Consider the following 53,981-nt stretch of genomic DNA (forward strand, 5'->3'; position numbering starts at 1 on the left):
CGGCAGCACTGAAGGCCGTCGAGCAAGGCGCGCAGGTCACGCTGATTGAGCGCGGCACCATCGGCGGCACCTGCGTCAACGTCGGTTGTGTGCCGTCCAAGATCATGATCCGCGCCGCCCACATCGCCCATCTGCGCCGGGAAAGCCCATTCGACGGCGGCATGCCACCCACACCGCCGACGATCTTGCGCGAGCGGCTGCTGGCCCAGCAGCAGGCCCGTGTCGAAGAACTCCGTCATGCCAAGTACGAAGGCATCCTGGACGGCAATTCAGCCATCACCGTTCTGCACGGTGAAGCGCGTTTCAAGGACGACCAGAGCCTTATCGTTAGTTTGAACGAGGGTGGTGAGCGCGTCGTGATGTTCGACCGCTGCCTGGTCGCCACGGGTGCCAGTCCGGCCATGCCGCCGATTCCGGGCCTGAAAGAGTCACCCTACTGGACTTCGACCGAGGCCTTGGTCAGCGACACCATTCCCGAACGCCTAGCCGTGATCGGCTCGTCGGTGGTCGCGCTGGAACTGGCGCAAGCCTTCGCCCGGCTGGGCAGCCAGGTCACGATCCTAGCTCGCAACACGCTGTTCTTCCGCGACGACCCGTCCATCGGCGAGGCCGTCACAGCGGCCTTCCGTGCCGAAGGGATCAAGGTACTGGAACACACGCAAGCCAGCCAGGTCGCGCATGTGAACGGCGAATTCGTGCTGACCACGGGACACGGTGAAGTACGTGCCGACAAGCTGCTGGTCGCTACCGGACGGACACCGAACACGCGCAGCCTGGCACTCGACGCGGCGGGAGTCACCGTCAATGCGCAGGGTGCCATCGTCATCGACAAGGGCATGCGCACCAGCACGCCACACATTTACGCGGCCGGCGACTGCACGGACCAGCCACAATTCGTCTATGTGGCGGCAGCGGCCGGCACCCGTGCCGCGATCAACATGACCGGAGGGGATGCTGCCATCAATCTAACCGCGATGCCGGCCGTGGTGTTCACCGATCCGCAAGTAGCAACCGTGGGCTACAGCGAAGCGGAAGCGCATCACGACGGGATCGAAACCGACAGTCGCACGCTCACGCTCGACAACGTGCCGCGTGCGCTTGCCAACTTCGACACACGCGGCTTTATCAAGCTGGTCATCGAGGAAGGTAGCGGACGGCTCATCGGCGTGCAGGTCGTCGCCCCGGAAGCCGGCGAATTGATCCAGACGGCTGTTCTCGCCATTCGCAACCGCATGACGGTGCAGGAACTGGCCGACCAGTTGTTCCCCTACCTGACGATGGTCGAGGGGCTGAAGCTCGCGGCGCAGACCTTCACCAAGGATGTCAAACAATTGTCCTGCTGCGCAGGATGAAAGGAGATGGAACCATGAAGCTCGCCCCATATATTTTAGAACGTCTCACTTCGGTCAATCGTACCAATGGTACTGCGGATCTCTTGGTCCCGCTACTGCGGGAACTCGCCAAGGGGCGTCCGGTTTCACGAACGACACTTGCCGGGATTCTCGACTGGCCCGCTGAGCGAGTGGCCGCCGTACTCGAACAGGCCACCAGTACCGAATATGACAAAGATGGGAACATCATCGGCTACGGCCTCACCTTGCGCGAGACTTCGTATGTCTTTGAAATTGACGACCGCCGTCTGTATGCCTGGTGCGCGCTGGACACCTTGATATTTCCGGCGCTGATCGGCCGTACAGCTCGCGTCTCATCGCATTGCGCTGCAACCGGAGCACCCGTTTCACTCACGGTTTCACCCAGCGAGATACAGGCTGTCGAACCTGCCGGCATGGCGGTGTCCTTGGTATTGCCGCAGGAAGCAGCCGACGTTCGTCAGTCCTTCTGTTGCCATGTACATTTCTTTGCATCTGTCCCGACGGCGGAAGACTGGGCCTCCAAGCATCAAGGATTGGAAGGATTGGCGATCGTCAGTGTCCACGAGGCTTTCGGCTTGGGCCAGGAGTTTAATCGACATCTGTTGCAGACCATGTCATCTAGGACACCGTGATCGGATATCGACCCAATGTTCTACGGCACCGGCATCGGATTCGCAGCGCGCGGATTGAACTCGGCGAAACGGTATATGCATTGCCGTGAACCGACCAAAAGGAGGTGTTCGATGAACGCCTACACGGTGTCCCGGCTGGCCCTTGATGCCGGGGTGAGCGTGCATATCGTGCGCGACTACCTGCTGCGCGGATTGCTGCGGCCAGTCGCCTGCACCACGGGTGGCTACGGCCTGTTCGATGACGCCGCCTTGCAGCGACTGTGCTTCGTGCGGGCCGCCTTCGAGGCGGGCATCGGCCTCGGCGCATTGGCGCGGCTGTGCCGGGCGCTGGATGCGGCGAACTGCGATGAAACTGCCGCGCAGCTTGCTGTGCTGCGTCAGTTCGTCGAACGCCGGCGCGAAGCGTTGGCCAATCTGGAAGTGCAGTTGGCCGCCATGCCGACCGCGCCGGCACAGCATGCGGAGAGTTTGCCATGAACAGCCCCGAGCGCATGCCGGCCGAGACACACAAGCCGTTCACCGGCTACCTGTGGGGTGCGCTGGCGGTGCTCACCTGTCCCTGTCATTTGCCGATTCTCGCCATTGTGCTGGCCGGCACGACGGCCGGCGCGTTCATCGGCGAGCACTGGGGTATTGCAGCCCTCACGCTGACCGGCTTGTTTGTCCTGTCTGTGACGCGGCTGCTGCGGGCCTTCAGAGGTCGATCATGAGCGCTTCCCAGCCAATTGAATGGACAGTGGCGCAACTGGCGCAGGCGGTCGAGCGCGGGCAGCTTGAGCTGCACTACCAGCCGATTGTCGATTTGCGCAGTGAGCAGATTGTCGGCGCGGAAGCCCTGTTGCGCTGGCGTCATCCGACGCTCGGACTGTTGCCGCCGGGCCAGTTCCTGCCCGTGATCGAATCGTCCGGCCTGATGCCGGAAATCGGCGCATGGGTGCTGGGCGCAGCCTGCCGTCAAATGCGCGACTGGCGGGTGCTGGCATGGCAACCGTTCCGGCTGGCCGTCAATGTTTCGGCGAGCCAAGTGGGGCCAGATTTCGACAAGTGGGTAAAGGGCGTGCTGGCCGATGCCGGGTTGCCCGCCGCGTATCTTGAAATTGAGCTGACCGAATCGGTTGCGTTCGGTGATCCGGCGATCTTCCCCGCCCTGGAAGCTTTGCGACAGATCGGTGTGCGCTTCGCCGCCGACGACTTCGGCACCGGCTATTCCTGCCTGCAACACCTGAAATGCTGCCCCATCAGCACGCTCAAGATCGACCAATCGTTTGTCGCCGGACTCGCCAACGACCACCGCGACCAGACCATCGTGCGCACCGTGATTCAGCTTGCGCATGGGCTTGGCATGGAAGTAGTGGCCGAAGGCGTGGAAACATCGGCGAGTCTTGATTTGTTGCGACAAGCGGACTGCGACACAGGACAAGGCTTCCTGTTCGCCAAGCCGATGCCGGCGGCGGCATTCGCCGTCTTCGTCAGTCAATGGAGGGGTGCCACCATGAATGCAAATGATCCGACTGCCACCAGTTGCTGCGTGTGCTGCAAGGAAATCCCGCTCGATGCCGCCTTCACCCCGGAAGGCGCGGAATACGTCGAGCACTTCTGCGGGCTGGAGTGCTATCAGCGCTTCCAGGCGCGCGCCAAGACCGGGAGCGAAACCGATGCCGATCCGAACGCCTGCGACTCATCACTGTCAGACTGAGGCATAGCTCAACCTGACATAGAAGCAAAAACTCAACCACCTTCTACCAACTCTCCGAACAGCTCCTTGACCTTTGTTTTCGCATCAGCAAGTGCAGTTCTGCCTTGTTCAGTGATGTCATAAACACGCCGTTCACGTCGCCCGGTGCGTTCGTGGCGTGAGGTCAGATAGCCTTTTTTTTCCAGGCCGTGCAGCATCGGGTACACGGTGCCAGCGCTCATCTCGTAGCCGTGTCGGCGTAGCTCTTCGATGATCCCCAGCCCAAAGACAGGTTCCTCGGCTGCATGGTGAAGGATGTGCAGGCGGATCAAACCGCCGTAGAGGTCTTTGTCAGTCATTTTTTGTGCCTCACAGAGCGACGCTCAACAGCCACCCAGCTGCACCGCTACCGAGGACAACCAGCCACGGCGGGAGCTTCCAGAACATAAGTGCGACAAGGGCAACTAATGCCAAGCCGAAGTCTTGCGGCTGAAAGATGGCGCTAGTCCATACAGGCTGATACAGCGCGGCCAGCAGCAAGCCGACTACAGCGGCATTGATCCCGGCCAGCGCAGCTTGGATGCCTGTATTGCGGCGCAAACGCTCCCAAAATGGCATTGATCCGACGACCAGCAAGAACGAGGGCGCGAAGATAGCCAGCAGACACACAATGCCGCCGATCCAGCCCGACGGGGCGGTGTTCATCGAGGCACCAAGAAACGCGGCGAACGTGAACAAAGGGCCGGGCACCGCTTGAGCTGCCCCGTACCCCGCGAGAAAGGATTCATTGTTGACCCAGCCGGAGGGCACCACTTCGGCTTGCAGTAATGGCAGCACAACGTGACCACCGCCGAACACCAGTGATCCGACACGATAGAAGGAATCCACCATTGCCATGGTTTGACTTGGCATCAGTTCGGCCAACACCGGCAGGCCAATCAGCAAGACAAAGAACAGCGAGAGCCAAAGCACGCCGGCCCGGTGACTGACCGTGATAGGTAGGGGGTCATGCTCAACAACTTTCGCTGGCTTGAACAATAACCGGCCTGCGATGCCTGCGATAGCAATCACGCCAACCTGTCCCCACGCGGACGGCACAAGTAAAACGACGCAGGTAGCAATTGCCATGATGGTGACTCGCAGCCCATCCGTGCATAGGTTACGCGCCATGCCCCATACTGCTTGAGCGACCACGGCCACAGCCACCACTTTTAAGCCATGCAACGCGCCCTGCGAGACGTAATCGCCATAGCTGGAGATGCCGAGCGCAAAAAGGATCAAGGCTATGGCAGACGGCAGCGTGAAGCCAGCCCAAGCAGCCAGCGCCCCGCTGTATCCAGCCCGAGACAGTCCTACCGCTATGCCGACCTGGCTGCTTGCAGGCCCTGGCAAGAACTGACAAAGCGCGACCAAGTCAGCATAGCTCCGTTCGGAGAGCCAGCGCCGCCGTGTGACAAATTCGGCGCGGAAGTAGCCCAAGTGCGCAATGGGGCCGCCAAAAGATGTCAATCCAAGCCGCAGAAAAATAAGAAAGACCGACCATGGTCTGCTGTCATCGGTAGGGTTATTCGTCATACTTTCGCCTTCATGATCTGCAACGAGTTGATCAATAATAAGCGAAATTCGATAACGAAATTCGATATAAATCTAGAAAAAAATACCTCTATGTGTACTACGCAGTTTTAGCTGTGGCTTTCACAGGAGCACGCTTACTTACGGCTTAGCGTGCTTTATTTAATGAGATGGTCACTCCCTCCTTCCCAGTACTATGCTGAGGACAGGCTTTCATTCGGAGAACCATCATGGAAAACATTGCGCTTATTGGTATCGATCTGGGTAAGAACTCTTTCCATATTCATTGTCAGGATCATCGTGGGAAGGCCGTTTACCGTAAAAAATTCACCCGACCAAAGCTAATCGAATTTCTGGCGACATGCCCGGCAACAACCATCGCGATGGAAGCCTGTGGCGGTTCTCACTTTATGGCACGCAAGCTGGAAGAGTTAGGGCATTTTCCAAAGCTGATATCACCGCAATTTGTCCGCCCATTCGTTAAAAGCAACAAAAATGACTTCGTTGATGCTGAAGCTATCTGTGAAGCAGCATCACGTCCATCTATGCGTTTCGTGCAGCCCAGAACCGAATCTCAGCAGGCAATGCGAGCTCTGCATCGTGTCCGTGAATCCCTGGTTCAGGATAAGGTGAAAACAACTAATCAGATGCATGCTTTTCTGCTGGAATTTGGTATCAGCGTTCCGCGAGGTGCTGCCGTTATTAGTCGACTGAGTACCCTTCTTGAGGACAGTAGTTTGCCTCTTTATCTCAGCCAGTTACTGCTGAAATTACAACAGCATTATCACTATCTTGTTGAGCAGATTAAAGATCTGGAATCTCAGTTGAAACGAAAGTTGGACGAAGATGAGGTTGGACAGCGCTTGCTGAGTATTCCCTGCGTTGGAACGCTGACTGCCAGTACTATTTCAACTGAGATTGGCGACGGGAAGCAGTACGCCAGCAGCCGTGACTTTGCGGCGGCAACAGGGCTGGTACCCCGACAGTACAGCACGGGAGGTCGGACGACATTGTTAGGGATTAGCAAGCGGGGCAACAAAAAGATCCGAACTTTGTTGGTTCAGTGTGCCAGGGTATTCATACAAAAACTGGAACACCAGTCTGGCAAGTTGGCCGACTGGGTCAGGGAGTTGTTGTGTCGGAAAAGCAACTTTGTCGTCACCTGTGCTCTGGCAAACAAGCTGGCCAGAATAGCCTGGGCACTGACGGCGCGACAGCAAACTTACGAAGCATAAAGGCAGAAATACACCAGTTTAAACAATCATTCATCTGGTTTTGCGAATACTGATATTGATGATACTAACGGCCCACCGGCCTGTTGAGGAACCTGTAAAACGGAAAGGCTCATTGAAGCCGTATATTTTCTGGAGGTTCATCAGGCGCGGAACTCATCGAGGCGCGGGAATAAAATCCCATTCAGACGCCGGATAGATTCAAGCAAGCCAACTTGTCGTCAAAATCGGTGTTGCAAAAACGGGAGTGACCATAGATTCCGTTTTCTGAGGCGATCCCTAGGAGCTCGGATCTCAGGACGAAGGTCTCCGCGAATGTCCGGTCGATCCGCGCGACGTCCCAGGCGGGCGTTCCCTTGGCGGACATCCACGCCGCAGCGTCGTGCATCAGCCGCACAACCTCGTCGATATCACCCGAGCAGGCGACCCGAACGTTCGGAGGCTCCTCGCTGTCCATTCGCTCCCCTGGCGCGGTATGAACCGCCGCCTCATAGTGCAGTTTGATCCTGACGAGCCCAGCATGTCTGCGCCCACCTTCGCGGAACCTGACCAGGGTCCGCTAGCGGGCGGCCGGAAGGTGAATGCTAGGCATGATCTAACCCTCGGTCTCTGGCGTCGCGACTGCGAAATTTCGCGAGGGTTTCCGAGAAGGTGATTGCGCTTCGCAGATCTCCAGGCGCGTGGGTGCGGACGTAGTCAGCGCCATTGCCGATCGCGTGAAGTTCCGCCGCAAGGCTCGCTGGACCCAGATCCTTTACAGGAAGGCCAACGGTGGCGCCCAAGAAGGATTTCCGCGACACCGAGACCAATAGCGGAAGCCCCAACGCCGACTTCAGCTTTTGAAGGTTCGACAGCACGTGCAGCGATGTTTCCGGTGCGGGGCTCAAGAAAAATCCCATCCCCGGATCGAGGATGAGCCGGTCGGCAGCGACCCCGCTCCGTCGCAAGGCGGAAACCCGCGCCTCGAAGAACCGCACAATCTCGTCGAGCGCGTCTTCGGGTCGAAGGTGACCGGTGCGGGTGGCGATGCCATCCCGCTGCGCTGAGTGCATAACCACCAGCCTGCAGTCCGCCTCAGCAATATCGGGATAGAGCGCAGGGTCAGGAAATCCTTGGATATCGTTCAGGTAGCCCACGCCGCGCTTGAGCGCATAGCGCTGGGTTTCCGGTTGGAAGCTGTCGATTGAAACACGGTGCATCTGATCGGACAGGGCGTCTAAGAGCGGCGCAATACGTCTGATCTCATCGGCCGGCGATACAGGCCTCGCGTCCGGATGGCTGGCGGCCGGTCCGACATCCACGACGTCTGATCCGACTCGCAGCATTTCGATCGCCGCGGTGACAGCGCCGGCGGGGTCTAGCCGCCGGCTCTCATCGAAGAAGGAGTCCTCGGTGAGATTCAGAATGCCGAACACCGTCACCATGGCGTCGGCCTCCGCAGCGACTTCCACGATGGGGATCGGGCGAGCAAAAAGGCAGCAATTATGAGCCCCATACCTACAAAGCCCCACGCATCAAGCTTTTGCCCATGAAGCAACCAGGCAATGGCTGTAATTATGACGACGCCGAGTCCCGACCAGACTGCATAAGCAACACCGACAGGGATGGATTTCAGAACCAGAGAAAGAAAATAAAATGCGATGCCATAGTGCCAAGCCTATGAGTAAGATGCCTGGTGCTCCCAGTAGTTGGGTGATTGCCAAAGAGCGCTTGACCTGAGCCAGCTCGGCGTGCAGTTGAGTCTTCATAATGCCTCCTTTGAAGGGAAGGTATAACGTCGGCTGCGGCAGCAGAGAAACGGCATTCCGGCGGTAATACTCTGCTATAGCAGAATCTGCCTTGTTGCAGCGCGGAACTCAAGTGATATTTGCCTCTTGTGTTTGCATTCGAGCTAATCCGGCAGCACTATTACTCCCAAGGGTTCCAGCAGTTGCTCCTGTTGCCAGGCACAGATCTTGACTCCTTCGAGGTTGACCCGTCTGGGGTCGAGCCCATCCAGATCGGCAAAGGTTAGGTCACAGCCCCGCAGATTGACCTGTTGCCAACAGTCGCGGGAGAAGGTGCCGCGGCTGAGATCTGAGCCCATCAAGGAAGCGCCGCTGAGATTGGCATTGCTCCAGTTGTTTTCAAACAGCTCGCATTTTTCCAGGCATTGGCCACTCAAGTTGGTATAGGCCAGGTTGCAACCTGAGATATAAGCCGAGCAGAAGTACATCTTATGGCTGACTTGATTGTAGAAGCGGGCCCGGGAAAAGTTGGCGCCCTTGAGATCGCACTCCCTGAACTCTATGCCAAAGCAGTTGGCACCGCTGAAGTTGGCCAAAGACAGACGGCAGGCCTTGAAACTGGCATCGCGCAGATCGGCATAGCTGAAGTGACACCCTTCAACGGCGCCGCTTTCAATGAAACTGCAATCCTCGAAACTGGCATCCTGCAGCTGACAGTGGCTGAAGTCACACTGATAAAAGCGGCAGCGGCGAAAACGGCTGTCACTCAAATCCTGGCGTGAGAAATCCTCTTGCTGAAAAACTTTATCAATAATATCCATACGGCTTCCTTTAATCAGGGAGGGTGCTAACTCTTTCGGCGAGCTTTGCCTAGGCAGGCAAACATGGGGTTGGTTCGCGCCTTCCCAACAACCTTTGCGGGTATAGGAAGTATAAACCACCTTTTTGCTCCTCATCCGAAGTATCTTACCTGAAATTCCCTCACTCGTTTACCGCTCAAGCCCCAATTTTAACTGCCGGTCCAGCCTAAACCGCTCTAATAAGGTTCGATTTGGCGGTAAAATCTCTAGCCTGATAGCTCGAGAGATACAAACTGCCCCACCGCCCCGTTTAAAAGTTGGCAGTGTTGAGCAGTGTTGGATTTGGGGTCGTCAGTCAAAGAGACGACTCTGTGATGGATCGAACAGGCTGGGAGTCAGTGGCGGCGCTCGTTCTGGTGGCAGCTCACGCTGCTTGGCGGCATTCGCCTTGGCTGTTTTCTGTTTCAGATGCTTGAGAATCTGCTCAATGACCTTCGGATCTTCGATGCTGGCAATCACTTTGACGTGACCGCCGCAGTGTTCGCAGACTTCAATATCAATATTGAAGACTCGCTTGAGGCGTTGCATCCAGGTCATGGCGCGGTGGCGCTCTGCAGGACTCTTGTCACGCCAGTTAGTATCGAGACCTTCCGATTTGTCGGGCTTCTTGCCCCGCTTGGCGGGTGTTACTTGAACTCGGTGTTTGCTGTTCGGTGCAAAGACGCCGTGGAAGCGTGTGAGGTTGACTCGCGGCTTAGGTACCAACGCAGCGAGTTTGGCGATGAAGTCCAGCGGCTCGAAGATCACATGGGTGGTGCCATTGCGGTACGGAGTTTTGAGCTCGTAACGCACCTGCCCATTGGCGGTTAATGCCAGACGTTTTTCTGAAACCGCTGGCCGACTAATGTAGCGACACAAGCGCTCAAGCTTATCCCGCTGATGCGCTTCGGCCATCACACCGGCGTGTAGCGAGAAACCAGCATGGTTGGCTACTCGACTGCTTGAGTCGGCTTTATCCTCACGCCCTGGCAAGGTTTGCAGGGTGAAGACTTTGCGCCCTTGCTGGGGGCCGACGGCAATGCGATACGTAACCGAAGCACCATGTAATTGAGTCAGCGTATCGTCTTCGCCCTCTTCCAGTGTCAACCACGTATTCTCGGCATCACGCTCCAAAATCCCACGCTTTTCCATGCAGCGAGCGATGCGATGGCTGAGGGTGTGAGCGAGCGTATTCAGCTCATCGTAAGTGGGTGCCTTGACACGATGGAAGCGTTGCTTGCCATAGTCATCTTCGGCATAGACACCATCGAGAAACAGCATGTGGTAGTGGACATTGAGATTTAGCGCGGAGCCAAAGCGTTGGATAAGAGTCACTGAGCCAGTTTGTGCAGAGGCTTTGGTGTAACCGGCTTTTTTGATCAGATGAGTTGAGAGTGTACGATAGACGATACTCAAGACCTGGCCCATCAGCTGGGGATGGCGAGCCAGCAAAAAGCGTAGCTGGAAAGGAAAGCTGAGCACCCACTGGCGAATGGGCTCCTTGGGGAAGACTTCGTCTATCAGCAGCGCCGCACTCTCGGCCATCCGGCGGGCACCGCAGCTAGGGCAAAAGCCGCGTCGTTTACAGCTGAAGGCGACCAGACGCTCGTGATGACAATCCTCGCAGCGAACCCGCATGAAACCATACTCCAGACGGCCACATTGGAGGAGGTCGTTGAATTCTTGTTGGATGTAGCGAGGCAGGTGTTGACCTTGGGCTTCGAGTGAGGCTTTGAAGGCTGGGTAGTGCTGCTCAACCAGCTGGTAGAGCAGCGTCTGGTCGGGTTGGTGGCGTTCGTAACCGTTTGTTTGAGTGGGCGATTGACTCGCCGTGGCGTTCCTTGCCAGCGACATGGGTATCCTCCGCTGATACTGTGGTTATGTACAGTATCAGCGGCTTGCGTTCAGACGTCCAGTCTGGCCCTAGACATCGCTAAATGCTTAACCCGCAATAGCCCTCACGAGTTGTTATCAGCCACTACCGGTTGAGCGAGAAGGTTTTGGGTTCAGGGTGCTATTGCTCCACCAATCACAATACTGAAGCCCCAACTGTTATCAGTTGGGGCTTTTTCTTGTCTGTTTGCGGCGGTTGCGTTTTATCGGTAGTCGTCGAGCTCTGCACCATCCCACATAAGAGCTTAACGGTGCGATCTTCAACGCCATCACACAAAACTTTCTTTTTCACGCACAGTCAACTTATTGGATGTTTTATTAACAACCCAAAAGGAGATATTTAGCGGGCGGCCGGAAGGTGAATGCTAGGCATGATCTAACCCTCGGTCTCTGGCGTCGCGACTGCGAAATTTCGCGAGGGTTTCCGAGAAGGTGATTGCGCTTCGCAGATCTCCAGGCGCGTGGGTGCGGACGTAGTCAGCGCCATTGCCGATCGCGTGAAGTTCCGCCGCAAGGCTCGCTGGACCCAGATCCTTTACAGGAAGGCCAACGGTGGCGCCCAAGAAGGATTTCCGCGACACCGAGACCAATAGCGGAAGCCCCAACGCCGACTTCAGCTTTTGAAGGTTCGACAGCACGTGCAGCGATGTTTCCGGTGCGGGGCTCAAGAAAAATCCCATCCCCGGATCGAGGATGAGCCGGTCGGCAGCGACCCCGCTCCGTCGCAAGGCGGAAACCCGCGCCTCGAAGAACCGCACAATCTCGTCGAGCGCGTCTTCGGGTCGAAGGTGACCGGTGCGGGTGGCGATGCCATCCCGCTGCGCTGAGTGCATAACCACCAGCCTGCAGTCCGCCTCAGCAATATCGGGATAGAGCGCAGGGTCAGGAAATCCTTGGATATCGTTCAGGTAGCCCACGCCGCGCTTGAGCGCATAGCGCTGGGTTTCCGGTTGGAAGCTGTCGATTGAAACACGGTGCATCTGATCGGACAGGGCGTCTAAGAGCGGCGCAATACGTCTGATCTCATCGGCCGGCGATACAGGCCTCGCGTCCGGATGGCTGGCGGCCGGTCCGACATCCACGACGTCTGATCCGACTCGCAGCATTTCGATCGCCGCGGTGACAGCGCCGGCGGGGTCTAGCCGCCGGCTCTCATCGAAGAAGGAGTCCTCGGTGAGATTCAGAATGCCGAACACCGTCACCATGGCGTCGGCCTCCGCAGCGACTTCCACGATGGGGATCGGGCGAGCAAAAAGGCAGCAATTATGAGCCCCATACCTACAAAGCCCCACGCATCAAGCTTTTGCCCATGAAGCAACCAGGCAATGGCTGTAATTATGACGACGCCGAGTCCCGACCAGACTGCATAAGCAACACCGACAGGGATGGATTTCAGAACCAGAGCGTTAGGGAAGGTGCGAATAAGTCACCAAGTACAAAAATACGCCTTTGTAAGCATTTGAATTAAATCGACTAAAATTTTCAGTTTTGTTGTGGAGGGTACTTGTTCTCACCTTCCTTAGATTGGCTTACACCATTAGAGAAATTTGCTCAGCTTGTTGATTATCATATGGCTTTTGAAACTGTCGCACCTCATGTTTGAATTCGCCCCATATTTTTGCTACAGTGAACCAAATTAAGATCATCTATTTACTAGGCCTCGCATTTGCGGGGTTTTTAATGCTGAATAAAAGGAAAACTTGATGGAATTGCCCAATATTATGCACCCGGTCGCGAAGCTGAGCACCGCATTAGCCGCTGCATTGATGCTGAGCGGGTGCATGCCCGGTGAAATCCGCCCGACGATTGGCCAGCAAATGGAAACTGGCGACCAACGGTTTGGCGATCTGGTTTTCCGCCAGCTCGCACCGAATGTCTGGCAGCACACTTCCTATCTCGACATGCCGGGTTTCGGGGCAGTCGCTTCCAACGGTTTGATCGTCAGGGATGGCGGCCGCGTGCTGGTGGTCGATACCGCCTGGACCGATGACCAGACCGCCCAGATCCTCAACTGGATCAAGCAGGAGATCAACCTGCCGGTCGCGCTGGCGGTGGTGACTCACGCGCATCAGGACAAGATGGGCGGTATGGACGCGCTGCATGCGGCGGGGATTGCGACTTATGCCAATGCGTTGTCGAACCAGCTTGCCCCGCAAGAGGGGATGGTTGCGGCGCAACACAGCCTGACTTTCGCCGCCAATGGCTGGGTCGAACCAGCAACCGCGCCCAACTTTGGCCCGCTCAAGGTATTTTACCCCGGCCCCGGCCACACCAGTGACAATATCACCGTTGGGATCGACGGCACCGACATCGCTTTTGGTGGCTGCCTGATCAAGGACAGCAAGGCCAAGTCGCTCGGCAATCTCGGTGATGCCGACACTGAGCACTACGCCGCGTCAGCGCGCGCGTTTGGTGCGGCGTTCCCCAAGGCCAGCATGATCGTGATGAGCCATTCCGCCCCCGATAGCCGCGCCGCAATCACTCATACGGCCCGCATGGCCGACAAGCTGCGCTGAGCCATGGCTGACCACGTCACCCCCAATCTGCCATCGCGCGATTTCGATGTGACAGAGGCGTTTTATGCGAAGCTGGGCTTTGCGACGAGTTGGAAGGATCGCGGCTGGATGATCCTGCAGCGCGGCGGTTTGCAGCTCGAATTCTTCCCCTATCCTGACCTCGACCCAGCTACGAGCTCGTTCGGCTGTTGCCTGCGGTTGGATGATCTCGATGCCATGGTGGCATTGGTGAACGCGGCGGGAGCCGAGGAAAAAAGCACCGGCTGGCCGCGCTTCAAAGCTCCGCAACTGGAGGCGAGCGGCCTGAGGATCGGCTACCTGATCGATCCCGACTGCACGCTGGTGCGGCTGATCCAGAACCCCGACTGACCGCATGCCCGCGAAAATCAAGATTTGCGGGATCAGCACACCCGAGGCGCTCGATGCGACCATCGCGGCGCGGGCGGACTATGCCGGGTTGGTGTTCTATCCAGCGTCGCCCCGTGCGGTTACGTCGAATGTCGCGGGCGCTTTGACATCGCGCGCAGCTGGCCAGATCGCCATGGTCGGTTTGTTCGTCGATGCGGATGATGCTGTCATCGCCGACGCACTGGTGGCAGCCAAGCTGAACGCGCTGCAGCTGCACGGTTCGGAATCGCCCGAACGCGTGGCCCAGTTGCGCGCGCGGTTTGGCAAGCCGGTGTGGAAGGCGCTGCCCGTCGCCAGCGCCAGCGATGTCGCACGCGCCGCAGCCTATGCCGGGGCGGCGGACTTGATCTTGTTCGACGCCAAGACCCCCAAAGGCGCGCTGCCCGGCGGCATGGGGTTGGCGTTCGACTGGTCGCTGCTGGCCGGATATCGCGGTGCCTTGCCGTGGGGGCTGGCAGGCGGGCTAAATCCGACGAATGTTGCCGAGGCGATTGCGCGCACCGGAGCGCCGCTGGTCGATACCTCCAGCGGCGTCGAAAGCGCGCCGGGCGTCAAGGATACCGACAAGATTACCAATTTCGCCTTTGCGGTGCGCTTGGCCTAAATCGCGTCGATCAATAGGCGTCGTTCAGCGCAAAGATCGGCTTGCGGGTGCGCCACTGCCCTCGGGTGAAGTCGGGAAAATCTAACGTGCGATTGCCCTCAGCAATCGATTGTTCCGACAGAGGCGTGATCGCGCTCCAGGCCAGCGCGTCGTAAATGTCGATTGGCATCGGGGCCTTGGCCTTCAGCGCCTCGACAAAAGCGTGGATCACGAACCAGTCCATCCCGCCATGCCCGGCCCCTGCCGCCAGATCGGCGTAGCGTTTCCATAGCGGGTGATCGTATTTCGCAAACCAGCCCTCGGCAGGCTCCCAGCGGTGCGGCTGTGGGCTCTTGCCCTCCAGATAGATCGACTTGTTGACGTCCATCCACAGCCCCTCGGTGCCTTGCACCCGAAAGCCGAGAGAATAGGGGCGCGGCAGCGAGGTGTCGTGGCACAGCATGATCGTTTCACCATTAGTGCAGCCGATCATGGTGTTGACCACATCACCCAGTGCGAATTTCACCTCGGCGTTGGGATGATCGGCAGAGCCGTTCTTGACGACATAATCATGCAGCCCGCGCGCCTTACAGCCGAAGCCGCCAGCGCCCGCTTCGCCCGGCAACGCGACCTTCAGGGTGCGGGTCTGCGGCGGGTAGCACACGCCGGCATCGGCGCAGCCCTGGTACTTCACGGTCAGGGTGGTCGCGCTCGCGCCGGCCGCGGGCGTGCCGGTGAGGGTGCCGAGCAATTCCTTGCGGTAGGTTTCGACGTCGCCGAAGAATTCGTCGCGGTAGGCCTTGCCCTTCGGCAGCGCCATGGTCGCGCCGGTGAAGGCGGCATCGGCCTTGACCGAGGTGCGGTGCCGGTACAGGTAATAGCCGTCGGCGATCCGCCAGCGCACCTCGATGCGGTCCGGCGCGGTGGCCTGCGCGGACAGGACGAAGACCTCGTCGACCGGCGGCAGTTCGAAGTCCTGGGCGACGGCCGAGGTCGCGGGCAGCGCAAGCAGCAGGGCGAGCCCGGCCAGCCAGCGGCGCAGGCGGATCGTGGATGCGGTCATTGGCTCAGTTTACCGGTCGGCTCTCGGCGGCCAGCCATTGCAGGTATTCGGGCAGGCCGGACGCGGCTTCGACCGCGAGCAGCTCCGGGAGTTCGTAGGGATGCAGTTGGCGCAGGCGTTCCTGCAGGGCGGGGTAGGCCTCGGCACTGGTCTTGACCAGCAGCAGGACCTCGGCCGCGGCCTCGACCTTGCGTTGCCAGCGATAGACCGAACGCAGGCCGGGCAGGAGGTTGACGCAGGCGGCCAGGCGCTCGGCCACCAGCGCGGTGGCGATGCGCTCGGCGCTGTCGGCGTCGGGACAGGTGCAGAAGCAGATCAGGGCGCTCACCGGCATAGGGTAGCGGCTGCCCCGATCCGGCGGGCCTGGCGGACATCCGCGTGCGGCCCTTGAAAGTCGGCGGGCCCGCCCCATCTCGGTGGCATGCCGGGTTCGCCCGGTTCTGTTGTCCGCGGTTTGGCACTCGCTTCGCGCGACTGCTAAAATCGCCGGGTTTTTCCACGTCAATCAACCATTTACCGAGGTTGCCATGTCCAATATCAAGCCGCTGCACGACCGCGTGGTCATCAAGCGCATGGAAGAAGAGAAGCTGTCCGCCGGCGGGATCGTGATCCCGGATTCGGCCACCGAGAAGCCGATCAAGGGCGAAGTCGTCGCCGTCGGCACCGGCAAGGTGCTGGACAACGGCCAGGTCCGCGCGCCGCAGGTCAAGGTCGGCGACAAGGTGCTGTTCGGCAAGTACAGCGGCACCGAAGTGAAGCTGGACGGCGTCGAGCTGCTGGTGGTGAAGGAAGACGACCTGTTCGCGATCCTCGGCTGATCGCGCGTCGCTCCCACACATTTCTCATCCGAATAATTTTTCGAGGTAATTCGCAATGGCTGCCAAGGACATTCGTTTCGGCGAAGACGCGCGCTCCAAGATGGTGCGCGGCGTCAACGTGCTCGCCAACGCCGTGAAGGCGACCCTCGGCCCGAAGGGCCGCAACGTCGTGCTGCAGAAGAGCTACGGCGCGCCGACCATCACCAAGGACGGCGTCTCCGTCGCCAAGGAAATCGAACTGGCTGACGCGTTCGAGAACATGGGCGCGCAGATGGTGAAGGAAGTCGCTTCCAAGACCTCCGACAACGCCGGCGACGGCACCACCACCGCCACCGTGCTGGCGCAGGCGTTCATCCGCGAGGGCATGAAGGCGGTCGCCGCCGGCATGAACCCGATGGACCTGAAGCGCGGCATCGACCAGGCGGTGAAGGCCGCGGTCGGCGAACTGAAGTCGCTGTCCAAGCCGTCGTCGACCAGCAAGGAAATCGCCCAGGTCGGCGCGATCTCCGCGAACTCGGATGCCAACATCGGCGACCTGATCGCGCAGGCGATGGACAAGGTCGGCAAGGAAGGCGTGATCACGGTCGAGGAAGGCAGCGGCCTGGACAACGAACTCGACGTGGTCGAGGGCATGCAGTTCGACCGCGGCTACCTGAGCCCGTACTTCGTCAACAACCAGCAGTCGATGTCGGCCGACCTGGATGATCCCTTCATCCTGCTGTACGACAAGAAGATCTCCAACGTGCGCGACCTGCTGCCCGTCCTCGAGGGCGTGGCCAAGGCCGGCAAGCCGCTGCTGATCGTGGCGGAGGAAGTCGAAGGCGAAGCGCTGGCGACCCTGGTGGTCAACACCATCCGCGGCATCGTCAAGGTCTGCGCGGTGAAGGCCCCGGGCTTCGGCGACCGTCGCAAGGCGATGCTGGAAGACATGGCGATCCTGACCGGCGGCGTGGTGATTTCCGGGTATAGGAAGTATAAACCACCTTTTTGCTCCTCATCCGAAGTATCTTACCTGAAATTCCCTCACTCGTTTACCGCTCAAGCCCCAATTTTAACTGCCGGTCCAGCCTAAACCGCTCTAATAAGGTTCGATTTGGCGGTAAAATCTCTAGCCTGATAGCTCGAGAGATACAAACTGCCCCACCGCCCCGTTTAAAAGTTGGCAGTGTTGAGCAGTGTTGGATTTGGGGTCGTCAGTCAAAGAGACGACTCTGTGATGGATCGAACAGGCTGGGAGTCAGTGGCGGCGCTCGTTCTGGTGGCAGCTCACGCTGCTTGGCGGCATTCGCCTTGGCTGTTTTCTGTTTCAGATGCTTGAGAATCTGCTCAATGACCTTCGGATCTTCGATGCTGGCAATCACTTTGACGTGACCGCCGCAGTGTTCGCAGACTTCAATATCAATATTGAAGACTCGCTTGAGGCGTTGCATCCAGGTCATGGCGCGGTGGCGCTCTGCAGGACTCTTGTCACGCCAGTTAGTATCGAGACCTTCCGATTTGTCGGGCTTCTTGCCCCGCTTGGCGGGTGTTACTTGAACTCGGTGTTTGCTGTTCGGTGCAAAGACGCCGTGGAAGCGTGTGAGGTTGACTCGCGGCTTAGGTACCAACGCAGCGAGTTTGGCGATGAAGTCCAGCGGCTCGAAGATCACATGGGTGGTGCCATTGCGGTACGGAGTTTTGAGCTCGTAACGCACCTGCCCATTGGCGGTTAATGCCAGACGTTTTTCTGAAACCGCTGGCCGACTAATGTAGCGACACAAGCGCTCAAGCTTATCCCGCTGATGCGCTTCGGCCATCACACCGGCGTGTAGCGAGAAACCAGCATGGTTGGCTACTCGACTGCTTGAGTCGGCTTTATCCTCACGCCCTGGCAAGGTTTGCAGGGTGAAGACTTTGCGCCCTTGCTGGGGGCCGACGGCAATGCGATACGTAACCGAAGCACCATGTAATTGAGTCAGCGTATCGTCTTCGCCCTCTTCCAGTGTCAACCACGTATTCTCGGCATCACGCTCCAAAATCCCACGCTTTTCCATGCAGCGAGCGATGCGATGGCTGAGGGTGTGAGCGAGCGTATTCAGCTCATCGTAAGTGGGTGCCTTGACACGATGGAAGCGTTGCTTGCCATAGTCATCTTCGGCATAGACACCATCGAGAAACAGCATGTGGTAGTGGACATTGAGATTTAGCGCGGAGCCAAAGCGTTGGATAAGAGTCACTGAGCCAGTTTGTGCAGAGGCTTTGGTGTAACCGGCTTTTTTGATCAGATGAGTTGAGAGTGTACGATAGACGATACTCAAGACCTGGCCCATCAGCTGGGGATGGCGAGCCAGCAAAAAGCGTAGCTGGAAAGGAAAGCTGAGCACCCACTGGCGAATGGGCTCCTTGGGGAAGACTTCGTCTATCAGCAGCGCCGCACTCTCGGCCATCCGGCGGGCACCGCAGCTAGGGCAAAAGCCGCGTCGTTTACAGCTGAAGGCGACCAGACGCTCGTGATGACAATCCTCGCAGCGAACCCGCATGAAACCATACTCCAGACGGCCACATTGGAGGAGGTCGTTGAATTCTTGTTGGATGTAGCGAGGCAGGTGTTGACCTTGGGCTTCGAGTGAGGCTTTGAAGGCTGGGTAGTGCTGCTCAACCAGCTGGTAGAGCAGCGTCTGGTCGGGTTGGTGGCGTTCGTAACCGTTTGTTTGAGTGGGCGATTGACTCGCCGTGGCGTTCCTTGCCAGCGACATGGGTATCCTCCGCTGATACTGTGGTTATGTACAGTATCAGCGGCTTGCGTTCAGACGTCCAGTCTGGCCCTAGACATCGCTAAATGCTTAACCCGCAATAGCCCTCACGAGTTGTTATCAGCCACTACCGGTTGAGCGAGAAGGTTTTGGGTTCAGGGTGCTATTGCTCCACCAATCACAATACTGAAGCCCCAACTGTTATCAGTTGGGGCTTTTTCTTGTCTGTTTGCGGCGGTTGCGTTTTATCGGTAGTCGTCGAGCTCTGCACCATCCCACATAAGAGCTTAACGGTGCGATCTTCAACGCCATCACACAAAACTTTCTTTTTCACGCACAGTCAACTTATTGGATGTTTTATTAACAACCCAAAAGGAGATATTTAGCGGGCGGCCGGAAGGTGAATGCTAGGCATGATCTAACCCTCGGTCTCTGGCGTCGCGACTGCGAAATTTCGTGAGGGTTTCCGAGAAGGTGATTGCGCTTCGCAGATCTCCAGGCGCGTGGGTGCGGACGTAGTCAGCGCCATTGCCGATCGCGTGAAGTTCCGCCGCAAGGCTCGCTGGACCCAGATCCTTTACAGGAAGGCCAACGGTGGCGCCCAAGAAGGATTTCCGCGACACCGAGACCAATAGCGGAAGCCCCAACGCCGACTTCAGCTTTTGAAGGTTCGACAGCACGTGCAGCGATGTTTCCGGTGCGGGGCTCAAGAAAAATCCCATCCCCGGATCGAGGATGAGCCGGTCGGCAGCGACCCCGCTCCGTCGCAAGGCGGAAACCCGCGCCTCGAAGAACCGCACAATCTCGTCGAGCGCGTCTTCGGGTCGAAGGTGACCGGTGCGGGTGGCGATGCCATCCCGCTGCGCTGAGTGCATAACCACCAGCCTGCAGTCCGCCTCAGCAATATCGGGATAGAGCGCAGGGTCAGGAAATCCTTGGATATCGTTCAGGTAGCCCACGCCGCGCTTGAGCGCATAGCGCTGGGTTTCCGGTTGGAAGCTGTCGATTGAAACACGGTGCATCTGATCGGACAGGGCGTCTAAGAGCGGCGCAATACGTCTGATCTCATCGGCCGGCGATACAGGCCTCGCGTCCGGATGGCTGGCGGCCGGTCCGACATCCACGACGTCTGATCCGACTCGCAGCATTTCGATCGCCGCGGTGACAGCGCCGGCGGGGTCTAGCCGCCGGCTCTCATCGAAGAAGGAGTCCTCGGTGAGATTCAGAATGCCGAACACCGTCACCATGGCGTCGGCCTCCGCAGCGACTTCCACGATGGGGATCGGGCGAGCAAAAAGGCAGCAATTATGAGCCCCATACCTACAAAGCCCCACGCATCAAGCTTTTGCCCATGAAGCAACCAGGCAATGGCTGTAATTATGACGACGCCGAGTCCCGACCAGACTGCATAAGCAACACCGACAGGGATGGATTTCAGAACCAGAGAAAGAAAATAAAATGCGATGCCATAACCGATTATGACAACGGCGGAAGGGGCAAGCTTAGTAAAGCCCTCGCTAGATTTTAATGCGGATGTTGCGATTACTTCGCCAACTATTGCGATAACAAGAAAAAGCCAGCCTTTCATGATATATCTCCCAATTTGTGTAGGGCTTATTATGCACGCTTAAAAATAATAAAAGCAGACTTGACCTGATAGTTTGGCTGTGAGCAATTATGTGCTTAGTGCATCTAACACCTGAGTTAAGCCGCGCCGCGAAGCGGCGTCGGCTTGGACGAATTGTTAGGCCGCATATCGCGACCTGAAAGCGGCACGCAAGACCTCAACCTTTTCCGCCCCGAGTGAGGTGCATGCGAGCCTGTAGGACTCTATGTGCTTTGTAGGCCAGTCCACTGGTGGTACTTCATCGGCATAGTAAAAGTAATCCCAGATGATCGCCTCCCAGCTGTTACAACGGACTGGCCGCCCGGCGATGACGCCCTCAGCCGCCTCTGGGCACGAGCCCTGCGGAGCCTCCGCGATTTCATACGCTTCGTCTGCCCACCAAGCAGGTTCGCAGTCAAGTAACTCATCCCCGATCTCCGCTAAGAATCCATAGTCCAACTCCTCCATGACGCGCCCGCCGAGCATTTCAACTATTGCCTCGAGCTCGCCGCGCCTCTCGCCGGGAAACGTCAGATCAATATCATCGTGCTTGCGTGTTACACGCCCTAGCCGTGCATCGATCGCCCAGCCCCCACCGATCCAGAGCGGCAGATTTCGCTCATCTGCCGCAGCTAGAATTTTGTGTATCAATGTGACCTGCGTTGTGTCCATGCGGCCTAACTTTGTTTTAGGGCGACTGCCCTGCTGCGTAACATCGTTGCTGCTCCATAACATCAAACATCGACCCACGGCGTAACGCGCTTGCTGCTTGGATGCCCGAGGCATAGACTGTACAAAAAAACAGTCATAACAAGCCATGAAAACCGCCACTGCGCCGTTACCACCGCTGCGTTCGGTCAAGGTTCTGGACCAGTTGCGTGAGCGCATACGCTACTTGCATTACAGCTTACCAACCGAACAGGCTTATGTCCACTGGGTTCGTGCCTTCATCCGTTTCCACGGTGTGCGTCACCCGGCAACCTTGGGCAGCAGCGAAGTCGAGGCATTTCTGTCCTGGCTGGCGAACGAGCGCAAGGTTTCGGTCTCCACGCATCGTCAGGCATTGGCGGCCTTGCTGTTCTTCTACGGCAAGGTGCTGTGCACGGATCTGCCCTGGCTTCAGGAGATCGGAAGACCTCGGCCGTCGCGGCGCTTGCCGGTGGTGCTGACCCCGGATGAAGTGGTTCGCATCCTCGGTTTTCTGGAAGGCGAGCATCGTTTGTTCGCCCAGCTTCTGTATGGAACGGGCATGCGGATCAGTGAGGGTTTGCAACTGCGGGTCAAGGATCTGGATTTCGATCACGGCACGATCATCGTGCGGGAGGGCAAGGGCTCCAAGGATCGGGCCTTGATGTTACCCGAGAGCTTGGCACCCAGCCTGCGCGAGCAGCTGTCGCGTGCACGGGCATGGTGGCTGAAGGACCAGGCCGAGGGCCGCAGCGGCGTTGCGCTTCCCGACGCCCTTGAGCGGAAGTATCCGCGCGCCGGGCATTCCTGGCCGTGGTTCTGGGTTTTTGCGCAGCACACGCATTCGACCGATCCACGGAGCGGTGTCGTGCGTCGCCATCACATGTATGACCAGACCTTTCAGCGCGCCTTCAAACGTGCCGTAGAACAAGCAGGCATCACGAAGCCCGCCACACCGCACACCCTCCGCCACTCGTTCGCGACGGCCTTGCTCCGCAGCGGTTACGACATTCGAACCGTGCAGGATCTGCTCGGCCATTCCGACGTCTCTACGACGATGATTTACACGCATGTGCTGAAAGTTGGCGGTGCCGGAGTGCGCTCACCGCTTGATGCGCTGCCGCCCCTCACTAGTGAGAGGTAGGGCAGCGCAAGTCAATCCTGGCGGATTCACTACCCCTGCGCGAAGGCCATCGGTGCCGCATCGAACGGCCGGTTGCGGAAAGTCCTCCCTGCGTCCGCTGATGGCCGGCAGCAGCCCGTCGTTGCCTGATGGATCCAACCCCTCCGCTGCTATAGTGCAGTCGGCTTCTGACGTTCAGTGCAGCCGTCTTCTGAAAACGACAAACGATGTCAGAATAGAGTTAAATTTCCTATTGATTGACATATTCCGTCAAAGGTAATAGATTTCATCCTGACACTTTTGCCTTTGGAGGCATCTTGCAAGGTCAACGCATCGGCTATGTCCGCGTCAGCAGCTTCGACCAGAACCCGGAACGGCAATTGGAGGGTGTTCAGGTGGCGCGGGTGTTCACCGACAAGGCTTCTGGCAAGGACACCCAGCGTCCCGAGCTGGAAAGGCTGCTGGCCTTCGTCCGCGAGGGCGACACCGTGGTGGTGCATAGCATGGACAGGCTGGCACGCAACCTTGATGACCTGCGCCGCATCGTCCAAGGGCTGACACAACGGGGCGTGCGCATGGAGTTCGTCAAAGAAGGGCTGAAGTTCACCGGCGAGGACTCACCGATGGCCAATCTGATGCTGTCGGTCATGGGAGCCTTCGCTGAGTTCGAGCGCGCCCTGATCCGCGAACGTCAGCGCGAGGGAATCGTGCTGGCCAAGCAGCGCGGTGCCTACCGGGGACGAAAGAAATCGCTGAACAGCGAACAAATTGCCGAGTTGAAACGGCGAGTTGCGGCAGGCGACCAAAAAACCTTGGTGGCCCGTGACTTCGGCATCAGCCGCGAAACCTTGTACCAGTACCTGCGGGAAGACTGACCATGCCACGCCGCTCAATCCTGTCCGCCACCGAGCGCGAAAGCCTGCTGGCACTGCCAGATGCCAAAGACGAACTGATACGGCACTACACGTTCAACGAAACCGACCTGTCGGTGATCCGTCAGCGTCGCGGCGCCGCGAATCGATTGGGCTTCGCTGTGCAGCTTTGCTACTTGCGATTCCCTGGCACCTTTTTGGGCGTCGATGAGCCTCCGTTTCCGCCCCTGTTGCGCATGGTGGCCGCGCAACTCAAGATGCCAGTGGAAAGTTGGAGCGAGTACGGCCAGCGCGAACAGACACGGCGGGAGCACTTGGTCGAGCTGCAAACGGTTTTTGGGTTCAAGCCCTTCACCATGAGCCACTATCGGCAAGCCGTGCATACATTGACCGAGCTGGCCTTGCAGACCGACAAAGGCATCGTGCTGGCGAGCGCACTTGTCGAGAATCTGCGGCGGCAGAGCATTATCCTGCCCGCCATGAATGCCATCGAGCGCGCAAGCGCCGAGGCCATCACCCGTGCCAACCGACGCATTTACGCGGCGCTGACCGATTCTTTGTTATCACCCCACCGTCAGCGCCTGGACGAACTTCTCAAGCGCAAGGACGGCAGTAAAGTGACGTGGCTGGCATGGCTGCGCCAGTCGCCTGCCAAACCGAACTCTCGCCACATGCTCGAACATATTGAGCGCCTGAAATCCTGGCAAGCACTTGATCTGCCCGCAGGCATCGAGCGGCAGGTTCACCAGAACCGCCTGCTCAAAATCGCTCGTGAAGGTGGCCAGATGACGCCTGCTGATCTGGCAAAGTTCGAGGTGCAACGACGCTATGCCACGCTGGTAGCGCTGGCCATCGAAGGCATGGCCACCGTCACCGATGAAATCATCGACCTTCACGATCGCATCATCGGCAAGCTGTTCAACGCGGCCAAGAACAAGCATCAGCAGCAGTTCCAGGCTTCCGGCAAGGCGATCAACGACAAGGTGCGGATGTATGGGCGCATCGGTCAAGCGTTGATTGAGGCCAAGCAAAGCGGCAGCGATCCGTTCGCCGCCATCGAGGCCGTTATGCCCTGGGACACCTTCGCCGCCAGCGTCACCGAAGCGCAAACATTGGCGCGGCCTGCCGACTTTGATTTCCTGCACCACATCGGTGAAAGCTATGCCACGCTACGCCGCTACGCGCCGCAGTTCCTGGGCGTGCTCAAATTGCGGGCTGCGCCCGCCGCCAAGGGTGTGCTCGATGCCATCGACATGCTGCGCGGCATGAACAGCGACAGCGCGCGCAAGGTGCCCGCCGATGCGCCAACCGCATTCATCAAGCCGCGCTGGGCAAAGCTGGTTCTGACCGACGACGGCATCGACCGGCGTTACTACGAGTTATGCGCCCTGTCGGAGCTGAAGAACGCGCTGCGCTCCGGTGATGTCTGGGTGCAGGGTTCTCGCCAGTTCAAGGACTTCGACGAATACCTGGTGCCGGTCGAGAAGTTCGCCACTTTGAAGCTGGCCAGCGAATTGCCGCTGGCAGTGGCCACCGACTGCGACCAATACCTGCATGACCGGTTGGAATTGTTGGAGGCGCAACTCGCCACAGTCAACCGCATGGCTGCGGCCAACGACTTACCGGATGCCATCATCACCACCGCGTCAGGCCTGAAGATCACGCCGCTGGACGCGGCAGTACCAGACGCCGCGCAAGCCATGATCGACCAGACAGCTATGCTGCTGCCGCACCTCAAAATCACCGAGTTGCTGATGGAGGTCGATGAATGGACGGGCTTCACCCGCCACTTCACACACCTGAAGACCAGCGACACGGCCAAGGACAAAACCTTGCTGTTGACGACGATCCTGGCCGACGCGATCAACCTGGGTCTGACCAAAATGGCCGAGTCCTGCCCTGGCACCACCTACGCCAAGCTGTCTTGGCTGCAAGCCTGGCACATCCGCGATGAAACCTATTCGACGGCGCTGGCCGAGCTGGTGAATGCGCAGTTTCGGCAACCCTTCGCCGGCAACTGGGGTGACGGCACCACGTCATCGTCGGACGGCCAGAACTTCAGAACCGGCAGCAAAGCAGAAAGCACTGGTCATATCAACCCGAAGTATGGAAGCAGTCCAGGACGGACTTTCTACACCCATATCTCCGACCAGTACGCGCCCTTCAGTGCCAAGGTGGTCAACGTGGGCATTCGTGATTCAACTTACGTGCTTGATGGCCTGCTGTACCACGAGTCGGACTTGCGCATCGAGGAACACTACACCGACACGGCAGGCTTCACCGATCACGTGTTTGGCTTGATGCATTTGCTGGGATTTCGCTTCGCGCCGCGTATCCGTGACTTGGGCGAAACCAAGCTATTCATCCCCAAGGGCGATGCCGCCTATGACGCGCTCAAGCCGATGATTAGCAGCGACAGGCTGAACATCAAGCAAATACGCGCCCATTGGGATGAAATTCTGCGGCTGGCCACCTCCATCAAGCAAGGCACGGTAACGGCTTCGCTGATGCTGCGCAAACTCGGCAGCTACCCGCGCCAGAACGGCTTGGCCGTGGCGTTGCGCGAGCTGGGGCGCATCGAGCGCACGCTGTTCATTTTGGATTGGCTGCAAAGCGTGGAGCTGCGCCGCCGCGTCCATGCGGGGCTGAATAAGGGCGAGGCGCGCAACGCGCTGGCCAGGGCGGTCTTCTTCTACCGATTGGGTGAAATCCGCGACCGCAGTTTTGAGCAGCAGCGCTACCGGGCCAGCGGCCTCAATCTGGTGACGGCGGCCATCGTGTTGTGGAACACGGTATATCTGGAGCGTGCCACCAGTGCTTTGCGTGGCAACGGCACGGCGCTGGACGACACATTGTTGCAATATCTGTCGCCGCTGGGGTGGGAGCACATCAACCTGACCGGCGATTACCTATGGCGCAGCAGCGCCAAGGTCGGTGCGGGGAAGTTTAGGCCATTGCGACCGCTGCCACCGGCTTAGCGTGCTTTATTTAATGAGATGGTCACTCCCTCCTTCCCAGTACTATGCTGAGGACAGGCTTTCATTCGGAGAACCATCATGGAAAACATTGCGCTTATTGGTATCGATCTGGGTAAGAACTCTTTCCATATTCATTGTCAGGATCATCGTGGGAAGGCCGTTTACCGTAAAAAATTCACCCGACCAAAGCTAATCGAATTTCTGGCGACATGCCCGGCAACAACCATCGCGATGGAAGCCTGTGGCGGTTCTCACTTTATGGCACGCAAGCTGGAAGAGTTAGGGCATTTTCCAAAGCTGATATCACCGCAATTTGTCCGCCCATTCGTTAAAAGCAACAAAAATGACTTCGTTGATGCTGAAGCTATCTGTGAAGCAGCATCACGTCCATCTATGCGTTTCGTGCAGCCCAGAACCGAATCTCAGCAGGCAATGCGAGCTCTGCATCGTGTCCGTGAATCCCTGGTTCAGGATAAGGTGAAAACAACTAATCAGATGCATGCTTTTCTGCTGGAATTTGGTATCAGCGTTCCGCGAGGTGCTGCCGTTATTAGTCGACTGAGTACCCTTCTTGAGGACAGTAGTTTGCCTCTTTATCTCAGCCAGTTACTGCTGAAATTACAACAGCATTATCACTATCTTGTTGAGCAGATTAAAGATCTGGAATCTCAGTTGAAACGAAAGTTGGACGAAGATGAGGTTGGACAGCGCTTGCTGAGTATTCCCTGCGTTGGAACGCTGACTGCCAGTACTATTTCAACTGAGATTGGCGACGGGAAGCAGTACGCCAGCAGCCGTGACTTTGCGGCGGCAACAGGGCTGGTACCCCGACAGTACAGCACGGGAGGTCGGACGACATTGTTAGGGATTAGCAAGCGGGGCAACAAAAAGATCCGAACTTTGTTGGTTCAGTGTGCCAGGGTATTCATACAAAAACTGGAACACCAGTCTGGCAAGTTGGCCGACTGGGTCAGGGAGTTGTTGTGTCGGAAAAGCAACTTTGTCGTCACCTGTGCTCTGGCAAACAAGCTGGCCAGAATAGCCTGGGCACTGACGGCGCGACAGCAAACTTACGAAGCATAAAGGCAGAAATACACCAGTTTAAACAATCATTCATCTGGTTTTGCGAATACTGATATTGATGATACTAACGGCCCACCGGCCTGTTGAGGAACCTGTAAAACGGAAAGGCTCATTGAAGCCGTATATTTTCTGGAGGTTCATCAGGCGCGGAACTCATCGAGGCGCGGGAATAAAATCCCATTCAGACGCCGGATAGATTCAAGCAAGCCAACTTGTCGTCAAAATCGGTGTTGCAAAAACGGGAGTGACCATAGATTCCGTTTTCTGAGACGACCCCTACAATACCGACACCGATGGCTGTTACGGCGACCTTACGCAGGTCTTCACCGATAGCTCCCAGAGTCTTCTTGTCAGGAGAGAAAAGACGCACAAACCACGTCTTAATACGCAAAAACTTTTTCATGATTACCTCCATAGTTGAAGAGGAGGCGAATCATGCCTGAGAGGGCATGAACACCCCCTCAGGGTTAAAGTTTTAGGCAGACAAAGCTGTTGGCTTCGCCTTGTTCATCTTCATTGAGTTAATGATCTTCGTCGCTTCATCAGCAAACGGGCCAGTAACTTGGATAGGCTCCCTTCTTGCGAAGGAGGCTGTCACCATCATTCTCTGGCCGTGCATCAGATGACGATACCGAGACCGCATAAGCTCAACGTAGGCCGCAGAGTCCCCCTCCCACCCCTCAGGGGGAGAGAAGGGGCACACCGCGTCGTTACCAGGCGTTGTATCAACCTTCGAGACATCAATGACGGCCATACTCAGCTCTCCTTCTCGCAATGAAATCGCGCAGGTAGCGAGCATTCGGGAAACCGAGGCTTCCCTGACTCATCAGGACATCGTTCCAGTCAATCCCTTTCGCTCTGGGCGGGATCGGGAGCTTAGGCAGCAGGACGTACACACGAATGCCGCGCTTCTCCAGCTTGGCTTTCAGCACGTTCGCTGACTTCTCCCCAGTCACAGACTTATCTTTGTCAGCCCAGATCAGTACGGTGTGAACACCTTCTGGAACCTCGAAGGACTCCATTAGGGTGGCATTGACCGTTGACCAAACCGGGATTTGAGTGACTCGATAAGCTGACAGAGCTGTTTCCAGCCCTTCTGCAACACCCAGGATACCCTCAGTCGGTTCACCGAGGCGGATGGCCGCGCCATTGACATCCAAACCGTCAGGAATGGGCATCATCTTTTTGGCGTTGCCGACCTTGGCTTTTTTACCGTTTTGGGTGAGATAGGTGCGGTGGAGCGTTACCAGGTTGCCTTCCACATCTCGGATAGCGCAGACGATAGCCGGGAATTTCCCAACTTCATTGCCATCTTCGTCGTAGTAGGCCATAGCCGGATTGAACCGCAGACAGTCTGTTTTTTCTACTTCATCAACTTTGAACAGCAGCTCGCGGTTTTTGAAGTACAGACGCATTGGCTCAGTCACATGACTGGAGAACGGCAAACACTCGTTCCATACCTTCTCGATTTTCTCACGGAGACGAGCACTGTAAGCGCGTTCGCGCTCCATTCTCTTCTCCATTTCTTCTTGGAGCTCAAGCAACCAAGGCTTAGGTTGTTCACGAAACATCGGAACAACTTTCGGCTTATTTTCGCTGCTTTGCTCTTCCGGTTGTGTGGCCGCAGGTTGTACTTGCGGTGCCGGAGTTTCTACCTTGCGGTTGACCACAGGGGCCGACTCAACATGGTGACTCACCGGCTCAACACCACCGTTCGAGCGAGCGCGGAACTGCGTTACCGTAGCGCCGCGACGTTCCACCAGCCAGGTGTTGCGATGCGTTTGCATAGGTTGTTCTCTCACAACATTCCCCTGCTCGTCCTTAACTTCAACGACGACAGTTACAGGCTCGCGCCCGAGGTTTGTCATGACGATCTCATCCCCATACTTGGCTTCACTTTCACCAATGGCTCTTTCAAGATCCACGCCCCAGATGGTGCGTTCCAAACCGCTCTTGTCACGGATGAAGGCAAAGTAGCTGAGCTCGTTGTCTTCGTTATGCTCATAAGGAGCTTTACCGTGGGCAATCAGAGTACCGGCAATGGATTTTTTACGATTCTTGGAATCGAGAACCTTGTTATTCACCTTCATAGGCTCTTGCTGAACAGGCGCTTTGGCCTGGACAGGAGCTCGTGTCGGTGCAGCGGCTTGTTGATACTGGGGTTGCTCTTTCTCAACGCCCAGATAATCACCAACCTCGCTCAGGCACTGTTTAAAGTCCCAGTTATTGAGCCACATCAGCAGCTCAAAACCATCATGATTGGCACCGCATGTATTGCATACGCCGCCACCAGTCAGGTGGGCATCCTTGAACAGTCGGAAGCCATCTTTCCCGCCGTGGATAGGACAAGAAACATGACGACCAGGTTTACGGAGAGCTGGTTCAAGATGGGGCGCTAGGGCCGCCAGGATGAATAGCCAGTTTCCGTTTGCAGCTTCACGAACGGTGTCAGCTTTGTAGTAAGACATAGGTTTTCTCCTTAGCGTGAACCCCAGCATCGAGGCTTCCTTAAACCCCCGTCGCCAGGGTTTTAAGGAAACCCCGACACCGGGAGAATGTGCCAAGGAGGCTCCCCAGCCGGGGAGTTCTCCCCGGCGAGGGGTTTAAAAAGGTCGCCCCCGAAACGGAGGCGAATTTTGTGAATATCACAAGCACAAATGAGCGCCCTCTTCCGAGGCCATCATGATTGTGACATCTGCGGTTACAGGATCTGACTTAATCACAACCTCAGTGGGTTTGAAAAAGCCATCTACAGTGGGCATGGGGTAATAAAGACGAATCTTTCCCCAATTCTTGTTGTCGGTAAAAGCGACCTTTGTTTGAGCAACACAAAGCTGCAAAAACATGAAAAGGAAGTCTTCTACCGAGTGCTTACCATCTGCACCAAATACTCCATCGACAATTGCCGGGGTCACTGCCACATTGGTCAGGAAACCAGCTTGTTTACCGATGGAAGATTGGTCCACCAGCAGACCATCATTGATGGCTTGTTGACGGATTTGGGCGAGGTCCAATTTAGCTACTTGGTTCATAAGGTGTACTCCAAAGTTAATGGGTACACCTACCCCGTGCGGGGAAGTGTACCCGCATGGGTTATTGAAAGGTCACGGCCAAAGCCGAGCTTTAAGGTTCCGAGTTTTACGCTGGCTGAATGCGCCAAAGAACGGTCGGAGGAAACGAGTCAGCGACACGCTTCACATTCGCGTAAAGAGTGTCCGTAAAGACACGCTCTAAGCGACGACCACCTTGACGATAAACCAACTTAAAGTCTTGGAATTTGTTCATGGATACCTCCAGAAATAACGGGAGGTATCTCCAGCAGGAGATAGACTCCCGCAGGGATTAATAAATTAACGTTAATTTGCTGTTTGTTTTTGGCGACCAGCTATCGCACTTTTCGCTCTCCGAAGAGAACAAAATCTGCTTACTGATGGTATTCACCATGAGTAAGAAGACTTGGGAAGTAAAGCAGGGGTTTCCCCCTGCCTTGTTATGCCGCTTTGAGGTGGCGAGAGAAAAAGTCCCTGGTTTGCTGGATAGCTCCCCGGAGAAGTTCTCGTCTGTAGCCAGCGTAGCTCTTGTCATCACTGGCAACGGTCAAGCCGTGCAGACTCTCTTCACCCAGGACAATCTCGTTTTCACGAGAGAGTACCTCAACACGTAGGCCAAGCACTCGCTCTTTCCCTTCCAGGATAGAACAAATTGTTTGGTCTCTTACTTCGTCATCCCAGTGGCCCATATCGAAATCCCGCTCAGGGAGTTCAGTAACACGCACCAGGTAGTTTTCAGTGGCCCGTTCCCAAACCACTTCATCTTCGCATGGAGAGGCCTCGATCAGCGAGTACCCGTCCGCTTCGAGCTTCTTGGAAAGACTTTTTACATCATCCGCCAGCTCCAGCACAAAGCGTTCCCAGAGGTCTTGCCAGCGCTCGACCATATCCTGGTTAATCCCTTCAATGCCGGTGCCAATCATGGAATCATCATCAGGGAAGATCCCTGTGAAGTCCACGTTGTCGTCGATGTTCATGCAGTTCCAATGGCTGTAGTGATGCCCGTGACTATTCCGAGTAATGGACAGGTCACAGGAACCATATTCGCGGAGGACAGAAAGCATATTCTCAATGTCTTTCTGTGCCATCAGGTTCTTCACGCGGCTGACAGCATCCACTTGGCCGGGCTCAGTGCTGAATAGGCGATTCATGAGAGCTTTGACGTCATCAACGCTCAAATCCCCGTAGAAGGCTACGCCATCCCCCTGGCAGTATCCGAGACTGTACTCAATCGTCAGATCATCCGGGTATCCACACTTAACCAGTTCGTTTTGAAAATGCTGTTTAATCATTGGTATCTCCTTAATTTCAGAGGGAGACACCATCCCCTCAGGGACCGATGTCCCCCGTGGGGTTAATGTTTGGGTTAAGAAGCCTTGCGGCTTAATTCAGTATCAAATCGAGGACCTTTGAGAACCGCAGTTTTCATAACCTCGAAGTTTCTTGGGTAACGCAGCTTTGAAACTGCGCCAGCTCGGATGTCGGCAGCCTCACTTGGAGAGACTAGCCTTAACCCTTCGCTGGTTTCAGCGTAGAACCAACCGGCATAACGCTCATAGGCATTCTGCTGGTACTGTTCAGTCGCCATATTCTTCCGGATCGCCTCTGTTAAGGCCTCAACAACACCGTCATCTTTCGTGATGATGTTGAAAACATGAGAGACAGTCAGGAAGTTCCCAAAGAAGCAGGCTGCCCCAAGCCAAGGCTGGAACATTTCGCCATTTCGCCCCGTCCTCACCATTGGTTCAAACGGGTATGGGCGATAACAGTGATACTGCTCAAACATCGGGTCAAGAACGTTGTCACCCAGGACATCCAGTAAAGTCTGAATACTGTCCGGGTCTTGGCCTGCCCACTTACTCCCATTGCTGAGAATCAGTGTTTTACCGTCAGTACGCTCCAGAGCTTGTTCAAAGTTAGACATAGTGCATTCCTTTTGGTTAGGACGCACCACACCCTCTCGGGATGATGCGCCCGAGTGGGTTAGTTGAGAAGGCTTAGCCGTCAAGTCCGTAAATTACGGCGGAGCCGGGCTCCATCTCGACAACTTGTGCGCTTCCTTCTTCTATCAGCTCCTGCATGTAACCAGACTCAGCATCCGGATTACGTTCGCAGTGTTCGTCCCAGCGTTTCAAAAGCCCTTCTGTGGCTTGTCCGTGGGTCTCACCAAGGCCGATAAACTCATAGTGTCCTGTGTTTACGATGATCACCACCATAGCTAGTGCTCTCCTACAGGTCACTTGGTACATACAGGTCATCTTTGATGGCAGAAAAATCGACAGGAGACTGGTCCCCATAGGTTCGATTCACGCCACCAGCATCATCGACACTGACAAAAACCGTGCGGAGTAAACCGCTGGGCTTTGCAGGGTAAACGATGCTGACATGCTGACCTTTGTACTGTTCTGACAAAGTGCTTTGAAGCTCATCAACCGAACGGAATTTCCGGTCGCGGCCAAAGTCCTTAATCTTGATGTCGCCAGGGATTGGATTAGTCATCGTTACCCCCTGCCAGCAGTTTATCTACTGAATGGCCGAGTCCGTTACCAAACCATTTGTCCAGAGCGTCGATTTCCGGGAAGTCCGATTTCACCTGAGCAACAACACGTTCCATTTTGCTGAGAGCATCCTGGAACTCAAGGCCATTACCTGCGGCCACCTCAAGTTTGCACTTGATGTAAGCGGAGTAGGTATCACAGGCCTTAACCAGTGATTGTTCATAGCCACCGGGAGCGAAGGCTATGGCGACTGCATCCTGGAGTTCTTCGGGAAGAGTCTGGATGAGTTTGTCCTCTGCGGCCTTTTCCAGTCGTTCAAACTCACGCTGCAAAACAGCGTTTGCTTTCTTGACCGGTGTTACAACATCCGAACAGAGAACCTCGGCTGCATCATGCAACGAAGCATGAGCAAGCATGACTGCCAGATCCACCGACTTCCCTTGCTGAATGGCAATATTGCCAGCCAGGTAGGAAAGCAGGGTAACAACAGCGCTGTGTTCCAACACAGACTCCGGTTGAACAGAGTGCATCAGTGACCAGCGTTTGATCAGGCGTTGGCGCAAGGCCAGAGCTAGAAAGCCGAAATTTGAATTAGACATAGTGCCTCCAAAATTGGTTGGAGGTACACCAAAGCCGACCGGGCCTTGGTGTACCCGGTTGGGTTACTTAGTTATCTCGGGTCAAGCTGCTTAGCTATAGCGAGTAAAAACGGATGGAATGGATGATCTTGCGGGACACCCCCAACAAGCTCACGGGCTAAACCGACTGAGTTTGTAGCCAACACCTCTTTGACGGCCAGAATGATTTCATTGTCGATTTCATCCTGGATCTTTCGTTGTTGGTCCACCAGCCGACTTAACTTGTCTAGGCTCATGCTTCTCTCCTTTGTTTGTGGGAGAGAACCCAGGAGGGGTTTCCTCCCGAGGGGTTAGGTTATTGCTGTTTTGGGCCAGCTACCGTTATAGCCAGCAAGCGCTGACAATGAACAAAGAGTATGACAGCCACCTAAAAGGGTAAAACGCTGTAATTGCCCTTTTGGGGTGCAAAAGAAAAAGCCCTCCCGAAGGAGGGCTTTTTATGCGGCCAAGGACAAGCCTTGCTGTCCTCTTTGCAACTCTGTGTCGTCGCGGCGATGTAAGCGTTGAACCGCCTTGATCATCGTTCTGACATGTCGCTCCAAAGAGGCTGGATGGCGTTTTGACAGTAGGTTGATCCAGTCGAGATAGATAGCAAGCGCGGAACCTTCGGTTAGGGCTGCCTGTATCGCCTCATACTGCCCTACGGCACTCTGGACCACATCATTCATCCACTGGGCGTCAGTATTGTCCAAGAGCTCGCAGAGGGCCGTATAAGCCTTCCTTCTGGTCGCGGCCATGTAACGACGAATGTTGGCGTTTCCGCTCCCCTCTCGCCCTTCCATGACGCTCATACAGAATGCGCTGGAGTAACAAAGCATCGCGTCAGTCACGTAGTTAAACCATCGCTCCTGATGCCGTTTCTGTTCTTCCATTGCTTCCTGGTCAAGTTGCTTCTCGATGAACAACCCCGTCGGAGTACGGTGGTGCAGATGGTACTTGAACGTTAAGTGCAAGTTGACCCACCAGCGTACCGTTGCCAGTCTTCCCTTGATTTTTCGCTTCACCAGATCTTTGTACTTAGCATCGCTAAGCACTTTGACATCCTTGCGCTGTTGGATTCCTTCCATCGTCTGTAGCCCTGTAAGGCCCATCTGGTGGTAGGTTTGACCTCTTTGCATCATACGGTGATACAAAGCGCCTTTTCCTTTCGCAAGCTGGATTGCTCCGAACCGAAGGTAGAACTGCGCTGCACTACCGGGCGTATAATGTCCCTTTAGTACAGACTCCCTTAGTCGCGGGTATTCGTTCCAGATGATGAACGCAGCGGAGTCGGGATCGACTTTCACTTCATCATCTTCTGCGAAGCAAACCACCCTTCTCTTTCCGTCTGCGGTATTGATCACTTGCGCTGCCAACGGGTCATCCCCGCCGTCAAAGTAAGCCATTTCCGCTAACGGATCGGCCAAGCCATCAGAAAGCGAACCATCGCCCCAGCGACCAACCTTCAACCACAATGGCTTCGGAATTGGTGACTGAGGAACGGTTTCACACTGCGGCTCGTCTTCCAGCAAGTCCAGATCACCCATCGACCAAACCCTGTGGTAAATCTCCAGGGCATGGAAAGGCTTATCATTGAAATGATGGAAGGCCCACATGAAGTCGATATGGACTAAAGCCTCTTCCGATATGATCCGGAATTGTGGCTCTGCCATTCGACGGTTCCAGTCGTTATCCTCTGCTTGACCAGTAGCCAGCTTGTATGCCAGCTCATCAGCTCTCTTTTGCTCCATGTAGTCCATGCTGCAACAGACATGAAGCAATCGTTCTAGGAAAACAGGACTGTAAACGTCCGGCTGTATTTTGATGTATCCGCCCTCGTAAATCGTTCGACCTACGGGATGGCGGTCTTCCCATGCGTACCGGCGTTTTGCCAAGTAGCGCTGGATGCGGTTCAGCCCCGACATATAGCCATGCCTTTCAGGGTCCGTGGCAAGCAACGTCTCCATTGACTTATCCAACCCAACAGCCTGGCAAGCCCAGCAACCGAAGCGAGCGCCACAGGCGTCACTGGCCTTCTTCTCTGTTGCCGACCACACGCACTCCCCTGTTGCCGCCTTGTAAAGCTCTGCCGTAGTGACATTGCTCTCCAAGTAACTTGGCAGAGGATATGCTGAGCCCATGCCAGCGGATAGTAAGAACTCCCAGACATCACTCGCCAACCAGTTTTTCACCACATACAGCTCACCCCCATCTTTCGTCTTAATGACGCGATCTGAGCTTCCTCGCTGTTTTGCAATGTTGGCCGCACGAATAGTGCTTTCAGCATCACGACTGCCCAGCAAAAGGCAGACTTTCTGTCGAACCTCTTTGGGAAGCTCTCGCATATAAGCTGCCTTCGCTCTTTTGGCAGAGGTGATTTTTAAATCCTGGCTACACTGGCGGGCCGTGGAGTTGGAAAACGTAGGCAACCCCCTCCCAGTAAGGATTCGGCCCGTCCAACTCTGCGAGATCCCAGGCTTTGCTAGAACGATGGTCAGAGGAAGGTTTTCCTTCGCAATGAAACGCTCCAGCTCGGCCAGTTTCTGATCCGCCAGCCACCTTACCTCTGGGCTTTCGATCAGTGTGTCAGTGTGCAAGATGAAGTGGTGCTGGCTGATGGTCGCCCCACTCCTTACAGCCCGGATCAGGGCCATCAGGAACAGGTGCAAGACCGTTTCAGAATCTTTACCACTGGAATAGCCGATCATCATGGTCCACCCATCAATTAAGGCCGTGTGAATGGACTCAACCGATGACGTGATCAACGATGACAGACTGGTTCCTCTACTGGCATCAACGAAGTTCAAATCCTCGTTATCAGTCAGTTCTGACCAAACAGAATCCCACTTATCCCCACGCAAAAGCACTGGGATGGGTTGTTCTGATAGATCAAAGTTTAATGTTTGTTGCATAGGGCCTCCTGGATTAGCAGGGTGCCCATCCCTTCCGGGAAAGCACCCCGGTAGGGTTAAAATTGAATCCTGGCTATCAGACCTGAACTAGCTGCTACTCGACATCTGGTTGTCTTCGTATTGCTGCTTGGCCTGTTTCACCAGATCAATGTCACCGTCTTGCAGCTTTTGAATATCAAGCTGTAGACGAGCCTTGTGTTTCAACAGTTCAGCGACCGCATTATCAATGTGATCAATGAGCGATTGGTTTTTTTGGATGGTGTAACTGTTGAGTTCATCGAGCAGGGGCCATGCAACACTCGAATGAGTGTTGAGCAATGGGTACTCTGCTTCGATCTCACAAACCACACCGTTTGCTCCTTCTCTGTAATGAGGGAACCCGACACGCAGACCGATACGACGATCCAGCGCTGCATTCACAGTACATTCCAAAGAAGTTCGGTTTGAAAAAACATCGTTGACGTTTTTAGACATGCTATATCTCCGTTCAGTTTATGACGGAGCCCCCCTAACAGGAGGTGCTCCCGTCAGGGTTGATAATTTGCTGTTTGTTTTTGGCAGCCAGCTACCGCACTTGAGCGCCTAAGGCACTTTCCGAAGCACCCTGGGAAACCGAGATGCTTGGGAAAGCGCGGGGTTTCCCCCTGCGCTGATTACCCTTTTTAAGGGGCCGGTACGCCGATTTCTCGGCGCACTCAGGTTGAAGCTACACAGTCAAGAACCAACGTTTCATAGGGACGGTGATGTCTATCATCCCGTTTCCACATGGATTCTGGCCCCAGAATCTGTAGGTCGTCTCATAGAAGTCAAACTCAGACAAGGACTGAATCTGCGCTTCTGAGATCGGCTCAAATGGTCCACCGCAACCGATGTGCATATTGAGCCCATAATCTCGAAGCTCTAGCTCTCCGAGATTTATCGTCTTCCCGCCCACACAAGCAACCAAGTTCTGGTTTCTGACGTCGCCTTCTTTGAACAGCAAAGCTGACTCATCGTAGCTCCCATATTGGTTGGTAAACTTCACAATATGCCCGTGCTTAGGTGAGGTTTGTTCCGACAACTCTTTCAGTAATCGCTTTACGCTTTGAAATCTCGCGTACAGAGCTGGCGTAAACTGCCCAGAGTAGTTCAAGTTTGGGCAGATCATTTCAAGCATCTCATCAGGTACAGATTCAAGCCCCATTTGCGCGGCCAATGGCTTCGCCTTTTTCAGACCTTCCTCAAGCACTCTCTGATTTACAAGTTGTTCTAATGTGTTCATTTGACTCTCCACTTTCGAGAGAGCAATGCAAGCCGTCTCCGGACTTACATTGCCCGTTAACGGCTTTATTGGTTTATCCCAAGAGGTACGGAGCTACGCCAGTCAGGAAGCCCATGACTCCCAACACAGCGCCAACCACGCCCAATTTGATTGACAGTTGGACACTTTGATCCGGATGGTTCCAGAACCACTGCCAGACTTCCCAGCGCCTGGCTCTGCGAACCTCAAGATTTACAGTGTCTTTAAAACGAACACCCAGAGCATCTACCGCATCGTAATCCAGCGCGACCGCCAGCTTTGTGATGGATAAATTCCCAGGGTTGCCCATCGCATACCGGAGAACCTTTGCTTTGGTCTCTGGGTTTACGATCATAACCGGCTCCCTCCTGAAAAAACGGGTCTTGTCTTTTCGCTTGGAATCCATGTTGCGGTTATGGAACCTGGCAATGCAGTGTTGAAGGCCTGAATCCTCGGGAGGTAAAGGCACAACAGTTTCGATTTTCATGATTACTCTCCTTTCGGATAGGCCGGAGCAAAGGCCTTTCGGCATTGCCCCGGTGAGTTACTAATGAACCAAAGATGAAGTGACCATGATTGCGTCTCCGGACATCATTACCGGGAGATATTCGCAAGGCTCATGGCCGCAGCTCTTTTTAGTTCCGTTAGGTGAATAGACAGCCAATTGACCATCCATAATGTTGAAGGGCATCCCCTGTTTTTTCGCTGCCGGTGACAGCTTGAGAGTGCCCTTTGCGTCAACCAATGCCGTTGCCCAATGGAAGTCTTCACCACCGATCACCGGCTGTGATTCATCCACGACTTCGACCATGATTGGCATCATTCCAACCCAGCTCCACAGGCTGTTCCCTAATGCGAGGGCTAAAGCCTCGAACGCGGGAAAGACTACCGATTGCCCGAGAATCTGGTGGGCAATAGTGTCCGACAGACCTTGGATGAGTTCCTCTGGTATCCCTTTCACTCGACAATGTTCTGTCGGTGTAAAGATGCGAGACAACTCCGGCTGTTCTGGATGAACAATGAAAGGTTCGGTACTTCTGCATTTTGCATAGTCCTTACCTATGGTGCCGCAAAACTCATCGTCGCCAGTCAGAAGCTGGCGAGAGAACCCCTTGCCAGCAGCTTTGTCTCTCAACTCCTTCTCAGCCAGATAGTCAAATGACTTCCAACGTTCAGAATCGAGCGGAACTGGCTCCAGGATGTCCTGTATGCGACTTTCCTTGGTGCGAACAGGCTGAACCTTCTCAAGTTCAAACCCGTCGATCCCGTGGGAAAGCGCAACAACACAAAGACGCTTGCGGCGCTCAATAACCCCAAACTCATTGCCGTCGAGAATGCGCTCTTGTAGGGAGTAACCCAACGAAGAGAGCACCGAACGAATCACTTCCATCGAAGCGGTGTTCTGGTACTCAGGCACGTTCTCAATCAGCACAACGGCTGGGTTTAGCGCTTCTACGAATTGCAGGAAGTTGAAGAACATGGCACCTGCCGCCTCATGCGATTCGGCAAACTCCAACTTGTTCTTACTGCGACCTGACTTTGACGCGCCGGTACACGGTATGCCCCCCATCAAAACATCCACCTGTGGTGGGCGTTTGCTGAGATTCACAGCCTGGATTGGCGATTCGATAACAATAGAATCTTCGTTCCAAAGCTCCGGGTTATTTGCCAAAGACGAATCGAGATATTTCCCTTCCATCTCCACGGCCACAGATATGGCACTGGCAATTCCCGCCTTGTGAAAACCGGCGTGAATCGCTTTATCAAGCACACCACCCCCATGAAAGAGGCTGCATACCGAAAGCGATTCTCCATTCTCCAGCTTACTGATAAGCCGGTTGACGCGCTCGATCACTCGCTCTTGTTGATGGTGAGCAGAGATCACAATTGCGCCGTTACGGATGAACACGCGGAGCATCTCTACACCGTCAAAAACGGTAGCAAGCTCCTGCACGGTCAGATCGATGATTGGAGACACCCGGCCATTGCGCTCACGCTTACTGATGGTGAACTTACCCTCCTCTTTGACGCGAAGCACAACCTGGGAATCTTTCAGCTCCAGATCATACTTCATGCCAGGATAGTAACCTTCACGCAGTAGCTTTTGGCCTTCCAGCCAGACGCGCTTCTTGCCTCGATGTTCTCCTAACTTGGTGTTTACGATAGTAGCCATGAGCTCTCTCCTTTCGGTTGAGAGGCCACTACCGTCCCAATCGGGAAGTAATGGCCCCGATGGGTTTAAAGTGGTTCTCAGTTCACAGCGATGCCGTGAGACTGAATGGCATTAGCAAAGCCAGCCATTTGTTCAGGGAAGGTGTAGCGGTTGATGTCCTGGCTGCGAGCCAGATTGACATGCACCTTCTTCACCTTCGTTTCGTCAGAGTCGTACTTTTCAAGCGCCAGCTTCTCAGCTTCTTCCGGATCTCGGCCCAGCGAGTAGGCGTAAATCACAGAGGTGAAGCCAAGTCCTGAGCCGAATGCGTAGACTTGTTTCTCGAAATGGACGTCAGCGAAATAGATGCTGAATCCGGATTTGAGGTTATGTTTTTCCATGATGCACTCCAAATAGTTTGGGGGCGCACCACGTCCCGAACCGGGCGGATGCACCCGGTTTAGGGTTAGTAGATTGCTCAAGCTGTTACGCCAGCCTGAGCCTTTATTGCTTCAAGCACGATCTCTGCTTCCTTGATAGAACCAGTGCTGTACAGCTTATGCAGCACCCGGCCAAGGTTCACAGAGATCTTTTCTTTCACTTGGAGATACTTGACATAGAAGTCATACAGTTTCTCCGCCTGCTCAAGGTGGGACATGCTCTCAACGGGAATGGTATTCCCTGGATTGCAGTACCACTTTCCGAGCACCTTTTGTACAAATCCCTCTTTGTCTCCTACGAACTGATTTGTGCCAAACACCCCACTGGTTGGTGAGCGTTGAATAACAGAAATCGGATTCGCAAAGCTGGCAAGAGTAGTCATAGTTGTGGCTCCATGTTTGTCAGGGAACCACCAGCCCGAGGGGCAGTGATCCCCCAAGGGTTATGTAGAATGCTGTTTGTTTGGGGAGGCCAGCTACCTCACTATTCACTCTCGACAGAGAGCAAAATCTTGCTTTCCGAGGGGCACAAACTTTCACATGTGAAAGTCGATGCCACTGGGAAAGCAGGGGGTTAACCCCCCGCTTTAACCCGCGCTAAGCGGTTTAGGATAGACTTCACGCCTTCCCTTACTCCAGATGGATCGTAACCTGCTTCATCGCAGCAGACCACAAATGAGAATGGATGTACCTCATCGGACATCACCCAAGCCATCGTTTCCTGCTTGATTTCACTTCCAGCTCGACCATCAGCAAGGACTCTAAGGCTATGCCATAAAAGCCCATCACGTAACTGCCTTACCTCATCATCAGTCCATTCAGGCTTTGGCTCAAATGGAATGACTTCTGCGGTCTTCGGCTCTTCATCCAGGAAGAAAAGCGGCAGCTCAAGCTGGTTTTCCTTCTGGATCATCTTCACTGCATTCATGGTGACTCCTTTTACGGGCACCATGCCCCCACAGGGGCATGAAGCCCCCAGTGGGGTTACAGTCATAGTTACTTCACGCCTGCCAGTTGAGAATTGATGTTCTCTTCCAGCCAGCCTTGAAGCGATTCAAGGTCACGTTTGTCTTCCGTATTGCTGGCTTTACGTGCATCTTCCGACACAGCGCTCAACATGGCGTTAGCCTCAGCAAGTGATTCAACATTGTTCCCAGGGAACACAATCGTTTGACTGTGATCTTTCATGGTCTTCTCCTTTGAGAATGGAGGACCGTCTCCCATCAGGAAGAGCGGCCCCGTGGGTTAAAAGTAAAAATCCTCCAGCTCTTCATGGTCAGGCTTTCGCTCAACTGGTCGAAGCAACTCAGCTTCATCAGCGAACTCAAGCTCAGGATGAAAAGCAGGATGAAATCCTCGATGCCAGACTGGACGGTCATTATCGAGGTCTAAGTAGCAGTGCCTCCCACTGGCTGGGTGATAGCAGTAAAGCCACTGTCTACCACTAACGGTAAACGGCTTCTCTGCACCTCCACATGCCGGTACAAGGTTATCTGCTGCTATATGCGCTACAGCATCCATAGGATCAGTCCTCATCTTCGTCATCACGAACACAAAGATCACGAGCAACTATTTCCGCAGCTATCAACGCATAATCGTTGCCCTGCCAGAACCACCGCTCCGCCAGCTCATAGGCTTCGCTGGAAGGTTCGCCATAACCATGAGCCACCACGTAATCGTGGAACACTTCATGATCAAATGCCTTGCCATCAGCTTCCATGAACCAACCGACAGGGCACTCCAGAATGCGATGCCTTACGACATCTCGCTCTGAATACCCCTCTCTGACGGCTTGCTCCAACATTTCCCGCGACATACCAGGAGGAGTGATGATCTCTATGCTGATCCCATCACTTCCTGCAAGATTGTCCTCGTATGGAAGACCGGCAAGTGTAAGGTGGTTGCGCTTGCACCAGCCTATGGTCCGAAGTATCCGACTTTTGTCAGACTCCCTGGCCGTGTATCGGTTAAGCTGCATAGCCACCTCCAGCACACTCCCCATCTTCGATTTCACTTCCGAGCTCGACCATTCCAATCAGGTCAAGCTGGGTCATGTCCGAATCCAGAGAGCAGTCAATTGCTGACTGAATGATGCCTTTGTGGGCCAAGCCTAAAACCGACTTAATAGTCGAAAGCAGAGACTCGGCTTCGCTCTCGATCTGCTCCAGAATGTCTTTCCATTCCCAGTGCTCAAACGGTTGCCAAACGACCAGATCCTCAGGTTCGTCTCCCCGTTCTACACACTCAGACAAATACTCATAAGCCTTGCACCAATTCTCTTGTTGGCCCAGTTCACTGAGCACTAGAGCGGTAGCATGACCGTATGCGATTTGTTCAACTTTGGTATTGATAGACATAGTGTTTCTCCTCGTAATGGATAGAGGAGCCCCACCCGCAGGAAAGGCTCCTCCGGATGGGTTAAATTTCCAAGGTCACATCGGTTTTTGCTTTAGCGCAGCAAACCAACACTTCCCCTTCTTTGACAAATGCGATGGGCGTCTCGTCATAAGCCACTTGACCTTCGAGTAGACGAACCCGGCACATGCCACAAAAGCCACTGCGACAATGCGTTTCAACAGTGAGGCCTTTGCTTTCGATTTGCGCCAACAGCACATTGTTGCTGGCTTGAAGTTGTACGTTCATGGTCACGCTCCTTTGTTGTTGATGAGCGCGACCAATCCCCTCCGGGATGTCACGCCCCGGTTGGGCTACTCAGCAAGTGCATAGACACCTACCTCGATGCGAATAAAGAACCTGGCATCTTGAAGAACTTGCCTGACCTTTGCTTGCCAGTGGTTGTTCTCTCGATGCTTTGCGTAGGGTTCAATCTCTTTGTAAATCTGCTCCAGCTTCAACGTTTTCCCCTGTAGGGTTCGGCGTATTGCAGCTTTCCACGTAGTCGAAACCATATTGGTTGCTCGACGGTGTACGGCAGCAAGAAGACAGAGCGATGAGGCAACGTCGTTACGACGAAACACCAACAGCTTTTCATGGGCGATACGCACCAGCTTCCCGGAATACTGAGTTCGGTCACTCACACAGTTGTGCTGTGTTTTGATGATCTCATCCACCAGCTTCCCAGGTGCGATACGTTCCACAAGGCTGGACAGGTTGAAATAATCCCCATCGCGCCTCAGGTTTCCCATGAGGATTCCGTAATGCCCTCCTCGCTCACAGGCGTCATGAATATTCATAACGGCCAGCTCAAGGGCTTCAACGAACTCAGGCAAATTCATGCGGCTCATATCCCATTTGTTGGGCTCGCCCCACTGCTTACCTGAATACTGGATCATGTCCCAGTAAGGAGGGTGCCACCAGATCAGGTGTGCAGGCTCTCCGAGGAACGAAAGGAAGTCATCCCGCAACAGGTTGAACCCCTGATGCAAGTCTGTCCCTTTGAAACGGACACCAAGTTCATTGGCAACGTCGATGCTAGAGCCACCCCCAACACTTGGGTCTGCCACCAGCCCGTTCGGCTTTCTCATGTAAGACTCAATGAAGTCTTTAACGATAAAGCCCGAGCAGTTGCCTCGGTACTTGTTGTTTCCGTAAGGCCCCCTGTTTTCGTAGGAGCATACTGATGATTTGAACATGGCGTCCTCCATCATAGATGGGGCGCACCATGCTCCCATCAGGGGCCGGTTCGCCCCTGGTTAGGGATTAAGATCAAGCGTTATCTGCATACCACCAGCTAAGGCGATTGCAATCACGAAAGAAGGTTGCTTCATCAGGAGCCTTCATCATGACCACATCACCTTCGCAGTAGGTGCATAGCTCAAGCGTTGCTTCATTTTTCCAAAAGGCACTGCACCCCGATTCTTGATACACAACCTCCCATTTGGGATGTCGCAAGTACCGATGGAAGAAATCGAGAGTGTCACCATAAGGGAAGTTGAAGCGCTCCATCACTGAACCATTTTCTGTCAGTTCAGGTTTAACCTTGCCGGTTTTCAAGCGCTTCTTGATGATGCGCTGAACCCAACGAAGTCGTGCAAACAGCCGATTGGTGTCTTTCTCGTACCACTGGGGATTACGCTTGCTCCAGTAGAGCTTGGCGAAGATTTCCCCGGACAAATCCTTCATCTGGTTTTCGTTGAGCTCATCAAGAAAACGTCGAGAAGGTTTGTCGTAGTCAAGAACTGCTTCCAAAGCTGATAGGTTTTTCATAGGGACTCCTTATTGCGATTGCGGAGCCCCGTCCCCTCAGGGCTATCGGAGCCCCATAGGGTTAATTAGGGTTAATGGTTGAACGGCGATTTATCGAGGGTTGGTGAATCGAATGGCTTTACCAACGAAATCGGCCATCAGTCGATTCCCAGTAGAGCTGAAATAGCTCTGCCACTCTTTCCAACCACCAACGGATTCCACCGAGCTTGGAGACTCGAAGATACCCCAGATACGCATTTCACAACCTCGTTGCAATACTCGGTTTACCTGGTCAACCAAGTATTCCTTGTTCTGCAATGAAGAGAGGTTGCAAGGCATCTGCATGATCAGCTTTTCAGCTTGCTCGAAGTCGATTTTTTCAATCAACCCCGTGCGGGTATCCACAGAGAATGGAACCACCTGTTGACCGTGGTTAGACCACAACCAATGGGTGATATAGATCGGATTAACGCCAACTTCCGCTGGCACCAATACGCTGCCGCAAGACCGCAACAGCCAGACCAGACGTAAACCATCGAATCGATCCAGAGACTCCACATCGGTAGTGATGTCATCCTGGTAGATTTCAGGCAGCTTATGTTCGGCGGCGAGAGAGATCATTACGGATTTGAGATTGTTCAGATGAGACATGTGTGCTCCTTAAAGTAACTTGGGCACACAGAGCCTGTCAGGCGCAGTGCGCCCTTAGGCTGAGGTTGAATGCTGTTTGTTTTTGGCGACCAGCTATCGCACGTTTCGCCCTCAGAGAGGACAAAATTCACTTTCTCAGCAACCCTCAATGAAGGCCTCTGAGAAAGTGGGAGGGTATTCCCTCCTCACTTTGATTGTTCCACGAGAGCTGTGTGAACAGGAACGCTCAAACTGCCCTTTTCGGGTGCAAAGCTCAAAGACGCATCAACTGCCCCGTCTTTTCAGTTCTTCGACCAGATGTTCAGGCACCTTACTCGCAGTACAGGCCAGCAATACATCGAGGCCTACCGGCTTGTGAAAGCGCTTATTTGACCAGGAATCGCCAACTGATGACTTTGCCCAGTCGATTGCTTGCCCAAGACGGTGGAACTGCCGCCTGCCTGTGTATCCCATACGACTATCCAAAGTAACACCCTGGAACAGTCTCCAGTACATCGGAGGAATGCGCTTAGCAAGCAGTAAAAAAGGCGTCTCCGGCACTGTAGCCCTTCTACCTTTGTTCCGATGATACAAATCCAAAGATGAATGGAATTGGTTCATAGACTCTCCAAATAAAAACGGCCACCCCCGAAGGGATAGCCGTTTGTCGTTTCACTTCCTGTTAAGCTGCAAAAGCAGTCAATGACCGCTCCATCAACTTAAACAGTGTGCGTTGCAGAGCTGCCGCATCATCAATGACAATGTTCTTTTGGAACAGTCCTGACACTGCGGTAGTCTCTACCCCTATGCCGATCACCTCAACATCGCTTCGTTCACAGAGGTCAATCACTGAGCGACATGCCGGGGCTCTTTGAGGCTGCCCGTCAGTCACTACGATCAACATTTTTCGCTCTTCACGGGTCTTGGTGAGTTCAAAAGCTGCATACCACATAGCTTCCGCCATAGGCGTACCGCCAGTTGCTTTGAACCCAAACCGACCGGCCCGATTCTGAACCGTATCTCCATGCTTCACGACACTGAACACTGGCTGGTTCCGGTTGCCACCAAAAAAGGTGACTGCCGGGTTTACGCCGGGTATTGCTTCCAGAGCCATCGAAATAGCCAAGGACGCTTCCCGCGCAATGTCTTGACGCTCCTTTCCATTGGCGGCCTTGTAGGCCATCGAGGAGCTCATATCAACCAGGATGTGAACCGCCGTATTAGGGCGTTTCTTGGCTTCTGGCTTGAGGAATACGCGGGTATCACCCGTCACTACACGATGTAGTTTCCGAGCATCCACACGCTTCCCTGATCGTTGGTTACGGTGAGCAACTCGCTGGCTGGCCTGGACCAATCCGTAGAGCTGCGTTCTTATCTTTGAAGTGGTGCTCTTCACATCCCCTACCAGGCTTTTGCCAACAGCAGGGTTGTCCTGGGTGTTCACAGCAGAGCGAACAGTCATATAGCTACTGTCCCCCTTATCTTGAGCCACCCGGTTGAGCTCGGCTTTAAGTGCATCATGCGCGTCACCACGCAAATCACCGGCACCGGCATTCAGAACCTGCTGGAGCATTTTGGCCGCGTCTTGTTTCGCCGCGTCAGAATTGCCACCAGCCTGGCTTTGTCCTGCCTTGCTGCCACCATCAGTATCCGACTTGCCTTGGTCGCCCTGTCCTTTCGGATCAGATTTCCCGTTAGCATCGTCTTGCTTCTGGTCTTTACCTTGCTGATCACCACCATTGGCATCAGGCCCTTGGTTTTGATCGTTACCACTTCCGCCCTGACTGTTCTGAGGTTGGTTGCCACCAGCATTCTGCTGGTTGTTACCATCCTGACCATTCTGGGGCTTTTGCTCTTCTTTCTCCTTTTCCTCCTCGATCATCTTGATGATTTGGTCGGCCAAGGATGTCACCTCTGCGGTTGACTTAGTGTTCACAGCCTTACGCAGTAAAGCGTTCAGCCGAACAACAACACCCTGAGGGAACACGCGCTCGAATACGGGGGTAGCCGAATCGAGATAGGGTTGAAGGACGGATTGCCCTACAGCCTTGGTTTGCAACCAGTACAAACAAAACCCTGTCAGAATGGAGGCAGGGGCCTCTTTGTCTGTGACGTGCTCGTAATGACCAGCTTGAGCCATATAGCGAGCAACCTCATTCAGGGTCTGCGACGTACCGGGGAAGAGTTCCATCATGGCCCGTTCTATGCGGCAGTCCTCCAAAACGTTGGACAACTCAGCATGAAGACCTCTGCGGCGCTCAACACCAAAGTCCGTAAACCGGACATGGGCTGCTTCATGGGCCAAATACCCCCAGACAGCATCCATGTGAGGATAGTCGTCGGGGATATTCGGAACCACGATGGTCTTACCATCGGTGTATGCGTCATCGTTACCGATGGCGACTTTGACACCGAGTTTTTCACCATAGGCTGCGGCCACGATTGGTAGAGCGCTGTAAATGGTGCGTTTTTTGGACATATCTTTTCTCCTGGTAGGGAAGGAGATAGTCCACCCCTGGAGGGAATGGCTATCCCCTCCGGGTCGGTTTAGTTGAAGTGACTATTAGAAGAAATAGTCGCCATCGTCGTCAGTTTTAGGCAGCTCCTGGTTGAGAGGCTCCTCTGTCGTCTCCTCTTGGACAGGCTCTTGCTCTACCGGAGTTTCCTCAGGCAAAACCAGCTCATCCTCAACATCAACACGCTCTTCTCGAACCACATCACCGGCATTGGATTCATCTTCCGATTCACCCTCGCCTCGTTCTGCAAAACTCTTGAAGAAGTTGTCGATGTCTTCATCCAGGTCAACAGAGTTACCACCGCTGTTAGTCTGTTCTGATTGAACAGATTCAGTACCACCTACCTGTTGCTGCTTGGTTTCGCCACCCTCTGTTGCAGGGATAAGCTCACCGGCTTTATCGCTTTTCTGTTCGGCCTTTTCATCTTTAGAACGGTCCCCCATCTGGGCTCCCGAACCGCCAATGTCATTAGCCATGCCCTCTACAGTAATCGAGCCATTGGCATACTGCTCGATGCGGTCCCTCTCGCTCATGATCAGCACTGCGGCCACGACCTGATAAAAGAAAGGCGCAACGATGTTTCGGCCATCGGCATGTTGCTCGTATCCCCGGAGGGTTTGGTCGAGCAGCTTGACCAGAGGGTTAAAAGCGCTGTTCAGGAAGCTAAGCCCATCCACCTTGTCGCGGATGTTACGGAGTGTCTGCCGAGTAGTGACCGCACATTGGTCTCGACCGGCCAAACGTTCCATATAGAACTTATTCGCTTCCTGAACCACTTCGGAGATGAGATCGTCACCCAGGCGCTCAACCTTGCGGTTAAGGCGTTTGGCGTTGGCCTCATCTTCGTTCACAGGCTGGATCATGAACACCTGGTACTCAAAGCCAATCCGCTCCTCGACCGTTTCCTTTGGAAGGGCTCCGGCACGGATAGCTCGTTCATACTCAGGGTTCTCCTGACACCATTCATCCACGGCTTTGTTGTAACCTTTGATGAAATCCTGTTTCAGTTGGTTAAACTGAAAGTTGATGTCATTCAGCTTGTTACAGATTTCATCGGTCTTGCTGACGGGTACGGCAAATCCGTTCATGAACGGCATACCGAATTTCAGCAGGAGGCGACGAGTTTCTGTTTTCAGGCGATGAAAGCCTTTCAGCTTAGCCGGATCACAGATCTTCTTACTTCCCAGTTGAGCTACTTTCTCAGGTGGAATTTCACCACCCTCGCCCAGCTTGAGATCAGATGCAGACAAACGGGTTTGTCCACTCCAGATGTCAAAGTCTACGTGGATAACACAGAGGCTTTGTAGATGGTTCACTTTAGTCATGATGCACTCCAAAAAGTTGGGGGCGCACCACGTCCCGAACCGGGCGGATGCGCCCGGTTGGGCTAGTAAATTAACGTTAATTTGCTGTTTGTTTTTGGCGACCAGCTATCGCACTTTTCGCTCTCCGAAGAGAACAAAATCTTGCTTTCCGTTGGAGACTCCCAGAATCCCCAAGGGAAAGCGGGGGAAAATCCCCCACTCACCAGTAGAACGTCTCTACTTCTTCCGGCAAATCATCAAGAGGAGCAAGCACGTCCTCATCAACAATGTACCGTGGCTTCACAGAGCCAGTAACCGTTACACGGCACCGCTCTGATGACTTCTCTCTGTACTGGTCAACATCCTCAGGCTTCACGCCTGACGCCTTATCAGCCAACAGCTTTTTGTAGTCTACCCGGCCAGCCGCTTTGTATCTCGTTACCATCACACCGCAGTAGTCGGCATGGAAGTATTCCCCCATGAGGGACTTCATGGTGTCGAGATGAGGCTTTTGCCTTTCTTGAAGCTCAGACAGTCGCTGTTTCAGCTCCTGAATCTCTGCATCATAGAGGCGGTATTCCTCAGCAGCAGCAATCCAACGGTTGACCTCTTCACCTTGCGGTATGTACAGGTCTCTCTCTGGATCTTTGTCGGGCTCCTTCTTGTCTACTACCTGTTGCCAGAACTTTTTAGCCTCGGCCAAGATTTCTTGAATCATGGCTTCGTCTCGGAGTATTGGAAACTCCTGAATCTGACCTTCAAAGTAGAAGACTAACCAGCCTTGCTTGGCCCCCGTTACCAGGAGCTGGTGTTGCACCTGCGGGTAATAAAGCTGGTATGCCTTGCTGTTTGCTTTCTCAGCACAAACATCTTCCCAGACAGTCGCACTCGGGCTTTTCAGCTCGACGGGCTCCCCGTTATCTCTCAGGCCATCCAGGGAGGCCCTCATGAGCGGGTATTGAACCGATTCGACACAGGCGGGGAGCAGCATGTCATCATACTTCTCCTCGAAAGCGCGTCTTGCAGCATCTTCGTTTTCTATCCCCCGGCGAACCAGCGGATTAAGACTCAGATCGACTTCACGCGCATACCCAGTCTTCTCGGCCCACAGTCTCCATCGTGTTTTGTACGGAGACCGATTGAGCAGGATAGCGGCGTCAGTGGCTGTTACACCTTGACGCCGCCAATCAAGCCAATCTTCCTCGCGTTGCGATAGGTTGACTATTTTCATGGACCTCTCTCCAATGGTTAGGAGGGAGATCTCCCCCAGCGGGGGAGTCCCCCCCGTTGGGGTTAGTAGTAACTGCCTTCCGCGCCCTCCTCTTCTGTAACAGGGATCATGTCCTCGTCACTCAAAGGCGGCATTTCTTCGGCACCAGGTTCAGCATTTGCAGAACCACCAGCGGCGGACTCTTGCTCGTGCGCTTCCTGGTAGTCAGGTTTCGGAGGCTCCATTTGATCCATCTCCTTGTCACGAAGGAATTGAGTCGCATATTGCAGTTCCGAACCTTCATACCGTCCCTTCACATACTCATGCGCCGCAGACCATGCGTTTTCAGCAATGGCGCGATTTGCGAGTTTGGTTAGGATCGGGTCAAGCTCTTTGTGCTCAATAGCCAAAGGCTCTTGGCTTTGAACTTGAGATGGTGAAGGGAGATTGGCAATAGCCGGGTTAATGGCCGATGCCTGCTCCATTTCACGGATGCGTTCAGCTTCATCCTGGTCATAAATACCAGAGAAACCAAATGCGACACGAGAACACTGGATCAGCGACTTGTGCCGGAGTTGACGCTTGGTGTGCGTTTGCCAGGGGCCATCAACAGTGTAAGCACCATTGCGACCTTGACCCTGAAACGGTTCACGGTACACCTCATCAATGAACTCCTTGATGCGGATAGGGCGAGATCTGTCCTTACGGTAAATCACGCATTCAATCCACTCAGGGCAGTCAACTTTCGCCCCCTGCATTCTGACCATCTTGTCCGAATACACGAACTCGACGCCATCATACTGGGGATGCTCGTTGATGATGCGGCTCCAACCATCAACACCTACTACCGGAATGATCCCATTTTGCTTGTCAGGAAACGCATAGATTTCCCGAGTGAAAGGGTTCAAACCGTACTGTTCAGCCACGATCAGGAGCGTCATCATCTGCTCATCGGTCGGGGCACTTCCATCTCGCTGCTTGAATGCGGTCGCCTTCAAAGTTTCATAGAACTTTCGGGTGTCCACGCCAAACCGGCTTGCGATACGGGTTACAAGAGATTTGTTATCAGACATGGTGTTTCTCCAATTCACGAATGAACGGTTTGAGGACACCATGACCCCCTCGGGGCATGAGTGCCCCCGTGGGGTTTAGTAAGAGTTGGCGGTGTTACCCGCCAGCCAAGTGGTGCAGCCGCATGAACGGGATGTCATCATCCCAGCCATCAGGAGCGGGACCATAGCCTCCGCCCATACCACCTTGCGGTGCTGATTGCTGCACAGGAGCAGATTGCGTACCGGCTCCTGTACGTTGCCCTTTTTGGGGCGCTGCACGTTGAGAGTTGTCCTGAGGTGCATTTCCACGACCACCAAGCATCTGCATTTCAACGCAGTGTACTTCGGTGGTGTAGCGCTCGATTTGTTGGCTGTCAGTCCACTTCCGGGTGCGGTTGCTCCCTTCGAGATAGACTTGGGAGCCCTTTTTCAGGTACTCACCAGCGACTTCCGCCAAACGACCTTTAAGCACAATACGGTGCCACTCAGTATGCTCTCTTTGCTCGCCAGACTGCTTATCGCGCCACGTATCCGTTGTTGCAACGTTGAAGTTGGCAACGGCAGTGCCGCTTGGCATGTAGCGAATTTCCGGGTCAGAACCGAGATTACCGACCAGAATTACTTTGTTGACGCCTTTAGACATCATGACCTCCAAGTTATTTGGAGAGGGCCAACGCCCCTTTCGGGGAGCAAGCCCCCGTAAGGGTTAAAAAAAGTGATCCTCTTGTTCGGCGTCGATCTCTGCCAGGCGAATCAGCTCAGATACAAGGCCAAGCCTTTCTGCATCTGCTCTTACTTCGTCGTAGCTGAAACCAAACCGTTCAATGAGGGGTTTTAGTGAATCAAAACGCTCGTAGTCGAAGGTATCACCCTGTTCATCACAGAATGCCACCAGCGGCTTCTCTACGTTTGAAAAGTCATCCGCGAAACGCTGTTGCAGGTAAACCAACATCAGCAGGGGTTTGTGACCATGTTCCGGGCGGAGTTCACCAGCGCCTTCCAGCGTAGCTGGATGGATAGTGTTTTCGCCTAGTCCAGTGCTAACCCCAAGCTCATAACCGCTGTCAGTACGCATCAGCACACTGGGTAGCAAGTCATTTGAGCCTTCGCTCCGAGCAACCTCAAAGCCGATTAAACCGGCTCCTTTGGCAAAAACCCCAGCAACAAAACCTTTGAAGAGGTTTATGTCACCTGGAGGTAACTCAGAGGGCGGAGATAACAGCCAGTTGAGAGATCCCAAGCTGGCTGTTTGTCCGGCTGAAACATTCCCCCCTTCCAGCACCGTCTGTGTCTCTGCGTTTACCAGCACCTCATCCAGAAAGGTGTACCCCTGGCTGAGAAACTGTGACACATACTGGCTTTCTTTGTCCTTGTAGGACATTGGGATCGTGTCTGGGCCGTTAGCTTCAAAAGGTCCTTCGAGCTTTGTCTCAGACCAATTTTCAGCTTTCCCATCAGTGACGGTTCGGCGTAGCTCGACCATCGTGAATTGGCCTGGCTCCGAGGAGCTGGGCTCCCGGAGCAACTTGTAGCCAATGAAGACTTCTATTGTGGTTTCGTCATTGCCCCACTCTTTAGCAGTGTAACGACGGCACAAACAGTCATTTTTCTTCATGCGTCACCTCTTAGCGCCATTGGTCCCCGAACACATCCTTCGCAACACGCAGGATGGCTTCACGCTCCTCTTTGGCCGCACGGATAAGCAGAGCTTGATCCAAGGCGTATTCAAGAGCATTTGGGGCACCACGGAACGCTAGAGACAGTTTCGCCCAACGCACCAACGTCCGAGTGGACATGGTGACGCTGATCTGACCATCTTCACCGTTTTCGCCAAGAAACAGTTTGCGGACCTGATTAGCAATCCGAACCATTCCCTTCCGCACATTTTCCGGAAGTTTCGGAGTAGCACGGCCAAGAATGCTGAGTTCAGCTTCCTCATCCGCATACCCTACTTTGGTGAAACGATAGCGATCCATAGCTGCGAGGTTCTGCATCATCACCCCCTGGTACAAACCAGAAGCATCACCGGACCCCGTAGAGTTACCAGTAACGACCACACGAAACATCGGGTGCGGCTTGATGATTTCCCCGCCATTCTGAGCGATCACAAGGGGACGCCCTTCAAGGACATCGTTGAGACCAGCCAGCTCGGCAGGGTCGGCCAAATCCACCTCGTTGATGAGGAGCAGATGACCTTCACGCATAGCGACTGCCAGAGGTCCATACATGAACTTCATGACAGGTGGTTGACCAGGCTTTTCCGCGACCAGAGCGTGATGTCCAATCAGATCTGTCAGCTCCATCCGCCCGTGGGCAGTGATTTGCTGAACAGGCCAGTTGAGACGACCAGCGATCTCGGTGATACCTGAGGTTTTGCCAGACCCGGTAGGGCCGGTTACGAACAATGCGTCACCGCCAGGCTCTTTGAGATAGGCCAAGACCTCTCGCAGAAACTCTTTGCGGAAAACGTAGTTGGTATCAGTGGCAGGGATGAAAGGGTTTGAACCGTCAGCGTAGCCGATGGCCGTTACCTTCTCCGGAATGCTGGGCATACCGAAAACCTTGCTTACTGAGAATTGAGAGTATTGAGACATAGGTGCGCTCCTATTGTGACAGGCGCACCACGTCCCGAACCGGGCGGATGCGCCCGGTTGGGCTAGTAAATTAACGTTAATTTGCTGTTTGTTTTTGGCGACCAGCTATCGCACTTTTCGCTCTCCGAAGAGAACAAAATCTGCTTACTGATGGTATTCACCATGAGTA

Annotated in this window: 62 protein-coding genes and 5 pseudogenes (1 of these 67 only partly in view); 16 read left to right on the top strand and 51 right to left on the bottom strand. The window is 54.8% G+C overall.

The window, feature by feature from the left end:
- From merA to O7C57_RS20645, 5 genes are all read left to right on the top strand, one after another.
- A protein-coding gene (gene merA / locus O7C57_RS20625; protein ID WP_000149288.1) for a mercury(II) reductase crosses the window boundary here: on the top strand, positions 1-1,352 show its 3' portion. 334 nt of this gene lie to the left of the window's left edge; 1,352 of the gene's 1,686 nt are visible here — the last part of the coding sequence; its start codon lies beyond the left edge, outside the window; it ends in the stop codon at positions 1,350-1,352.
- Between the two features lie 14 nt (positions 1,353-1,366).
- Positions 1,367-2,005: an organomercurial lyase MerB gene (gene merB, locus O7C57_RS20630; protein ID WP_000761850.1), complete on the top strand. Its 639-nt coding sequence runs from the start codon at positions 1,367-1,369 to the stop codon at positions 2,003-2,005.
- A gap of 111 nt (positions 2,006-2,116) precedes the next feature.
- Positions 2,117-2,482, top strand: a complete 366-nt coding sequence (merD, locus tag O7C57_RS20635; RefSeq protein ID WP_000995361.1) for a mercury resistance co-regulator MerD — start codon at positions 2,117-2,119, stop codon at positions 2,480-2,482.
- Positions 2,479-2,715 (top strand): broad-spectrum mercury transporter MerE, encoded by a 237-nt coding sequence (merE, locus tag O7C57_RS20640; protein ID WP_001087810.1) that lies wholly within the window; start codon positions 2,479-2,481, stop codon positions 2,713-2,715. The genes merD and merE overlap by 4 nt, the downstream gene beginning before the upstream one ends.
- Positions 2,712-3,701, top strand: coding sequence for a DUF3330 domain-containing protein (locus O7C57_RS20645; protein ID WP_001276635.1), 990 nt, complete (start codon positions 2,712-2,714; stop codon positions 3,699-3,701). The genes merE and O7C57_RS20645 overlap by 4 nt, the downstream gene beginning before the upstream one ends.
- Before the next feature lie 32 nt (positions 3,702-3,733).
- On the opposite strand, the gene O7C57_RS20650 is transcribed toward O7C57_RS20645, so the two are convergent.
- A complete protein-coding gene (locus tag O7C57_RS20650; RefSeq protein ID WP_000130000.1) occupies positions 3,734-4,039 on the bottom strand; it encodes a PadR family transcriptional regulator in 306 nt (101 codons plus the stop codon).
- Positions 4,040-4,049: 10 nt separating this feature from the next.
- Positions 4,050-5,255: a chromate efflux transporter gene (chrA, locus tag O7C57_RS20655; RefSeq protein ID WP_000184001.1), complete on the bottom strand. Its 1,206-nt coding sequence runs from the start codon at positions 5,253-5,255 to the stop codon at positions 4,050-4,052.
- Between the two features lie 227 nt (positions 5,256-5,482).
- On the opposite strand from chrA, the gene O7C57_RS20660 reads away from it, so the two are divergent.
- On the top strand, positions 5,483-6,487 hold the full coding sequence (locus O7C57_RS20660) for an IS110-like element IS5075 family transposase (protein WP_000427619.1): 1,005 nt from the start codon (positions 5,483-5,485) through the stop codon (positions 6,485-6,487).
- Between the two features lie 181 nt (positions 6,488-6,668).
- Here the strand turns inward: O7C57_RS20660 and O7C57_RS20665 are convergent, their stop codons facing one another.
- From O7C57_RS20665 to O7C57_RS20695, 7 genes and pseudogenes are all read right to left on the bottom strand, one after another.
- Positions 6,669-6,941, bottom strand: a complete 273-nt coding sequence (locus tag O7C57_RS20665) for a hypothetical protein (protein ID WP_004883563.1) — start codon at positions 6,939-6,941, stop codon at positions 6,669-6,671.
- A 127-nt stretch (positions 6,942-7,068) separates the two neighbouring features.
- Positions 7,069-7,908 carry a sulfonamide-resistant dihydropteroate synthase Sul1 gene (gene sul1 / locus O7C57_RS20670; RefSeq protein WP_000259031.1) on the bottom strand — a complete coding sequence of 280 codons (840 nt, stop codon included), beginning with the start codon at positions 7,906-7,908 and terminating at the stop codon, positions 7,069-7,071.
- Positions 7,902-8,132, bottom strand: a pseudogene (locus O7C57_RS20675) (DMT family transporter); the annotation flags it as partial. The pseudogene O7C57_RS20675 and the gene sul1 (O7C57_RS20670), both read right to left, overlap by 7 nt.
- 243 nt (positions 8,133-8,375) lie before the next feature.
- Positions 8,376-9,032: a quinolone resistance pentapeptide repeat protein QnrA1 gene (locus O7C57_RS20680; protein WP_012579084.1), complete on the bottom strand. Its 657-nt coding sequence runs from the start codon at positions 9,030-9,032 to the stop codon at positions 8,376-8,378.
- A gap of 330 nt (positions 9,033-9,362) precedes the next feature.
- A complete protein-coding gene (locus tag O7C57_RS20685; RefSeq protein WP_000050481.1) occupies positions 9,363-10,904 on the bottom strand; it encodes an IS91-like element ISCR1 family transposase in 1,542 nt (513 codons plus the stop codon).
- Between the two features lie 404 nt (positions 10,905-11,308).
- A complete protein-coding gene (gene sul1 / locus O7C57_RS20690; RefSeq protein WP_000259031.1) occupies positions 11,309-12,148 on the bottom strand; it encodes a sulfonamide-resistant dihydropteroate synthase Sul1 in 840 nt (279 codons plus the stop codon).
- Positions 12,142-12,348: pseudogene (locus O7C57_RS20695) on the bottom strand (DMT family transporter); the annotation flags it as partial. The gene sul1 (O7C57_RS20690) and the pseudogene O7C57_RS20695, both read right to left, overlap by 7 nt.
- A 298-nt stretch (positions 12,349-12,646) precedes the next feature.
- Here O7C57_RS20695 and O7C57_RS20700 point away from each other — a divergent pair.
- The 3 genes from O7C57_RS20700 to O7C57_RS20710 are packed head-to-tail and all read left to right on the top strand — an operon-like array spanning position 12,647 to position 14,471.
- Positions 12,647-13,459 (top strand): subclass B1 metallo-beta-lactamase NDM-1, encoded by an 813-nt coding sequence (locus O7C57_RS20700; RefSeq protein ID WP_004201164.1) that lies wholly within the window; start codon positions 12,647-12,649, stop codon positions 13,457-13,459.
- A 3-nt stretch (positions 13,460-13,462) separates the two neighbouring features.
- Positions 13,463-13,828 carry a bleomycin binding protein Ble-MBL gene (gene ble, locus O7C57_RS20705; RefSeq protein WP_004201167.1) on the top strand — a complete coding sequence of 122 codons (366 nt, stop codon included), beginning with the start codon at positions 13,463-13,465 and terminating at the stop codon, positions 13,826-13,828.
- A 4-nt stretch (positions 13,829-13,832) separates the two neighbouring features.
- Complete coding sequence (locus tag O7C57_RS20710; protein WP_004201168.1) at positions 13,833-14,471, top strand: phosphoribosylanthranilate isomerase; 639 nt, start codon at positions 13,833-13,835, stop codon at positions 14,469-14,471.
- Positions 14,472-14,481: 10 nt separating this feature from the next.
- On the opposite strand, the pseudogene O7C57_RS21780 reads toward O7C57_RS20710, so the two are convergent.
- From O7C57_RS21780 to cutA, 3 genes and pseudogenes are all read right to left on the bottom strand, one after another.
- Positions 14,482-15,048 (bottom strand): annotated as a pseudogene (locus O7C57_RS21780) (hypothetical protein); the annotation flags it as partial.
- Between the two features lie 90 nt (positions 15,049-15,138).
- Positions 15,139-15,513, bottom strand: a pseudogene (locus tag O7C57_RS21785) (protein-disulfide reductase DsbD domain-containing protein); the annotation flags it as partial.
- 4 nt (positions 15,514-15,517) lie between these two features.
- Positions 15,518-15,847, bottom strand: coding sequence for a divalent-cation tolerance protein CutA (cutA, locus tag O7C57_RS20725; protein ID WP_004201171.1), 330 nt, complete (start codon positions 15,845-15,847; stop codon positions 15,518-15,520).
- Positions 15,848-16,040: 193 nt separating this feature from the next.
- On the opposite strand from cutA, the gene groES reads away from it, so the two are divergent.
- Positions 16,041-16,331: a co-chaperone GroES gene (gene groES, locus O7C57_RS20730; RefSeq protein WP_004201172.1), complete on the top strand. Its 291-nt coding sequence runs from the start codon at positions 16,041-16,043 to the stop codon at positions 16,329-16,331.
- A 55-nt stretch (positions 16,332-16,386) separates the two neighbouring features.
- Positions 16,387-17,292 (top strand): annotated as a pseudogene (groEL, locus tag O7C57_RS20735) (chaperonin GroEL); the annotation flags it as partial.
- 232 nt (positions 17,293-17,524) lie between these two features.
- Here the strand turns inward: groEL and O7C57_RS20740 are convergent.
- The 4 genes from O7C57_RS20740 to aadB all read right to left on the bottom strand — a co-directional run bounded on the left by O7C57_RS20740 (position 17,525) and on the right by aadB (position 21,341).
- Positions 17,525-19,066: an IS91-like element ISCR1 family transposase gene (locus O7C57_RS20740; protein WP_000050481.1), complete on the bottom strand. Its 1,542-nt coding sequence runs from the start codon at positions 19,064-19,066 to the stop codon at positions 17,525-17,527.
- Positions 19,067-19,470: 404 nt separating this feature from the next.
- Positions 19,471-20,310 (bottom strand): sulfonamide-resistant dihydropteroate synthase Sul1, encoded by an 840-nt coding sequence (gene sul1, locus O7C57_RS20745; protein WP_269724010.1) that lies wholly within the window; start codon positions 20,308-20,310, stop codon positions 19,471-19,473.
- Entirely contained in the window at positions 20,304-20,651 is a 348-nt protein-coding gene (locus O7C57_RS20750) for a quaternary ammonium compound efflux SMR transporter QacE delta 1 (RefSeq protein ID WP_000679427.1), read from the bottom strand. Before O7C57_RS20750 ends, sul1 (O7C57_RS20745) begins: the two co-directional genes overlap by 7 nt.
- A 156-nt stretch (positions 20,652-20,807) precedes the next feature.
- Entirely contained in the window at positions 20,808-21,341 is a 534-nt protein-coding gene (aadB, locus tag O7C57_RS20755) for an aminoglycoside nucleotidyltransferase ANT(2'')-Ia (RefSeq protein ID WP_000381802.1), read from the bottom strand.
- Positions 21,342-21,486: 145 nt separating this feature from the next.
- On the opposite strand from aadB, the gene intI1 reads away from it, so the two are divergent.
- The 4 genes from intI1 (at position 21,487) to O7C57_RS20775 (ending at position 27,412) form a co-directional block, all read left to right on the top strand.
- Positions 21,487-22,500, top strand: coding sequence for a class 1 integron integrase IntI1 (intI1, locus tag O7C57_RS20760; protein WP_000845039.1), 1,014 nt, complete (start codon positions 21,487-21,489; stop codon positions 22,498-22,500).
- Positions 22,501-22,796: 296 nt separating this feature from the next.
- On the top strand, positions 22,797-23,354 hold the full coding sequence (locus O7C57_RS20765; protein WP_001162012.1) for a recombinase family protein: 558 nt from the start codon (positions 22,797-22,799) through the stop codon (positions 23,352-23,354).
- 2 nt (positions 23,355-23,356) lie between these two features.
- Entirely contained in the window at positions 23,357-26,329 is a 2,973-nt protein-coding gene (locus O7C57_RS20770; RefSeq protein WP_001138073.1) for a Tn3 family transposase, read from the top strand.
- Between the two features lie 78 nt (positions 26,330-26,407).
- A complete protein-coding gene (locus tag O7C57_RS20775) occupies positions 26,408-27,412 on the top strand; it encodes an IS110-like element IS5075 family transposase (protein WP_000427619.1) in 1,005 nt (334 codons plus the stop codon).
- A gap of 181 nt (positions 27,413-27,593) precedes the next feature.
- On the opposite strand, the gene O7C57_RS21790 is transcribed toward O7C57_RS20775, so the two are convergent.
- The 18 genes from O7C57_RS21790 to O7C57_RS20865 form a co-directional block, all read right to left on the bottom strand.
- On the bottom strand, positions 27,594-27,815 hold the full coding sequence (locus O7C57_RS21790) for a hypothetical protein (RefSeq protein WP_000714163.1): 222 nt from the start codon (positions 27,813-27,815) through the stop codon (positions 27,594-27,596).
- Positions 27,816-27,887: 72 nt separating this feature from the next.
- A complete protein-coding gene (locus O7C57_RS20785) occupies positions 27,888-28,166 on the bottom strand; it encodes a hypothetical protein (protein WP_000268337.1) in 279 nt (92 codons plus the stop codon).
- Positions 28,153-29,880, bottom strand: coding sequence for a DUF7146 domain-containing protein (locus tag O7C57_RS20790; RefSeq protein ID WP_000122922.1), 1,728 nt, complete (start codon positions 29,878-29,880; stop codon positions 28,153-28,155). Before O7C57_RS20790 ends, O7C57_RS20785 begins: the two co-directional genes overlap by 14 nt.
- A gap of 177 nt (positions 29,881-30,057) precedes the next feature.
- Entirely contained in the window at positions 30,058-30,444 is a 387-nt protein-coding gene (locus O7C57_RS20795; RefSeq protein WP_001077336.1) for a hypothetical protein, read from the bottom strand.
- A gap of 106 nt (positions 30,445-30,550) precedes the next feature.
- Complete coding sequence (locus O7C57_RS20800) at positions 30,551-30,697, bottom strand: hypothetical protein (protein ID WP_001032043.1); 147 nt, start codon at positions 30,695-30,697, stop codon at positions 30,551-30,553.
- Positions 30,698-30,902: 205 nt separating this feature from the next.
- On the bottom strand, positions 30,903-31,754 hold the full coding sequence (locus O7C57_RS20805) for a hypothetical protein (RefSeq protein ID WP_000595210.1): 852 nt from the start codon (positions 31,752-31,754) through the stop codon (positions 30,903-30,905).
- Positions 31,755-31,828: 74 nt separating this feature from the next.
- Positions 31,829-32,386 (bottom strand): hypothetical protein, encoded by a 558-nt coding sequence (locus O7C57_RS20810; protein ID WP_000064432.1) that lies wholly within the window; start codon positions 32,384-32,386, stop codon positions 31,829-31,831.
- 73 nt (positions 32,387-32,459) lie between these two features.
- Positions 32,460-32,678, bottom strand: coding sequence for a hypothetical protein (locus tag O7C57_RS20815; RefSeq protein ID WP_000260293.1), 219 nt, complete (start codon positions 32,676-32,678; stop codon positions 32,460-32,462).
- 13 nt (positions 32,679-32,691) lie between these two features.
- Positions 32,692-32,961, bottom strand: coding sequence for a hypothetical protein (locus tag O7C57_RS20820; RefSeq protein ID WP_000184110.1), 270 nt, complete (start codon positions 32,959-32,961; stop codon positions 32,692-32,694).
- The gene (gene yfbR, locus O7C57_RS20825; protein WP_000071870.1) at positions 32,954-33,559 is read right to left on the bottom strand and encodes a 5'-deoxynucleotidase; all 606 of its coding nucleotides are present in this window, start codon (positions 33,557-33,559) and stop codon (positions 32,954-32,956) included. The genes O7C57_RS20820 and yfbR overlap by 8 nt, the downstream gene beginning before the upstream one ends.
- Before the next feature lie 71 nt (positions 33,560-33,630).
- The gene (locus tag O7C57_RS20830) at positions 33,631-33,834 is read right to left on the bottom strand and encodes a hypothetical protein (protein WP_000050847.1); all 204 of its coding nucleotides are present in this window, start codon (positions 33,832-33,834) and stop codon (positions 33,631-33,633) included.
- Between the two features lie 201 nt (positions 33,835-34,035).
- A complete protein-coding gene (locus O7C57_RS20835; protein ID WP_001187969.1) occupies positions 34,036-36,489 on the bottom strand; it encodes a phosphoadenosine phosphosulfate reductase in 2,454 nt (817 codons plus the stop codon).
- 87 nt (positions 36,490-36,576) lie between these two features.
- Positions 36,577-36,963, bottom strand: a complete 387-nt coding sequence (locus O7C57_RS20840; protein ID WP_000042274.1) for a hypothetical protein — start codon at positions 36,961-36,963, stop codon at positions 36,577-36,579.
- A 232-nt stretch (positions 36,964-37,195) separates the two neighbouring features.
- On the bottom strand, positions 37,196-37,750 hold the full coding sequence (locus O7C57_RS20845; protein ID WP_001093867.1) for a hypothetical protein: 555 nt from the start codon (positions 37,748-37,750) through the stop codon (positions 37,196-37,198).
- Positions 37,751-37,823: 73 nt separating this feature from the next.
- The gene (locus tag O7C57_RS20850; protein ID WP_000687894.1) at positions 37,824-38,255 is read right to left on the bottom strand and encodes a hypothetical protein; all 432 of its coding nucleotides are present in this window, start codon (positions 38,253-38,255) and stop codon (positions 37,824-37,826) included.
- 60 nt (positions 38,256-38,315) lie between these two features.
- Positions 38,316-39,941: a DNA cytosine methyltransferase gene (locus O7C57_RS20855; RefSeq protein WP_000201432.1), complete on the bottom strand. Its 1,626-nt coding sequence runs from the start codon at positions 39,939-39,941 to the stop codon at positions 38,316-38,318.
- A 77-nt stretch (positions 39,942-40,018) separates the two neighbouring features.
- Positions 40,019-40,321 (bottom strand): hypothetical protein, encoded by a 303-nt coding sequence (locus O7C57_RS20860; protein WP_000410925.1) that lies wholly within the window; start codon positions 40,319-40,321, stop codon positions 40,019-40,021.
- Positions 40,322-40,398: 77 nt separating this feature from the next.
- Positions 40,399-40,743 (bottom strand): hypothetical protein, encoded by a 345-nt coding sequence (locus tag O7C57_RS20865; RefSeq protein WP_000209093.1) that lies wholly within the window; start codon positions 40,741-40,743, stop codon positions 40,399-40,401.
- A gap of 12 nt (positions 40,744-40,755) precedes the next feature.
- Here O7C57_RS20865 and O7C57_RS20870 point away from each other — a divergent pair, with 12 nt between their 5' ends.
- Positions 40,756-40,938, top strand: coding sequence for a hypothetical protein (locus O7C57_RS20870; RefSeq protein WP_000498033.1), 183 nt, complete (start codon positions 40,756-40,758; stop codon positions 40,936-40,938).
- Here the strand turns inward: O7C57_RS20870 and O7C57_RS20875 are convergent.
- From O7C57_RS20875 to O7C57_RS20955, 17 genes are all read right to left on the bottom strand, one after another.
- Positions 40,935-41,288, bottom strand: coding sequence for a hypothetical protein (locus O7C57_RS20875; protein ID WP_000994741.1), 354 nt, complete (start codon positions 41,286-41,288; stop codon positions 40,935-40,937). The two genes, O7C57_RS20870 and O7C57_RS20875, sit on opposite strands and share 4 nt — an antisense overlap.
- 68 nt (positions 41,289-41,356) lie before the next feature.
- Positions 41,357-41,548, bottom strand: a complete 192-nt coding sequence (locus O7C57_RS20880) for a hypothetical protein (protein WP_000651508.1) — start codon at positions 41,546-41,548, stop codon at positions 41,357-41,359.
- Positions 41,549-41,605: 57 nt separating this feature from the next.
- The gene (locus O7C57_RS20885; protein WP_000340223.1) at positions 41,606-41,881 is read right to left on the bottom strand and encodes a hypothetical protein; all 276 of its coding nucleotides are present in this window, start codon (positions 41,879-41,881) and stop codon (positions 41,606-41,608) included.
- Between the two features lie 4 nt (positions 41,882-41,885).
- Complete coding sequence (locus O7C57_RS21795; protein WP_001176699.1) at positions 41,886-42,338, bottom strand: hypothetical protein; 453 nt, start codon at positions 42,336-42,338, stop codon at positions 41,886-41,888.
- Positions 42,328-42,717: a hypothetical protein gene (locus O7C57_RS20895; RefSeq protein ID WP_000026577.1), complete on the bottom strand. Its 390-nt coding sequence runs from the start codon at positions 42,715-42,717 to the stop codon at positions 42,328-42,330. The genes O7C57_RS21795 and O7C57_RS20895 overlap by 11 nt, the downstream gene beginning before the upstream one ends.
- A gap of 61 nt (positions 42,718-42,778) precedes the next feature.
- Positions 42,779-43,003 (bottom strand): class I ribonucleotide reductase maintenance protein YfaE, encoded by a 225-nt coding sequence (yfaE, locus tag O7C57_RS20900; RefSeq protein WP_001102700.1) that lies wholly within the window; start codon positions 43,001-43,003, stop codon positions 42,779-42,781.
- A 65-nt stretch (positions 43,004-43,068) separates the two neighbouring features.
- Entirely contained in the window at positions 43,069-43,953 is an 885-nt protein-coding gene (locus tag O7C57_RS20905) for a hypothetical protein (RefSeq protein ID WP_000477209.1), read from the bottom strand.
- A 73-nt stretch (positions 43,954-44,026) separates the two neighbouring features.
- Positions 44,027-44,527: a hypothetical protein gene (locus O7C57_RS20910; RefSeq protein ID WP_000793769.1), complete on the bottom strand. Its 501-nt coding sequence runs from the start codon at positions 44,525-44,527 to the stop codon at positions 44,027-44,029.
- A 90-nt stretch (positions 44,528-44,617) separates the two neighbouring features.
- Complete coding sequence (locus tag O7C57_RS20915; RefSeq protein ID WP_000018872.1) at positions 44,618-45,157, bottom strand: hypothetical protein; 540 nt, start codon at positions 45,155-45,157, stop codon at positions 44,618-44,620.
- A gap of 264 nt (positions 45,158-45,421) precedes the next feature.
- Entirely contained in the window at positions 45,422-45,757 is a 336-nt protein-coding gene (locus tag O7C57_RS21800; protein WP_001447572.1) for a hypothetical protein, read from the bottom strand.
- Positions 45,758-45,818: 61 nt separating this feature from the next.
- Positions 45,819-47,615 (bottom strand): VWA domain-containing protein, encoded by a 1,797-nt coding sequence (locus O7C57_RS20925; RefSeq protein WP_015063568.1) that lies wholly within the window; start codon positions 47,613-47,615, stop codon positions 45,819-45,821.
- A gap of 84 nt (positions 47,616-47,699) precedes the next feature.
- Positions 47,700-48,977, bottom strand: coding sequence for a DUF3150 domain-containing protein (locus O7C57_RS20930; protein WP_000170087.1), 1,278 nt, complete (start codon positions 48,975-48,977; stop codon positions 47,700-47,702).
- A 199-nt stretch (positions 48,978-49,176) separates the two neighbouring features.
- A complete protein-coding gene (locus tag O7C57_RS20935; protein WP_000706865.1) occupies positions 49,177-50,187 on the bottom strand; it encodes a YqaJ viral recombinase family protein in 1,011 nt (336 codons plus the stop codon).
- A gap of 62 nt (positions 50,188-50,249) precedes the next feature.
- Positions 50,250-51,239 (bottom strand): phage recombination protein Bet, encoded by a 990-nt coding sequence (bet, locus tag O7C57_RS20940; RefSeq protein ID WP_001282585.1) that lies wholly within the window; start codon positions 51,237-51,239, stop codon positions 50,250-50,252.
- A 94-nt stretch (positions 51,240-51,333) separates the two neighbouring features.
- Positions 51,334-51,864, bottom strand: coding sequence for a single-stranded DNA-binding protein (ssb, locus tag O7C57_RS20945; RefSeq protein ID WP_000987165.1), 531 nt, complete (start codon positions 51,862-51,864; stop codon positions 51,334-51,336).
- Positions 51,865-51,924: 60 nt separating this feature from the next.
- Positions 51,925-52,833 (bottom strand): hypothetical protein, encoded by a 909-nt coding sequence (locus O7C57_RS20950; protein ID WP_000739139.1) that lies wholly within the window; start codon positions 52,831-52,833, stop codon positions 51,925-51,927.
- A 10-nt stretch (positions 52,834-52,843) separates the two neighbouring features.
- Positions 52,844-53,812 carry an AAA family ATPase gene (locus O7C57_RS20955; protein WP_000085160.1) on the bottom strand — a complete coding sequence of 323 codons (969 nt, stop codon included), beginning with the start codon at positions 53,810-53,812 and terminating at the stop codon, positions 52,844-52,846.
- Between the last annotated feature and the right edge of the window lie 169 nt (positions 53,813-53,981).

The organism is Providencia sp. 21OH12SH02B-Prov (assembly GCF_027362595.1).
Classification (GTDB): Bacteria; Pseudomonadota; Gammaproteobacteria; order Enterobacterales; family Enterobacteriaceae; genus Providencia; species Providencia zhejiangensis.

What these genes read in the sequence shown, in the direction of transcription:
- merB (WP_000761850.1), top strand. Translation starts at nt 1,367, where the DNA reads ATGAAGCTCGCCCCATATATTTTAGAACGTCTCACTTCGGTCAATCGT.
- merD (WP_000995361.1), top strand. Translation starts at nt 2,117, where the DNA reads ATGAACGCCTACACGGTGTCCCGGCTGGCCCTTGATGCCGGGGTGAGC.
- merE (WP_001087810.1), top strand. Translation starts at nt 2,479, where the DNA reads ATGAACAGCCCCGAGCGCATGCCGGCCGAGACACACAAGCCGTTCACC.
- O7C57_RS20645 (WP_001276635.1), top strand. Translation starts at nt 2,712, where the DNA reads ATGAGCGCTTCCCAGCCAATTGAATGGACAGTGGCGCAACTGGCGCAG.
- O7C57_RS20650 (WP_000130000.1), bottom strand. Translation starts at nt 4,039, where the DNA reads ATGACTGACAAAGACCTCTACGGCGGTTTGATCCGCCTGCACATCCTT.
- chrA (WP_000184001.1), bottom strand. Translation starts at nt 5,255, where the DNA reads ATGACGAATAACCCTACCGATGACAGCAGACCATGGTCGGTCTTTCTT.
- O7C57_RS20660 (WP_000427619.1), top strand. Translation starts at nt 5,483, where the DNA reads ATGGAAAACATTGCGCTTATTGGTATCGATCTGGGTAAGAACTCTTTC.
- O7C57_RS20665 (WP_004883563.1), bottom strand. Translation starts at nt 6,941, where the DNA reads ATGGACAGCGAGGAGCCTCCGAACGTTCGGGTCGCCTGCTCGGGTGAT.
- sul1 (WP_000259031.1), bottom strand. Translation starts at nt 7,908, where the DNA reads ATGGTGACGGTGTTCGGCATTCTGAATCTCACCGAGGACTCCTTCTTC.
- O7C57_RS20680 (WP_012579084.1), bottom strand. Translation starts at nt 9,032, where the DNA reads ATGGATATTATTGATAAAGTTTTTCAGCAAGAGGATTTCTCACGCCAG.
- O7C57_RS20685 (WP_000050481.1), bottom strand. Translation starts at nt 10,904, where the DNA reads ATGTCGCTGGCAAGGAACGCCACGGCGAGTCAATCGCCCACTCAAACA.
- sul1 (WP_000259031.1), bottom strand. Translation starts at nt 12,148, where the DNA reads ATGGTGACGGTGTTCGGCATTCTGAATCTCACCGAGGACTCCTTCTTC.
- O7C57_RS20700 (WP_004201164.1), top strand. Translation starts at nt 12,647, where the DNA reads ATGGAATTGCCCAATATTATGCACCCGGTCGCGAAGCTGAGCACCGCA.
- ble (WP_004201167.1), top strand. Translation starts at nt 13,463, where the DNA reads ATGGCTGACCACGTCACCCCCAATCTGCCATCGCGCGATTTCGATGTG.
- O7C57_RS20710 (WP_004201168.1), top strand. Translation starts at nt 13,833, where the DNA reads ATGCCCGCGAAAATCAAGATTTGCGGGATCAGCACACCCGAGGCGCTC.
- cutA (WP_004201171.1), bottom strand. Translation starts at nt 15,847, where the DNA reads ATGCCGGTGAGCGCCCTGATCTGCTTCTGCACCTGTCCCGACGCCGAC.
- groES (WP_004201172.1), top strand. Translation starts at nt 16,041, where the DNA reads ATGTCCAATATCAAGCCGCTGCACGACCGCGTGGTCATCAAGCGCATG.
- O7C57_RS20740 (WP_000050481.1), bottom strand. Translation starts at nt 19,066, where the DNA reads ATGTCGCTGGCAAGGAACGCCACGGCGAGTCAATCGCCCACTCAAACA.
- sul1 (WP_269724010.1), bottom strand. Translation starts at nt 20,310, where the DNA reads ATGGTGACGGTGTTCGGCATTCTGAATCTCACCGAGGACTCCTTCTTC.
- O7C57_RS20750 (WP_000679427.1), bottom strand. Translation starts at nt 20,651, where the DNA reads ATGAAAGGCTGGCTTTTTCTTGTTATCGCAATAGTTGGCGAAGTAATC.
- aadB (WP_000381802.1), bottom strand. Translation starts at nt 21,341, where the DNA reads ATGGACACAACGCAGGTCACATTGATACACAAAATTCTAGCTGCGGCA.
- intI1 (WP_000845039.1), top strand. Translation starts at nt 21,487, where the DNA reads ATGAAAACCGCCACTGCGCCGTTACCACCGCTGCGTTCGGTCAAGGTT.
- O7C57_RS20770 (WP_001138073.1), top strand. Translation starts at nt 23,357, where the DNA reads ATGCCACGCCGCTCAATCCTGTCCGCCACCGAGCGCGAAAGCCTGCTG.
- O7C57_RS20775 (WP_000427619.1), top strand. Translation starts at nt 26,408, where the DNA reads ATGGAAAACATTGCGCTTATTGGTATCGATCTGGGTAAGAACTCTTTC.
- O7C57_RS21790 (WP_000714163.1), bottom strand. Translation starts at nt 27,815, where the DNA reads ATGAAAAAGTTTTTGCGTATTAAGACGTGGTTTGTGCGTCTTTTCTCT.
- O7C57_RS20785 (WP_000268337.1), bottom strand. Translation starts at nt 28,166, where the DNA reads ATGGCCGTCATTGATGTCTCGAAGGTTGATACAACGCCTGGTAACGAC.
- O7C57_RS20790 (WP_000122922.1), bottom strand. Translation starts at nt 29,880, where the DNA reads ATGTCTTACTACAAAGCTGACACCGTTCGTGAAGCTGCAAACGGAAAC.
- O7C57_RS20795 (WP_001077336.1), bottom strand. Translation starts at nt 30,444, where the DNA reads ATGAACCAAGTAGCTAAATTGGACCTCGCCCAAATCCGTCAACAAGCC.
- O7C57_RS20800 (WP_001032043.1), bottom strand. Translation starts at nt 30,697, where the DNA reads ATGAACAAATTCCAAGACTTTAAGTTGGTTTATCGTCAAGGTGGTCGT.
- O7C57_RS20805 (WP_000595210.1), bottom strand. Translation starts at nt 31,754, where the DNA reads ATGATTAAACAGCATTTTCAAAACGAACTGGTTAAGTGTGGATACCCG.
- O7C57_RS20810 (WP_000064432.1), bottom strand. Translation starts at nt 32,386, where the DNA reads ATGTCTAACTTTGAACAAGCTCTGGAGCGTACTGACGGTAAAACACTG.
- O7C57_RS20815 (WP_000260293.1), bottom strand. Translation starts at nt 32,678, where the DNA reads ATGGTGGTGATCATCGTAAACACAGGACACTATGAGTTTATCGGCCTT.
- O7C57_RS20820 (WP_000184110.1), bottom strand. Translation starts at nt 32,961, where the DNA reads ATGACTAATCCAATCCCTGGCGACATCAAGATTAAGGACTTTGGCCGC.
- yfbR (WP_000071870.1), bottom strand. Translation starts at nt 33,559, where the DNA reads ATGTCTAATTCAAATTTCGGCTTTCTAGCTCTGGCCTTGCGCCAACGC.
- O7C57_RS20830 (WP_000050847.1), bottom strand. Translation starts at nt 33,834, where the DNA reads ATGAGCCTAGACAAGTTAAGTCGGCTGGTGGACCAACAACGAAAGATC.
- O7C57_RS20835 (WP_001187969.1), bottom strand. Translation starts at nt 36,489, where the DNA reads ATGCAACAAACATTAAACTTTGATCTATCAGAACAACCCATCCCAGTG.
- O7C57_RS20840 (WP_000042274.1), bottom strand. Translation starts at nt 36,963, where the DNA reads ATGTCTAAAAACGTCAACGATGTTTTTTCAAACCGAACTTCTTTGGAA.
- O7C57_RS20845 (WP_001093867.1), bottom strand. Translation starts at nt 37,750, where the DNA reads ATGAACACATTAGAACAACTTGTAAATCAGAGAGTGCTTGAGGAAGGT.
- O7C57_RS20850 (WP_000687894.1), bottom strand. Translation starts at nt 38,255, where the DNA reads ATGAAAATCGAAACTGTTGTGCCTTTACCTCCCGAGGATTCAGGCCTT.
- O7C57_RS20855 (WP_000201432.1), bottom strand. Translation starts at nt 39,941, where the DNA reads ATGGCTACTATCGTAAACACCAAGTTAGGAGAACATCGAGGCAAGAAG.
- O7C57_RS20860 (WP_000410925.1), bottom strand. Translation starts at nt 40,321, where the DNA reads ATGGAAAAACATAACCTCAAATCCGGATTCAGCATCTATTTCGCTGAC.
- O7C57_RS20865 (WP_000209093.1), bottom strand. Translation starts at nt 40,743, where the DNA reads ATGACTACTCTTGCCAGCTTTGCGAATCCGATTTCTGTTATTCAACGC.
- O7C57_RS20870 (WP_000498033.1), top strand. Translation starts at nt 40,756, where the DNA reads ATGTTTGTCAGGGAACCACCAGCCCGAGGGGCAGTGATCCCCCAAGGG.
- O7C57_RS20875 (WP_000994741.1), bottom strand. Translation starts at nt 41,288, where the DNA reads ATGAATGCAGTGAAGATGATCCAGAAGGAAAACCAGCTTGAGCTGCCG.
- O7C57_RS20880 (WP_000651508.1), bottom strand. Translation starts at nt 41,548, where the DNA reads ATGAAAGATCACAGTCAAACGATTGTGTTCCCTGGGAACAATGTTGAA.
- O7C57_RS20885 (WP_000340223.1), bottom strand. Translation starts at nt 41,881, where the DNA reads ATGGATGCTGTAGCGCATATAGCAGCAGATAACCTTGTACCGGCATGT.
- O7C57_RS21795 (WP_001176699.1), bottom strand. Translation starts at nt 42,338, where the DNA reads ATGCAGCTTAACCGATACACGGCCAGGGAGTCTGACAAAAGTCGGATA.
- O7C57_RS20895 (WP_000026577.1), bottom strand. Translation starts at nt 42,717, where the DNA reads ATGTCTATCAATACCAAAGTTGAACAAATCGCATACGGTCATGCTACC.
- yfaE (WP_001102700.1), bottom strand. Translation starts at nt 43,003, where the DNA reads ATGAACGTACAACTTCAAGCCAGCAACAATGTGCTGTTGGCGCAAATC.
- O7C57_RS20905 (WP_000477209.1), bottom strand. Translation starts at nt 43,953, where the DNA reads ATGTTCAAATCATCAGTATGCTCCTACGAAAACAGGGGGCCTTACGGA.
- O7C57_RS20910 (WP_000793769.1), bottom strand. Translation starts at nt 44,527, where the DNA reads ATGAAAAACCTATCAGCTTTGGAAGCAGTTCTTGACTACGACAAACCT.
- O7C57_RS20915 (WP_000018872.1), bottom strand. Translation starts at nt 45,157, where the DNA reads ATGTCTCATCTGAACAATCTCAAATCCGTAATGATCTCTCTCGCCGCC.
- O7C57_RS21800 (WP_001447572.1), bottom strand. Translation starts at nt 45,757, where the DNA reads ATGAACCAATTCCATTCATCTTTGGATTTGTATCATCGGAACAAAGGT.
- O7C57_RS20925 (WP_015063568.1), bottom strand. Translation starts at nt 47,615, where the DNA reads ATGTCCAAAAAACGCACCATTTACAGCGCTCTACCAATCGTGGCCGCA.
- O7C57_RS20930 (WP_000170087.1), bottom strand. Translation starts at nt 48,977, where the DNA reads ATGACTAAAGTGAACCATCTACAAAGCCTCTGTGTTATCCACGTAGAC.
- O7C57_RS20935 (WP_000706865.1), bottom strand. Translation starts at nt 50,187, where the DNA reads ATGAAAATAGTCAACCTATCGCAACGCGAGGAAGATTGGCTTGATTGG.
- bet (WP_001282585.1), bottom strand. Translation starts at nt 51,239, where the DNA reads ATGTCTGATAACAAATCTCTTGTAACCCGTATCGCAAGCCGGTTTGGC.
- ssb (WP_000987165.1), bottom strand. Translation starts at nt 51,864, where the DNA reads ATGATGTCTAAAGGCGTCAACAAAGTAATTCTGGTCGGTAATCTCGGT.
- O7C57_RS20950 (WP_000739139.1), bottom strand. Translation starts at nt 52,833, where the DNA reads ATGAAGAAAAATGACTGTTTGTGCCGTCGTTACACTGCTAAAGAGTGG.
- O7C57_RS20955 (WP_000085160.1), bottom strand. Translation starts at nt 53,812, where the DNA reads ATGTCTCAATACTCTCAATTCTCAGTAAGCAAGGTTTTCGGTATGCCC.